Source organism: Paenirhizobium naphthalenivorans (genome assembly GCF_007992095.1).
In the GTDB taxonomy this organism is placed as follows: Bacteria; Pseudomonadota; Alphaproteobacteria; order Rhizobiales; family Rhizobiaceae; genus Allorhizobium; species Allorhizobium naphthalenivorans.
This window is the reverse complement of the sequence record NZ_BJZP01000002.1, coordinates 280,174-337,844: the sequence shown is the minus strand read 5'-3', so window position 1 is coordinate 337,844 and position 57,671 is coordinate 280,174. Positions and strand designations below refer to the sequence as shown.

The window sequence follows — 57,671 nt, the reverse complement described above, 5'->3', positions numbered from 1 at the left end:
GGTGATGACAGTGGCATTCGGCACCTGGGCGCTGAGGATTTCGAAGTTCTCGCGCTCCTCGAACGGCACCGGCCGACGACCGATCAGGCGGACGACGATAAAGCCGCCATAGGCTATTGCCACCGCCATTGCGGCATAGATGAAGGTCTTTTCGCCAAACACCGGCGTGACCAGCGTGACGGTGAGTGGAACGAGGGTGGCGGACGCTGACCAGGCGACCAGAAGGGTCGAGGCGAGCGGCACGAAATCCTCGGGCGCCGTGCGGTCGTTGGCATGGGCGTTTGCGATCGAATAGACGGTCTCGACCGCACCGGCGAAGATGGCGAAGGCGAGCATCAGCAACAGGATATTGGCGAAGGAGACGAATAGCGCGACGACCGCCATGACGGCGATCAGGGCGCAGGTGAAGACCAGCACCACGCGGCGGTCCATGCGGTCGGAAAGCGCGCCGAGCGGAAACTGGATGAACAGCATGCCGAGCTGCATGACGAACATCAGAAGCGCCACATCGCCCTGCGACACGTGGTTGCCGGCGGCATAGATCGGAGTGAAGCCCTGTACCATCATCGACAGCCCCCCGGAAGCGAGAACCCCGATGAAACCGACCGGTGAGTTGCGCCAGGTCATCTTGATGTCGAGGCTGGCGCGGGCCGGAGCCGGCGGTGTCGGCAGGCGGGTCAGGCTGATCGGCAGAATGGCGAGCGCGGTGAAGAAAATGGTGACGAGCGGTGCGATATTGCCCTCGGCCGGCAGCTGGCCGAAGGCGAAGGCGCCGGCGCCCAGGCCAATGACATAGGCCATATAGAAGAAGGACATGGCCTTGCCACGCCATGCGTTCGAGGCGGCATGGTTGAGCCAGCTTTGGGCGATGATGAAATTGGTGTTGCCGGCGGCGCCATAGAGCATGCGGCCGATGATCCAAAGGATCGGGTTGACGCCGATGGCGATCAGCAGCGCGCCGAGGATGACCAGTGCCATGGAGGAGGCAAACAGCCGGGCATGGCCGACGCGGCGGATCAAGGGGCCGGCGACGACGCAGCCGACGAGCCCGCCGAAGGCGACCGCCGTGATAGCCGCGCCCGCGGCCCAGGAGGGGCTGCCGGAACGGGACAGCACGAAGGGCACATAGGCCGACATGACGCCGTTGCCGAGCGCGACCGCCGTCATCGAGACGACGATGCTGGCGACGGAAAACGGAGAAGGGGCGCGGGTCTGCGGTTGGGTCATCGGAAAAAGGGCCGGCGAGAGGGGCTGTGATTCGTCTCGGGCCTTGGGCCGATTACGCGCACACTACGCTTTGCCGCGCGGAAGGCAACGGGGACGCGGGCGGCTTTGCGAAGGGTTCACGCGGCCGGCTATCGATTGGTCTTTGAATGCCAGTTCCAGGCAGAGCGGACGATGTCGTTCAAGGAGTATTGTGGTGTCCAGCCAAGAACCGTTTGCGCCTTGTGATTGTCGGCGACGAGTGTGGTGGAATCCCCTTCGCGTCGCTCTGCGTATTCAACAGGAAAGGCCCGGCCTGAAACCTCGGAGATGGCTGCGAGCAATTCCTTGACGGTTGTCCCTGTTCCGGTTCCGAGGTTGAGCTCAACGGTTTCGCCGCCATTCAGAAGATATTCGAGCGCCCGAATATGAGCGTCTGCCAAGTCAAGAACATGGATGTAGTCGCGCACACAGGTGCCGTCGCGCGTCTCATAATCGCTGCCGAAGACCGTAAAGCCTTGCCGACGGCCGAGCGCCGCCTCGATGGCAAGTGGGATAGCGTGGGTTTCCGGCGTATGCCACTCGCCGATACGACCCTGAAAATCGGCGCCGGCCGCATTGAAGTAGCGCAGCATCACGGCGCGCAATCCTGCATAGGCACTGAAGTCCTTGATTGCCTGCTCGATAACGAATTTCGTCCGGCCATAAGGGTTGATCGGTTCTTGCTCGTGGGTCTCGTCCATCGGCACCTGGTGCGGAAGGCCATAGGTTGCGCAGGTCGAGGAAAAAACCAGAGCCTCGACGCCCGCACCCATTGCAGCCGACAAAACGTTAAGAGACCCGCCAACATTCGTTTCGTAGAAGCCAACCGGATCTTTGGTGGATTGCCCCACCTCGATGAGTGCCGCGAAGTGCATGATGGCATCCGGCCGGTATTTCTTGAAAACTTCGTCCAGTCTTTGCCGGTCGCGGATGTCGCCCTGCTCAAGTGGCCCCCACTTCACGAATTCCTCGTGACCATTGCAGAGATTATCGAAAACGACAGGTTCATATCCACGTTCGGCGAGAAGAAGGCAGCAATGCGATCCGACGTAGCCAGCGCCACCAACAACAAGAATTCTTTTCTCAGTCACGGTAACCCATCACAAACATTAGTGTTGCCAGATGCGCCTTTGGGGGCCGTATTCTTGTTGACGGCCCTGTTTGTTTTTTTGCTGCAGTTTGAACGCGTTGAGTCAACGAATCCCGTTCCTGGCGCCCTCACGTTTTCGGGTTGTAGACTATTACGATGGGGGCGAACAGGCCCTTCGGGCGTCATTCGGCGGAAGATGGATTTTCCGCCGCCGCCGAACATCACATGGCAGGCCTAAGGTAAGCCGGCGCAATTAAATCTGGGGAAACCGCCGCAACTGGTTGCAACACGGGCTGCCAGGCCGCCAAATTGTGGAATGCTCATGACCAACAACAATTCATCAAACACAGGTTCGCTGCCGTCTTTCGCCGGCATTCTGGAGCTTGCGCGGATGCAACGGCTGCCGTTGACCGATCTGTTTTCGCTTGCCGAAAGCCGAAGCGCGGCCGGATTAAGAGCCGAGGCCGCCGAGATATACAAGGTCTGGATTGCCTTCAACGAAGCCAACCCGCTGCTGCATCTCGTCTATTTCAATTATTCCGTTACCCTGCGACAATTGGGCGATATTGCCGGATCGATCCATGCGCTCAGGGCTTGTCTGAAGCTCGACCCTCGATTCGGTCAGGCGCATATCAATCTTGGCCGGGCGTTTGAAGACAGCGGCCTTGCGACGCATGCCATTCAGCAATGGCGCAGTTTTGTGGAGATGACCAGCGAAAGCACGGCTGACCGGGTCATGCATCGCCTGATGGCGCTCCAGCATATCGGCCGCGTCATGGAAAACGCCGGTCTCTTGGACGAGGCGGAGACGGCGCTTCGGCAGGCCATTGAATTGCGGCCGGACAAGACCGAGGCCGGCCAGCATTGGAGCGCCCTCAGGCAACGTCAATGCAAGTGGCCGATCTTGGTTCCGTCGGACCATGCACCCATGCGGGCATTGATCGATTCCATGTCGCCGCTGGCGCTCGGTTGTTATTCTGACGATCCGTTGTTCCAACTCGCCCGGGCCTATCGCTACAATAAATCCTTCGTCGGTCGACCCGATACCAGTGGTTTTTCCCGCAAAGTGGTGAAGCACAAGTCGGGAACCGGCCAGCGACTTCGAGTCGGCTATGTCTCCTCGGATTTGCGTGATCACGCCGTCGGTTTCGCTCTCAGAGAAGTGCTTGAACTGCACGATAAGTCCAGCGTGGAAATCTACGCCTATTATTGCGGCGATCCGGTCGCAAACGATGCCACGCAGACGCGGATGAAAAATGCCGCCGATTGCTGGCGGGACATTGCCACCCTCAGCGACGAGGAAGCGGCAAGGCAGATCGCGACCGATGACGTTGATATCCTCATCGACGTCAACGGGTATACCAAACATGCAAGGACGAAGATCTTCGCCTACCGCCCGGCGCCCGTGATCGTCAATTTTTGCGGCTATCCTGGGTCCATGGGCAGTCCATTTCATCAATATATGATCGCGGATGAACGCATCGTCCCACCCGGAAACGAAATCTATTATTCGGAAAAAGTCCTGACGATCCCATGCAGCCAGCCGCTTGACCGCAAGAGGGTGATTGCCGAAAGGCCGTCGCGTGCAGAAGCTGGACTTCCGGAGGAAGCCTTCGTCTTTGCTTGCTTCAACGGCATGCAGAAAATCACCGAGGCGACCTTTGCCCAGTGGATGGCGATTTTAAACGCGACGCCCGGCAGCGTGCTGTGGCTTCTCACTGGAAGCGAGCCTGTGGATCAACGGCTGCGCCAGTTGGCTGAGAAGGCCGGCGTCGCGCCTGAGCGCCTCATTTTCGCGGAAAAGACGCCGAACGCGAAGCATCTCGCCCGCATCGCTCTCGCTGATCTCTTCCTTGATACTTTCCCCTATGGAGCCCATTCGACCGCAGCAGATGCGCTGACCATGGGGCTTCCGGTGCTCACATACCCCGGAAAGAGCTTCGCGGCCCGGTTTTGTCACAGCATCGTCGCGGCCGCCGGCGTTCCGGAACTACTGTGCGATGGCCCCGAGCATTATGTCGAAAGGGCGATCGGCTTTGCCAAGGCGCCCGAGAGCCTCAAGACGATCAGGGACAGTTTGCAGGCAGGGCGTGAAACCAGCGTCTTGCGCGACATTCCGGCGCTGACGCGTCGCCTCGAGGAGGTGTTCTGGCAGATGCAAGCTGAATCCGAGCGCGGTGAGACGCCGGTGCCGGACCTGCGCAATCTCGACCTCTATTACGAAATCGGGACCGAGCTCGTTCAGAGCAATATCGTGTTTGTGGACGACCAGATCTACCGGCAGCGTTACCTGGAAAAGTTGGCCGCCTGGGATGACTATGCATCGATCCCACATGACAACCGCTTGTGGACGGAAGCGGTAGCTTCAAAGAAATGAGCAGGAACAGCAGCGCGAACGGAAAGATTGTCCTTGCGCGGGGCTTCCGTACCTGCGGCCGCTAGGCACTGTCGAACGGATTGAAGGGCTCGGCAAAAGCCGAGCCCTTCAATCCGCGTGGCAACCGGGTCGGGTCGATAAATCAGACCGTCAGAAATGCACTGATGACGGCTGCGACCTGATCCGAGTTCAAGGATCCCATCTGTGATCCCATCAAAGCGTTCAACTGTTCACTGGACAGGTTTGAAATGTCTTCCGTGGAGAGCCCGGCGATGCCGGTTGAGCTGAAGGATGCGATATCTTCCGTTGAGAAGGTATCCAGTTCGGCTTCGGTCAATGCCGCGACCTGGGCAGACGTCAGAGCGTTGACCTGACCCGGTGTCAAGGCCTCCGCCTGCTCTGTCGTCAAGGCGGAGATGACCATGGTGCTCAAGCCCGAGATTGCGCTCGTACTCAATGCCACGATGTAATCCGTGGAGAATAGGGCAATGTCGTCGGTTCCGAGCGCCGCCGCCTGTATCGCGTTCAGGGCATTGATTTGCAGCGTGGACCATGCGGCGATCTGGTCCGTGCTCAGCGCCGCCACCTGATTGTATCCGAGCGAACCGATCTGGCTTCTCGTCAACCCGGCAATCTCGCTGGGGGTGAGGGAGGCGATGACGGCTGTGGATAGTCCGAATATGGCGGTCGAACTGAGCGCCGCGATATCTGCGCTCGAGAAGGTGTCCATATCCTCGATTGACAGGCCGGCAAGTCCATTCGCGCTCAAGGCGGCGATCTGGGCCGTGGAAAGGGCCTGGATCTGGTCGGTGCTCATGGCGCTGACCTGGCTGCTGGTCAGGCCCGCAATGCCGCTGGTGCCCAAAGCCGCGACCTCGGCGGTGGAAAGCGCCGCGATAAAGGCCGTGGACAGCCCCGCGATGCCATCCGAGCTGATCGCCGCGAGCTCGTCGGTTGAGAATCCCTCAAGATCCTCCGTGGTCATGCCCGCGAACCCTTCCTTGCTCAGTGCGGCAATCTGCATGGTGGTCAGCGCTTCGATTTGTTCCGCTGTCAATGCGCTGACCTGGTCGCTTGTCAGCGCGGCAATGCCCAGCGTGCTAAAGGCTGCAACCTGATCGGTCGAGAGTGCGGCCAGGTCATCGGCACCCAGGACCAAGACCTGGTTCGAGCCGAGGGCGTTGATCTGCGCGGTCGACAAGGCGGCGATCTGGTCCGTGCTCAAGGCATTGATCTGTGCCGTGGTCAGGCCCGCAATGCCAGCTGTGCTCAAGATCGCAATCTGATCGGTCGATAAGGCGGCAATGGTGCCTGTCGACAAGCCCGCAATGGCGCTCAGGCTGATCGCAGCAATATCGGCAGTCGAGAAGGTCTCCAGATCGTCCGCGCCGAGTGCGGCAATCTGCCTTGAACTCAGCGCAGCCACCTGAGTGGTGGTGAAAGCTTCGACCTGGTCGGTGCTCAAGGCATTGATCTGGGCGGTGGAAAGGCCAGCAACGCCGGCCGCGCTCAAGGCGGCGATCTGCTCGGTCGAAAGCGCGGCGAGCGTGGCTGTGGACAGTCCCGATACGGCCGTCGAGCTGATCGCCGCGATGTCGGCGGTCGAGAAGGCGTCCAGATCATCCGTTCCCAGGGCGGCGATCTGGGTCGAGCTGAGTGCTGCGACCTGAGCGGTGGTTAGGGCCTCTACCTTGTCGAAGCTCAGGGCGTCGATCTGGCTGGTCGATAGGCCTTTGATGCCAGCCGTACTCAAGGCCGCGATCTGGTTGGTCGAGAGGGTTGCCAGGCCCGCGGTACCCAGGGCTGCAACCTGCACCGAGTTGAGAGCACTGATCTGGTTGGTCGAGAGGGCTTCGATCTGGTCGGTGCTCAACGCACTGATCTGAAGTGTGGAAAGGCCTGCAATGCCGGCTGTGCTCAAGGCGGCGACCTGATTGTCGGAAAGGGTCGCGATGATGCTTGTCGTCAGTCCCGCTATCGCACCGGAGCTGATTGCGGCTATATCGGCGGTCGAGAAGGTCTCCAGATCGTCCGTGCCCAAGGCCGCAATCTGCGTTGACGTCAGCACGGCCACCTGGGCCGTCGTCAGGGCCTCGATCTGGTCGGGGCTCAAGCTTGCGATTGCGGCTGTTCCCAGGACTTTGATTCCAGCCGTGCTCAAAGCTGCGATCTGATCGGTCGAGAGGTTTGCAAGGTCGTCGGTTCCCAGCGCCGCGACCTGTTTGGAACTGAGCGCGCTGATCTGGTTGGTCGAGAGGGCCTCGATCTGGGCGGTGCTCAAGGCGTTGATCTGGTCGGTGGTGAGGCCCGAGATGCCGGCCGTACTGAACGCTGCGACCTGGTCAGTGGACAGGGCTGCAATGAGTGCAGTCGATAGTCCGGATACAGCGTTCGAGCCGAGAGCGGCAATATCGGAGTCGGACAGGGCTTCGAAATCGTTCGTGTCCAGTACCGCGACCTGCGTCGACGTCAGCATAGCCATCTGCGCTGTGGTCAAGGCCTCGATCTGGTCGCTCCCCATGACAACGATCTGCGCGGTGGAAAGGCCCGCAATGGCAGCCGTGCTCAAGGCGGCAATCTGGTCGGTGGAGAGAGCTGCTATATCGTCCGTTCCGAGGGCCGCGATCTGTTTTGAGGTGAGGGCGCCAATCTGTTTGGTTGACAGGGCCTCGAGTTGGCTGGTGCTCAAGGCATTGATCTGGTCGGTGGATAGCCCTGCAATGCCGGCCGTGCCGAAGGCGGCGATCTGGTCAGCGGACAGGGCCGCGATGAGATCGGTCGATAATCCCGATGCAGCACTCGAGCTGATTGCCGCCATATCGGCGGTCGAGAAGACCGCGATGTCTTCTGTGCTCAAGACGGCGATCTGCTTGGAGCTGAGCGCGCCGACCTGTGCCTTGGTCAAGGCCTCGATCTGAGCGGAGTTCAAGGCCACGATATAGGTGGTGCTCAGGCCCGCGATACCCGCTGTGCTGAGGGCGGCGATCTGGTCGGTTGACAGGGAGGCGATGACGTCCGTGCCCAAGGCAGCGACCTGCCCTGAGCTCAGGGCGTTGATCTGGACAGTGGAGAAGGCGGTCATCTGGTCGGTACTGAAGGCATCGATCTGTTTCGTGCTCAGCCCCGCAACGCCAGCCGTGGTCAAGGCTGCAATCTGCTCGGACGAGAGGGCTGCGACCGTCGCTGTCGTCAGGCCCGCTATCACGTCCGGGTTGATCGCGGCAATGTCTCTGGTCGAGAAGGTCGCTATGTCATCGGCACCCAGGGCCGCAAGCTGTGTAGAATTGAGCGCGCTGACCTGGATGGTGGTCAGGGCCACCACCTGCCCGGTGCTCAGCGCTGCGATCTGCTTGGTGGAAAGGCCTGCTATGCCATCCGTGCTGAGGGCGGCGATCTGCTCGGAGGAAAGGGCTGCGAGAGTGGCGGTTGACAGGCTCGATATGGCCGCCGAGCCGATTGCCGCAATGTCTGCGGTCGAGAACATCGCGATGTCGGCCGCATCCAGGGCGGCAAGCTGGGCCGAACTGAGAACGGCGACCTGTGTTGTGGTCAGGGCCTCCATCTGATCGGCGTTCAAGACCGCAATCTGCTTGGTGCTCAGGCCGAGGACGCCGGTTTCGCTCAGGGCGGCGATCTGGCTGGTCGAGAGCGCGGCGATGTCGCTCGTTCCAAGCGCCGTGATCTGTTCCGAACTCAGCGCGGCAATCTGTTTGGTGCTCAGGGCGGCGATCTGGCTGGAGCTCAGGGCATCTATCTGCCTGGTGCTCAAACCTGCGATGCCTGCCGTGCTCAACGAGGCGATCTGCTCGGCCGAGAGGGCCGCGATAACCGCCGTCGACAGGCTTGATATGGCCGTTGAACTGATGGCCGCCAGATCGGCTGTGGTGAAGGTTGCTACGTCTTCGGCGGCCAGGTTCTCAAGCTGCGCCGCGCTGAGCGCGGCGATCTGTGCCGTGGTCAGGGCCTCCATTTGGTCAGCGCTCAAGGCGGCGATCTGTTTGGAACTCAGGCCCGAGATGCCCGCCGTGCTGAGGGCGGCGACCTGGCTGGTGGAGAGTGCGGCGATATCGCCGGTGCTGAGGGCGGTGATCTGCTCCGAATTCAGCGCTGCGATCTGTTTGGAGCTCAAGGCGGAGAGCTGGCCCGTGGTCAGGGCTTCGATCTGTCCGGTGGAAAGGCCCGAGATACCAGCCGTGCTGAGGGCGGCGATTTGCTCGTTCGAGAGAGCCGCGACAGCGGCTGTAGACAGGTACGATATGGCGGCCGCGCCGATCGCAGCGATGTCCGCTGTCGAGAACGTCGCGATGTCGCTAGCATCCAGACTTTCAAGCTGCGCCGCGCTGAGAGCTGCAACCTGGTTCGTAGTCAGGGCTTCCATCTGACTGGAGTTCAGGGCGGCGATCTGTTTGGCGCTGAGGCCTTTGATGGCAGTTGGGCTCAGGGCGGCGATCTGGTTGGTCGTCAAGTATGCCAGATCGCTTGTATCCAAGGCCGCGACTTGCGTCGAGCTCAGGGCGGCGATCTGCTTGGTGCTCAAGGCCGCGATCTGGCTGGAATTCAGGGCTTCTATCTGTGCTGTGCTAAGGCCCGTAATGGCAGCTGTACCGAGTGCTGCGAGCTGCTCTGTTGAGAGGGCTGCGACAACCGCTGTGGACAGGCTCGAAATGGTTGCAGAGCTGATTGCTGCCAGATCTGCTGTCGAGAAGGTTGCGATGTCGGATGCGTCGAGGGCTTCAAGCTGTGTCGCGCTGAGAGCGGCGACCTGGGCGGTCGTCAGGGCCTCCATCTGATCAGCGCTCAAGGCGACTATGTGCTTGGTGCTGAGGCCTGCGATACCGGCGGTGCTGAGTGCGGCGATCTGGTTGGTCGATAGGCTTGCCAGGTCGCTCGTTTCCAAGGCGGTGACCTGTGCAGAGCTCAGCGCTGCGATCTGTTTGGTGCTCAAGGCGGAGATCTGGTTTGAATTCAGGGCGTCGATCTGTGCCGTGGAGAGGCCTGCTATGCCGGCGGTGCTCAGCGCTGCGATCTGCTCAGTGGAGAGGGCAGCGACAACCGCCGTGGACAGGCTCGAGATGGCACTCGAGCCAAGCGCTGCCAGGTCCTTGGTCGAGAAGGCTGCAATGTCCTCTGTGCCAAGGGTGGCAAGTTGAGCCGCGCTGAGAGCGGCCACTTGGGCGGTGGTCAGGGCTTCCATCTGATCGGCGTTCAACGCGTCGATCTGCTTGGTGCTTAGGCCCGCGATGCCTGCGGTGCTGAGTGCGGCGATCTGGTTGGTCGATAGGCTTGCCAAGTCGTCAGTGCCCAAGGCAGCGACTTGTGTTGCGGTCAGTGCGGCGATCTGCTTGGTGCTCAAGGTCGTGACCTGGCTGGGGCTCAGGGCGCCGATTTGTGTGGTGGAAAGGCCTTTGATGCCCGCCGTGCTGAGGGCGGCGAGCTGCTCGTTGGAAAGCGCCGCGACAACATCGTTGGACAGGCCCGAGATGCCCGTCGAGCTGATCGCTGCCAGATCTGCTGTCGAGAAGGTTGCGATGTCATCCGTATTCAGGGTGGCAAGCTGCATCGCGCTGAGAGCGGCGATCTGGGCGGTCGTCAAGGCCTCCATCTGAGCCGCGTTCAAAACGTCGATCTGCTTGGTGGTGAGACCCGTAACGCCAGCGGTACCCAGTGCGGCGATCTGGCCGGTCGAGAGGGTTGCCACATCGGCCGTGCTCAAGGCGGCGACCTGCACGGAGGTCAGAACGGCAATTTGCTTGGTGCTTAAGGAGGAGATTTGGCTGGTGCTCAAGGCCGCGATCTGATCGGCGTTCAGTCCCAGAATGCCAGCCGTGCCCAGAGCTGCAATCTTTTCCAGCGACAGGGCCGCGATGTTCTCGGTGCTCAACGCCGCGACCTGCTTCGAACTCAGCACCTCGACTTGCTTGGTGCTCAAGACAGCGACTTGGTCGGTTCTCAGGGTGTCGATCTGATCAGTGCTCAGTCCAGCCATGCCCGCCGTGGTCAGGGCGGCAAGCTGTTCGCTGGAAAGTGCCGCGATGGCGTCTGAGGACAATCCCGATATTGCCCTCAAGGTGATCGCAGCGATATCGGCTGTCGAGAATGTGGAGATGTCCTCCGCATCCAGAGCGGTCAGCTGCGTTGAGGTAAGAGCGGCGATCTGTGTGGAGGAGAAGGCCTGGACCTGAGCGCTGGACATGGCTTCGATCTGAGCCGTAGTCAGTTTCGCTGCGGTCCTGGCGCTCAAAGCTGCAACCTGGTCGGAGGAAAGCGCCGTAACGACGTCCAGTCGCAGTCCCGAAATGGCCGAGGAGGTGATCGATGCGATATCGGAGGTCGAGAAGGTTGCGATATCATCTGCACCCAAAGCGCCGAGCTGGGTGGAGGTGAGAGCAGCGACCTGACCGGAGCGGAGGGCCTCGACCTGGTCTGCGGACATGGCTTCGATCTGGTCGGTGCTCAGTTTCTGGATGGCCTTGGTGCTCAAGGCTGCAACCTGGGCCGTGGACAATGACGCGATATTGTCCTTGCTCAAAGCCGCGACCTGCGCTGAGTTGAGCGTCCCGATCTGGGCCAGGGATAGCGCAGCAGCCTGGTCGGTGGATAGGGCGGCGATCTGTATGGTCGTCATGCTGGCGATCGCACTGGTGGTCAGGGCTGCAACCTGATCCGTGGACAGCGCCTGGATGACGTATTTGTTCAGCCCCGACACGGCCCTGTTGGTGATGGCTGCGATGTCGGTGGTCGAAAATGTGGCGATATCGTCTTCGTCAAGTGCAGCAAGTTGGGCCGAACTCAGCACTTTTACTTGAACGGCGGAAAGGGCCTCGGCTTGGTCGGTGGACAAGGCGGCGATCTGTATGGTTGTCAGGCTTGCGATTGCGCTCGTACTGAAGGCGGCTATTTGGTCAGTCGACAGCGTCGCGATAGTATCCGTGGTCAGGCCTGAAACGGCCCTATTGGTGATGGCCGCGATCTCGGCTGTCGAGAAGGTTGCGATCTTGTCCGCACCAAGCGCGGCAAGCTGTGCTGAGCTCATGACCTTGATCTGGACCGAGGTCAGCGCCTCGGCCTGGCTGGAGGACAAGGCGGCGAACTGTTTGGTCGTCATGCTGGCAATGGCACTCGTGCCAAGCGCTGCGATCTGATCGGTGGACAGCGCCGCAAGAGCGTCGGTGGTCAGCGCGCTAACAGATCGATTGGTGATGGCCGCAATATCTGCTGTCGAAAAGGTGGTGAGGTCGTCCACTCCCAGGGCCGCGAGCTGGATCGAACTCAGTGCTTTCACCTGCGCGGACGAGAGTGCTTCGACCTGGGCGGTTGACAAGGTTGTTATCTGACCAGTGGTCAGACCCGCGACCGTACTTGAGCTTAGCGCGACAACCTGATCGGTAGACAATAGCGCGACATTGTCCGTCCCCAGCGCCGCAATCTGCCTGGAGCTCAGCGCCTTAACCTGGGCGGTGGAAAGTGCTGCGGTCTGGTCGGCGGACAAGATGGCGATCTGTGCGGTCGACAGGCTCGCGACGGCACTGGTCGCGAGGGCGGCGATCTGATCGCTGGATAGCGCTGCAAAGGTGTCCGTGGTCAGGGAGCCGATGGCCCGGCTGGTGATCGCCGCGATTTCGTCGGTCGAGAAGGTTGCGATGTCGTCCGCTCCCAGCGCCGCGACCTGGAGTGCGTTCAGCACTTTCACCTGAGTGGTGGAAAGCGCCTCGACTTGCTCGCTCGACATGGCTGTAATCTGATCGGCAGTCAGGCCCGGGATCGCAGTCGTGTTCAAGGCCGCAATCTGATCGGTGGACAACGCGGCGACATTGTCCGCTCCCAAGGCCGCAATCTGCCTAGAGCTCAGCGCCCTTACCTGGGCGGTGGAAAGTACCTCGGTCTGCTCGGGGGAAAGGGCGGCGATTTGCGTAGCTGACAGGCCTGCGATGGCACTCGTGCTAAGTGCGGCGATCTGATCGGTGGATAGCGCCGCAATGGTGTCCGTGGTCAGGCCTGATATGGCCCGGCCGGTGATCGCCGCCATGTCGGCGGTCGAGAAAGTTTCGAGGTCCTCGGCGCTCAGGAACGACAACTGCAACGCGCTAAGGGCACTGACCTGAGACGAGCTCAAGGCTTCCACCTGAACTGTTGTCAGGCCGCCGACCTGCTTGGTGGTGAGTGCCGCGACTTGTTTGGTGCCCAAGCTTTCGATGTCATATTTGTCCAAAACGGCCAATTGGTCGAGTGTGAGGCCAACGATCGAAGTTTGCGAGATGGCGCCGAGCTGTGCGGAGCTGAGGACATCGACATCCTCCGCGTCCAGAGCTGCGACCTGAGCCGAAGAAAGTGCGTTGATCTGTTGGGTGGAAAGCGCCGCTGCATCCTCCGTCGTCCAGGCGGCGACTGCCGTGGTCGAAAGCGACTTGATCTGACTGACACTCAAGGAGGAAATGGTCGAGGTCATACTTGAAAACCCTTGGTTCTAAACGTTTGTCTAATCAACTCACATTGCCAACGCTTGCTGCGGAAACGACGTACATTCGGGCTTGAGGCCCCGGCTCGGATACGGCTCAAGCCGAGTATCGCCGTGTCTGGTCTCCGCCGAACGCACCTCGGCCTATAGGCTCACAAGCTAAAGGCGAGTTGGCTTGCCCGAGACTGGAGCTATTGCGGTTTTCTACATTGATCGCTTGACTCCAATATAAGGGAATGAAAATCTCTAATAATGGAAAATGTTGATCTTCACTTCGAAAAGGCCGTCGGTGAACGCATCAGACGACTGCGTTCCGATCAAAAACTGACGCTCGACCAGTTGGCCGAGCTCTCTGGTGTCAGTCGGGCGATGATCTCCCGGGTCGAACGTGGCGAGGCCAGTCCGACGGCGGCGCTTCTGGCGCGGCTGTGTTCGGCGCTCGGCACGTCTCTTTCAGTTTTCTTCGCATCCGAGGGCGAGGTGACTTCGCCGCTGGCGCGGCGGGGCGACCAGCCCGTCTGGCGCGATCCCGAAAGCGGCTATCTGCGACGTGTCGTTTCGCCCGGAGGTACGGGTTCCAGAGTTGATGTGGTGGAGGTCGAGTTTCCGGCCGCTGCCGAGGTGCGCTTTCCCGGTCAGCAAGCGAGCCACAACCAGATGCAGCATGTCTGGTTGTTCGAGGGCGAGATGGAGCTGGTCGTCGGCGAGACGGCGCACCGCCTTCTGCCCGGTGACTGTCTTTTCATGAATGTCGGCGATGTCCACGGGTTCAGGAACCCAACCGACAAGCCCGCCCGCTATGCCGTGATTATTGATCTCGGCCAACGCTAACGTGTCCTTTCCGCTATTTCCGGAGCCGCCGATGACCACCATTCGCCTGTTGAACGAAGAAGAAGCCCTGTCCGCCCTGCCGGATCTCTGCGACGTGCTTGCCGACTGCGTCGAGGGCGGTGCCTCGCTCGGCTTCATGTCTCCCTATCGGCCAGAGAACGCCATTCCCTTCTGGCAGGATGTGGCGACCGCGGTCGGGCATGGAGAGCTATTCCTGCTGGTGGCCGAGGACGAGCAAGCAAGGGTCATCGGCACGGTGCAGGTGGGGCTTGCCACCAAGCCTAACCAGCCGCACCGGGGCGACTTGATGAAGCTTTTGGTGCATCGACGCGCACGTGGGCTCGGCCTGTCGCGGTTGTTGATGATGGCGGCCGAAGAGGTGGCGTCAAAGGCAGGGCGGACACTACTTGTGCTCGATACCGCCACTGGTGAGCCGGCGGAGAGGATCTACGAGCGGCTCGGCTGGAGCCGTGCTGGGGTGATCCCGAACTACGCGCTATTTCCCGACGGACGCTATTGCGACACGACGATCTTCTACAAGCAACTCGGCGAACCCCTTGCAGTCGACCCAAAAAACGTCTGACCCTGAGGTGCGCAAGCTCTCCCAGGACCCGGAATGCCGTGCTAGCAATGACAAGGTCCGGCCTCTCGGGCTGACAGAACTGGGGGTATATCCGATGACATTGCTTTCTCATGGCCTTCGCCGCGCGGCGGCCCTTGTCTTTCTTGCCGGCACGTTTGTAGGGGGCACTCTGCCGGCCGTCGCCGCCGACGTGACCTTCGTCATGCGTAACAGCCATCCGAACGCCGTCGAGGTTGAACTCTACAGCCAGGATCGCGATCACGTCTGGCCGGGCGGCAACGAAGTCTATTATCTCGACGACGGCGAGACCAAGGAAATCCCGCTCTCATGCAAGGAGGGCGAATCCATCTGCTACGGTGCTTGGATCTCCGGCGATGAGGGTACCTATTGGGGAACCGGTCCAAACAATGCCGAAAACTGCTCTGATTGCTGCTACACTTGCACTGGTGGCGAGACCGAGGAAATCAACCTCGTCAGGTGATCGGTATCCGGTCGGATAAAAACTGGTCATTCGACCGAAAATTGCCGCTAGCCTGTCTTGCCGAGCCGGCGTGGATGGCGTTACCTATCGTCAAGGACAACGAGGGAACGTCAACGAACATGCGGGTCATCTATTCCGAAAAGCACAAGCTGCGCGACGCCAAGACCGAGTTGCACGGCGGCCTGTTGGTCAAGCCGTTCGAGGGGCCGTTCCGTGCCGAATGGATCCTGGAGGCGGTGAAGGAGGCAGGCTTCAGCGATGTCGTCGCGCCAGCTGAGCACGGTCTCGATACAGCGCTCAAGGTGCATGGCGCCGACTATCTCGAGTTCCTGCGTACCTGCTGGGAGCGCTGGAGCGCCGCGGGTTATCCCGGCGAGGCGATTCCGACGGCCTTTGCTTATCGTCGCAGCGGCATGCGGGCACCCAACAATATCGACGGGGCGGTTGGTTATTATGCCAATTCTGTCGAAACGGCGATCACTGCTGGCACCTATGAGGCGGCGATCGCCTCGATGGACGTGGCGCTTTCCGGTGCGGATTGGCTGAACGCCGGCAACCGCCTTGCCTTCTCGCTCTGCCGCCCGCCGGGCCACCATGCCGGGATGGACCTGTTTGGTGGCTATTGCTTCATCAACAACGCCGCGGTCGCTGCCCAGCGTCTTCTCGATCATGGTGCGAAGAAAGTGGCGATCCTTGATGTCGACTTCCACCACGGCAACGGCACCCAGGACATTACCTACAATCGCGGCGATATTTTCTTCGCCTCGCTGCACGGGGATCCGGCCGAGGCGTTTCCTTACTTCCTCGGTTATGCCGACGAGACCGGCGAGGGCGAAGGCGAGGGGCTGAACGCCAATTACCCGATGCCGGCAGGCACGCCATGGGAAGCCTGGTCGGCGGCGCTCGCGGATGCGCTGAAGCGGATCAAAGTCTATGGCGCCGAGGCGATCGTCGTTTCGCTCGGTGTCGACACCTTCGAGCAGGACCCGATCAGCTTTTTCAAACTCAAGAGCCCCGACTTCATCCGCATGGGCGAACTGATCGCCGCCAGCGGCCTGCCAGTCCTCACTGTCATGGAAGGCGGCTACGGCGTGCCGGAGATCGGATTGAATGTCGCCAATGTGCTGAAGGGGCTTGAGGCCTAAGGCGCGGTATCCGGCTAATCGACGGTTCAGGCAGGCCAGTGCCTTGCGCGCCGGCCCGTCTTTCGCTGTCCACAGTTGACTTCAATCAATTATCTTTCGCCGCGAAGGCGCATAGTTATTCTGGGTTATCGTCAGATGAACCGGGGTGTGCCTTTGCGACTAATGTCATGCGGGGGGAACGATCCGGTCGAGGGGGACGCATCGTGGATCGGCATCGCATATTCTGGCTCTGCACCATTTTCGTGGCATCGCTTGCGGGCACACCCGCAAGGGCCGACTATGTCGGGGGGCTCAATCCGGCGGGGGACAATTTCCTGGCGCTGCGCTCCGGGCCCGGTTCGGGTTACCGGATGATCCTGCCAATGGGGCCGGGAACCTATCTTACCGTTATCGGGCGAGACGGCCGTTGGCTGAATGTCCAGTTGCAGGACGGTACGCGTGGCTGGGCCTATGATGCCTATATCTTTGGAGGAGCGCCACCCGGCGGGGGCTTCGACGGCCCGCCGCCGGATACGGGGCATTCCGACATGGAACAGGCCGACATGCCGCTGCCGGAGATGCCTCCGACTGATTTGAGTCAGCCCGGTCTGGTGCCGCCAGATTATCCCGCCACCGGGGTGCAGCAGACCAATCGGGCTACCTTCGGGCAGGATGCTGCCGATGTTCCTGTCGATCCCATGGCCAGCAATTGGATTACCTATCGCAACGACCGTTTCGGCACACAGATCGACTATTCGGCGCCAATGTTCCGCATGCTGCCGCCGCCGGAGAACGACGACGGGCGCAGTTTCGAAGCGCGGGACGGCTCGGCACGTTTCATCGTCTTTGCCACGCACAATGTGTTCGACAGTACGCTCGACGAGTTGATCGAAGAGCATCTGGCGGGCCTCGGCGACGACGAAAAGGTCACCCAGCAGCGCAAGGGCGATAATTGGTATTTGCATTCCGGCTTCCGCGGCGGTGACTTCTTCCTGCGAAAGGTCGTGCTGAGCGACGGCGGCGCAGTGATCCACACCTTCGAGATCAGCTATGCCAAGAGTTTGAAGGCCAGGCTGGACCCGATGGCCGCGCGCATGGCGCAGTCGCTGCGCACCTCGGCTGAGGCTGTTGAGAGTGCGAGCACGGCCCCGGACGCGGATGGTGTCCGCTCAGGCGGGGCCGCTACGACGGTCGCTAAGGCAGATACCGATGGCTGGAAAGAGCATTCTTTCGAGGGCTTTACGCTCAAGGCGCCACAGGATTGGACGGCTTCTGTCAACGGCAACACGCTCGTCCTCAGGGCCCCGGACGACAAGCGGGGATTGATGGTTTGGTGGTGGTTCCCGGACGAGCCGCTGCTCGGTTATGACGACATCGTCTCCAACCGCAAGATCAAGGTGGCCGGCAAGCCGGCGCTGTGGATCCACTCCAAGATCGGGGACGTGGAGACATTGAGTGTGACACTGGACGAAGGCCGCGCCGACAAGAAGCGCCTGCATTTTCTGTTCGAGGCGACCGGCGGTATCCGCCTGGGCGGCGGCGATCGCGACTTCGACCGGATTCTCGACAGCTTGACGATCGCGACGGCATCGCCGGACATGAAGATAAAGGCCGGTGGCGATGCGCCCATTGGGTTGCCCATGCCGCAGAGCCAGGCGGTGGCGGTGCCCGATGCGGCTCCGGCTGAAGCCGGGGAGGATGATGGCGATACAACCGCCGACGTGGCTGTGGCGGACGAGGAACGTCGCGCGTGGGTCGGTCGCGTCTCGGTAGAGGTGCCGACCGGCTGGCAGATCAAGCCGGACGAGGGTATCGCTGGCGGGATCGTCATGTCACGGCCGGATGGTGGAGCGCAGATCGCTCTGTCATTTTGGCCTAGGGACCTGCCGATGCCGAGCGACGATGTTGCATCGATAGACTTCACCGTCGTGCTGGGACGGCCGGCGACCGTGCTGGAACTGAGCCAGGGGCGCATGGTCGGGCGGCAGATATTCTTCGATGAGCCGCGCGGCGGCGGTGCCCGGCTGACACTTGCCTACCGCGCTTTTGGTGAGCCGCTGGCGGACGGCCTTCCGCTGTTCGAAATGGTGCTGGCGAGCCTCGACGAGACCTTGGCTCCGCCTGAGGGGAGCGAGGCTGAGATAGCCGCGCCGGCGAGTGGTGACGATCCTTTCGCCGGTCTTGATCTCAGCGAACTGGAGGAGGACCCGAAATGAGCCCCTTGCCACACTTTACATTGCGTGCCTTTCTCCTCGCTTCTGCCCTCACGCTTTCATCTCTGGCGGGCGCTCTCGCCCAGGCGCCCACCACCTGGCAGGAGGACGCCAGGAAAGCTGCGCTCGACTATGCCGACGAACAGGCGAAAGAGGTGATCAAGTCGCAGTCGCGGGCGGCGATCGTTGCGCTCTACAAGAAACTCTACAAGTCGGGCGCCGACAAGGCGCTGGTGCGCCAACTCGGCACGGTCGCGCTCTCGGCCAACGAGATCAACAAATTCGCCGAAAACGCCGCGGACGCACTGACCAGCGGTGATCCGGCAAAGGCGAAGGCCGCCACTGACGAAGTCGCTGTCGCTCTCGGCAAGACGCTGGCGAGCGGCATCAAGGATCCGGCGCTACGCAAGCAGATGGCTGGTGTTCTTGGAAACGTCGACAAGGTCAACGAGGCCGCCGATGTGCTGGGCAAGGCGGCAGGTGGTGATCGTCAAGCGGCCTATGAATATCTTGGCCGCGCGTTCATTGCTGCAACGCCTGCCGCCGCCGCATTCACCGCCGTCGAAACGGCGGCAGGCGTGGTGTCCTACGCCAAGGGCAAGTTCGTCGACAGTACGATCGAGGAGTTGTACCAGGAATACGCCAAGGGCGACGACCACACCCGCGAGGCGATTCGTGATCGGCTGGAAACGCTGCCGCTCTACTCCTCGGTCATTCGTGATCGCAAGATCGAGCTGGCTGACCAGCGGGCCGATGACATAAGCTTGGCGACCGCTGAACCGAGCGATGCGGTTCGCGAACGGTTGACGCAGACCAGCGACGCGGAAGTGATCGACGACATCTTCCAGACCTTTGCTGCACGCACGAAGAAGGAACAGTCTGCCGCTGTCGTGGAAAAGGCCCGCGCCGAGGCGGAGGCCGAAGCCAATCTGATGACGAAGGCGCTCGACACCGCTGCCTATGGAAAATACGGGCAGGACTGGTGGAAAGAGCATCCCTACAATCTTGGGCGCTTCACCCAGATGATCAGGGACCGGCTGAATAAGGATGGCGTTCTTGATCCGCATGACGGCAATCATATCAAGGCTATGGCGAGCCTCCTATCGACCGGCCTGGTGCACGGGATTAACTCGCCGGAGTACAAGAACAAGCTCGCCGAGTTCAATGACTACCGCAAGATGGTCGCAAGCGGTCGCGGCATGACCGTCGAGCCCGAGCAAACCGCAGCCGATCTCGCCGGCCAGTATAATGGGCGCATCTCCGGCAAGGCATCCGGTTCGCTCACGTTTGTCGTCAGCGGCTCGTCGATCTCCGGCTCCATCTCGGGTGTCTTTGAAGGCGACAGCTTCACCGCGCGTTTCTCCGGTTCGCTCAACGCTGACGGCTCATTCAGCGCGCCGACAACGGGCGTATTGCAGGGCAAGCTCTACAAGGAGACCAAGCCCTATCCGTTCAACGGCACGGTCAGCGGTCGGGTTGACGGCACTTCAGGCGCCGGTCAGTGGTCGGGCAGCAACAAATGGGGTGGAGGCAGCGGTAGCTGGCAGGCGTCGAAATAACGGGCGATCATCGCCAGGGCGGGCACTGGACACTTTTGCCGTTGGCCGTGGTCGGCGTCCGAGGTCTCCGCGGGATTGTGCTTGCCGAGGGAACAGCCTTGGCCCTGTTCTCCGCCGACCGGGTAGCGCAGACGTCGGAGGTCACAAAAAAACCCCGGACACGGCTGTCCGGGGTGGGGTCTTCGTCAGAACGCGGATATGCGCTTATAGCGTTCCCTGGCGCTGCTGGATCATCATGTAGGTGTCGAAGCTGTATTCAGCGATCTGGGCCCACAGATAGGCATCCTTCTGGAAGGCCTTCTGGCTGTCGTAGATCTTTTTGAAGGCCGGGTTCTTGGCGCTGAGATCGGCATAGGTCTCTAGCGCCGCCTTGTGGCAGACATCAAGAATGTCGGATCCGAAAGCGCGCAGTTCGGTGCCTTCGGCGACGAGCTGGCGAAGCGCTGCGGCGTTCTGGGTGTCGTACTTGGCGAGCATCGAGGCATTGGCCGCCGCGCAGGCGTCGGTCAGGATACGCTTGTAGTTCTCCGGCAGGCCTTCGAACTTTTCCTTGTTGAAGAAGGCATGGACGGCCGGGCCGCCTTCCCACCAGGCCGGATAGTAATAGTACTTGGCGACCTTGTAGAAACCGAGCTTGAGATCGTCATAGGGGCCGACGAATTCGGTGGCGTCGATCGTGCCCTTTTCCAGCGCCGCATAGACATCCGAGCCGGCGATCTGCTGCGGGGTGACCCCGACCTTGCTCATCACTTCGCCAGCCAGGCCGGCGATACGCATCTTCAGGCCCTTGAGGTCGTCGATCGTCTTGATTTCCTTGCGATACCAGCCTCCCATCTGGGCCCCGGTATTGCCGGCCGGCAGCGCATAGAGATTGTAGCCTGCGAGAAATTCGTTGATCATTCCGTTGCCGCCGCCAGCGGAGAACCAGGCGTTGGTCATGCGAGCGTTGAGACCGAAGGGCGTCGCCGTGCCGAGCGCGAAGGTCGGATCCTTGCCAATATAATAGTAGCAGCAAGTATGTGCCATCTCCACTGTGCCGGCGGCCACCGCGTCGGCGGCCTGTAGCGGCGGAATGATCTCACCGGCGGCGAAGGTCTGGATGGTGAAGTTACCGTCGGTCGCTTCCGATACACTCCTGGCGATCTCTTCGGCGGCGCCGAAGATGATGTCGAGGCTCTTCGGGAAAGAGGAGGTCAGCTTCCAGGTGATCTTCGGATTTTCCTGGGCGACGGCTGGGGCAGCGAGCGTTACGGAGGCGGCGGCCCCCAAACCGGCGGCGCCGGCCTGCTGGAAGAATTTACGGCGATTCATGATTCTGTAGCCTTGGTTGTTTCCTATAACTTGCTCCCCCCGGCAGGCGGTCTAGCCATGATACCCGGCTCTTGCAAGCCCGAAGGAGGCAGGAATTGCGCGTTCCGGCATCCGTTCTTGCGGAAAATTACGTCTCGGGCTGTCATGGCTTGCTAAAAATGCGCAGGCGGTCGATTCGCCCCGGTCCGCTCAGTTACTTGGTTGGCCACGTAGCGTCGGGTCGTCGAAGGCGGGGTTGTAGAAGAGCGCCAGGACGAGGCTACGAGCGATGCGCTCGGCGGTCGCCATGAACCAGGCTTGCGCCTCCTCTGTCGCGCCCACGTCGGTCAGCGTCTTTCGAAACAGCGCCAGCCATTCGGCAAATAGGTTCTCCGTGATGTCGGAAACGCCGTGGTGGGCCTGGACCGGCTTGCCGCCGTAGGCACCATTCTTGAAGGCGACCGAGCCCCAGAAGGCCTTCATCTTGGCCAAATGCTCCGGCCAGCGGCCGGCGAGACGGTTGTCGAAAACCGGGCCGAGCGTAGGGTGGGCCTGGATGCGACCGTAGAAAGTCTCGACCAAACGGTCAATGAAAGCGCGGTCGACGCCCACCGCGGCCATTTGAATCTCAGCCCGCGCCGTAATGTCGGCCCGGTGTGCGGCGCGGCCGACCAGATCGTCCTGCATCGTCCACTCCTTGGAATAATTGCCTGTCGTCAGGATCAAACTTGTCGTCGATCATGGTCCTTGCGTCAAATGGCGGGCAGGGAGGCGTATCGTCGCATCCTGTCGATGCTGCATGCAGCAATATTACTTTGCCTTGATGCGCGTGGCTTGACCCATAGACGACGCCTCGGTAATGTTAGAACCATTCTAAAAACAATAGGTAGAAAAATGCTCGCGCGCTTGCTCTCTTCGTCGAAACGCTCGTTTTTCAGTCTCAGCGAGCAGGAAATCCTCGCCCTCGCCATCTCGTCCGAGGAGGACGACGCGCGTATCTATCTTGCCTATGCCGATCAATTGCGCGCGCAATATCCAAAGTCGGCCAAGGTGTTCGAGGACATGGCCGAGGTCGAGCACACCCATCGCAACCAGTTGATCGAAATGCATCGTCAGCGTTTCGGTGAGCGGATTCCGTTGATCCGTCGCGAGCATGTCCGTGGCTTCTACGACCGTAAGCCTGACTGGTTGCGCGCCAACCAGAGCCTTGAGCAGATCCGCGCTGAGGCGGAAACGATGGAACAGGGGGCGTTTCGCTTCTACACAGAAGCGATCCAACGAACCTCGGATGCTTCGACCCGCAAACTGTTGGGTGATCTGGCCCTGGCCGAGCAGGGACACGAAGAAATCGCCTCAATGCTCATCGAACGCCACACGCCGGAAGACGTGAAGGAGGAGGAAAACGAGAGCGCGCGCCGGCAGTTCGTGCTGACCTATGTCCAGCCAGGCCTCGCCGGGCTAATGGACGGTTCGGTCTCGACGCTGGCGCCGATCTTCGCGGCTGCTTTCGCCACAGGTGACACCTGGCAGACGTTCCTCGTCGGTCTTTCGGCTTCCGTCGGCGCCGGCATTTCCATGGGCTTTACCGAAGCGGCACACGACGATGGCAAGTTGTCTGGCCGTGGCTCGCCGATGAAGCGGGGTCTGGCGTCTGGCATCATGACCGCGCTCGGTGGCCTCGGACACACACTGCCCTATCTCATTCCGCATTTCTGGACGGCGACGGCCACCGCCGCCGCTATCGTCTTCTTCGAACTTTGGGCGATCGCCTTCATCCAGAACAAGTATATGGATACACCCTTCCTGCGCGCTGCCATGCAGGTGGTGCTCGGCGGTTCACTGGTGCTCGCCGCCGGTATCCTGATCGGCAACGGTTGATTCTTGTCATGACGCCGCAACACGAATAGCGTAGCGGCGTCATCATGAAAGCTCTCCCCTCGACCCTCGGTCTGGGCGTCTCAATGACCATCGGTTACGGGACGCTCTACTATTCCTTCTCCGTACTTGCGCCCGAAATCGCCCGCGAATTCGGCTGGTCGCAGAGCTTTGTGTTCGCCGTCTTTTCTGTCGGCCTGCTGGGTGGCGCCGTTTCTGCGCCGATCATCGGACGGCTGGTCGATCATTACGGCGCACGCCCGGTTCTTGCCTTCGGATCGATCTTCGCCGCCGCAGCCCTTGCCTTGCTCTCCAAGGTCGAGAACGGCTGGCAATTCGCGATGGTTACCCTGATGGCGGAATTCGTCTCGATTGCCGTGCAATACGATGCCGGCTTCGCCGCCCTCGCACAGCGTTATGGCCAGGAGGCACGGAGCCAGATCACCGTAGTGACGCTGGTGGCGGGGTTCGCCTCGACCGTGTTCTGGCCGCTCATCCAGTGGCTGCTGACGATGATGACCTGGCGGGATGTCTATCTGGTGCTTGCGGCACTCAATCTGGCGCTGGCGCTTCCTGTCCACGCGCTCTGGCCGTCCTATCGGCGTGAGATCGCCGGTGCCGAACAGGGGGCGAGCGATACCGCCCGGGCCGAAAGTCCGAGCCGACGGACGCAGCTTGTCCTCATGGCGGTCAGCCTGTCGGCAGGCGGCTTCGTGCTCTCGGCAATGGGTGCCTCGCTGCTGGTGCTGCTAGGCGATGCCGGTTACACGCCTGCGATCGCCACGCTGGCCGGCAGTCTCATTGGTCCCTCTCAGGTGGGCGCTCGCGTGATGGAATATGTGCGAAGAGGCGTGCTTTCGCCGCCCGTAACCGGGCTGATCGCCACCGGGGCCATTTTCCTTGCGCTGTCGCTGCTCTTTGCTGCAGCACTCGTACCCGCCGTCGCCGTCGCGCTCGCGTTCGCCGTATTCTTCGGCATTGGCCAAGGGCTGACCTCGATTATCCGCGGCGTCCTGCCGCTCCACTATTTCGGCGCGGCCGGCTATGGCCGGACGATGGGGACGCTGTCGGGAATTCGCATGGTGCTGTCGGCCGCCGCTCCGGTGACGATCATCTTCGTCAATGAGCAACTGGGTGTGGCCGCCGCGATTGGTTGTCTGCTGGTAATGGGGACTGTCGGCCTTGTCGCGATGATCGGGCTTTCGCGCCTGCCGTCGCTGCCCACCGACGCGCAGCGCTAGTGTTTCCATTACGTTTCAGGCGCACCAAGGCTACTCTGGCGCATCGCTCCGGACGAAGAATGATCGTTTTCTGCCTGATACGCTAGGGTACGACCTTATTTGAGGGCGCCGACCATGACATCGGTCGTGCCGTTCTCGATTGTTACCCAGCGACCGGTATCGAAGCTCGCCTGGCGCTTGAGGTAGGTGTAGGGCGTCTGGGTCCAGAGTTCGACCTGGTCATTGAGGTTGTCGAGAATAAAATCGCCCTGTGCACTGCGCAGTGTCAGCACCGCATGGCCTTCGCCATCCGGCTTGCGCACCACGGTGATCAGCAGGTCTGTGGCCGAGAAACCTGCTTCCATCAGCTTCTTGCGCTTCAGCAGGACGAAGTCTTCGCAATCGCCGGCGTCAACTGGATAGGCCCAAACCTCCTCGCGGCCATAGGCCTCGGCATCGGTCACAGGTATGATCGTGGAATTGACGGTCTGGTTGATGCCGCGCACCACATCCCAGCCGTGCGGGGTGAGCCGGGGCAGGGCGGCCGGCTTGCTCTTGATGCTGCATTCGTCACGGTGAAGACGGCAGAACTCGTAATGACCGATTGGCTGCGAGGTGACGCTGCCGGTGGTCATCGATAGTTGCGATCTGGGCGCCGTATACGCGGTGCCGGCCGGCGCTGACACGCCAAGCAAGACAACCAGCGCGGCAAGCGCGCGCGACCCGTTCATCATGAACCCGTCCTCTTAATCCTTAACAAAACGTTAAGGTCCAAGCGGGCTTGGAGTCAATCGCGGTGCCGGCGCAGCGTTAGTGATTTGTCAACTATGGTTAAGATGCCACAGCGCGTATTGGATCCTGTAGCCGTCGTCGACCACGGGCCTAGCCACACATGGCGAGGATTGCTGTCTTCATCCGCTCAATATCCTCGAGGCGAGACAAGCGATGATCGCCGTCGCGCACAAGGGTCAGTACGACATCGTCGGCCGGCAGGAACTCGATGAGCTTGAGCGCGTGGGTATAGGGAACGTCGGGGTCGATCATGCCCTGCAGGATATGTATCGGGCAGCCGGTTTCGATGATGCCCGTCATTACCCGGTTTTGCCGCCCGTCCTCAATCAGGGCGCGAGTGAAGATGTTCGGCTCCGGGCTGTATTCCGACGGCTCCTCGAAATAGCCTTGCTCAGCAAGCGAGGTGCGTTCCGCCTCGGAAAGATTCGGTTCTATGAGCTCGGCGGTGAAATCCGGCGCCGGCGCGATTAGCACCATGCCGGCCAGCCGAGGTCCCCCGCCTCGACGGGCCAATTCCTGCGCGAGGCGCAAGGCGATCCAGCCACCCATTGACGAGCCGACGAGCACGACGCTTTCGGGGCGGACGTGATCGAGCACCGCGAGTGCTTCCTCCAACCAGCGGCTGATTGTGCCCTGGGCGAATTCGCCGCCGGAGGCGCCGTGACCTGAATAGTCGAAACGGATTGCGGCCAGCCCCTTTTTGGCGGCAAGCGCATCGAGTTCGACCGCCTTGGTGCCGGTCATGTCGGAGCGGTATCCGCCGAGCCAGACGAGCGTCGGCTTGTCTGTCGCAGTGCCTGGGGCGGCTTGTCGCAGCAGGAGGGCGATCTGGCGAGCGTCGGCCCCTTGCCCGACTGTGATCTCATCGGCGAGCGGTGTGGAATGGATCGAGGTCATGGCAGGCTCCCTTGGCTATGCCGCCTGGTAAAACAGATTCGCGAAGTGACGGACAGCAGGTGATTTTCGATCTGAAGCGTGTTATTGACTTATAAAACGGCAATAGACAAATAGCCTTTGCGCGCGAGATGGCGCGTCAGGGCGTTGCTGTATTGTGCAACTGTTTAGGAGAATACGACCATTCGCAGACCTTTCAAAGCCGAAGCCCCCACCAAGGAAGGGCCGCGCTCCAATCGGGAAATCCGGATTCCCCGGGTCCAGCTCATCAATGACGAAGGCCAGAACCTAGGTATCGTGCCGACGGACGAGGCTATCAGAATGGCGGAAGAGGTGGGTCTCGACCTCGTCGAGATTTCGCCCAATGCCGAGCCGCCGGTCTGCAAGATCCTGGACCTGGGCAAGCTGAAATTCGCCAATCAGAAGAAGGCGGCCGAAGCGCGCAGGAAGCAGAAGATCGTCGAGGTCAAGGAAATTAAGATGCGTCCCAATATCGACACCCATGATTATGAGGTGAAGATGAAGGCCATGAACCGCTTCTTCGAAGAGGGTGACAAGGTCAAAGTGACGCTCAAGTTTCGTGGCCGTGAAATGGCCCACCAGGAGCTTGGTATGAAGCTCTTGCTGCAGGTCAAGGAAGATACCGTCGCCATCGCCAAGGTCGAGGCCGAGCCGAAGCTCGAAGGTCGGCAGATGATGATGGTGCTCGCACCGAAGTGAAGTCAGGCTGATCGGCCTTTGCTGCTGTGCCGTCCACTGGGCGGCATTTGCATTTTGGTCGATCGCGTCGAACCCCCGTTGCGCTTTTATCCATCTGCGGTTATAAGCGCGCGTCCGAACGGTCCGGCAGGGCATGCCGTGGCCGTTCTTTATGCTTGAAAACGGGCGTCGTCTGTCCGTTCTCGATACAAGAAAAATGGAGTAGCAAAATGCCCAAGATGAAGACGAAATCCTCCGCCAAAAAGCGGTTCAAGATCACTGCCACCGGCAAAGTCCTCGCGGCTGCCGCCGGCAAGCGTCACGGCATGATCAAACGGTCCAACAAGTTCATCCGCGATGCACGCGGCACGATGGTTCTCGCCGAAGCTGACGGCAAGAAGGTCATCAAGAACTACCTGCCGAACGGTCTCTGAGACCCCTTCGCTTTTTGGATCATCTAAGGAGATCATGACATGGCACGCGTAAAACGTGGCGTAACTTCCCGCGCCAAGCACAACAAGGTATTCAAGGCAGCCAAGGGCTTCTACGGCCGCCGCAAGAACACGATCCGCGCAGCAAAGGCAGCTGTTGATCGTTCGAAGGCATTCGCCTATCGCGACCGCAAGGTCAACAAGCGCAACTTCCGCGCTCTGTGGATCCAGCGTATCAACGCTGCTGTTCGCGAACACGGCTTGACCTACGGCCGCTTCATCGACGGCCTGAACAAGGCTGGCATCGAAGTTGACCGCAAGGTTCTCTCCGACATGGCCATCCATGAGCCGGAAGCCTTCGGCTCCCTGGTTGCTGCCGCCAAGAAGGCGCTGGCCTACCTCAAGGACGCCGGTACGGCCAACGAGTTTGAAAGCGCGGTCAAGTAAGCCAGCGCTTCCCAAGCTTTTGTAAAAAGATATTGTTGGGAAACCCGCGCTGGCAGGGCTAGCGCGGGTTTTTCATTTTGTCGTCATGCCGCGGCTTTACTGCCGACGGAGGTTCTAGAGGCAGGAAACGGACATGTCCGATCTCGACAGTTTGAAAATGGCGCTTCTCGCCGACATCGCCGCAGCCGACACCGAAGCGGATATCGAGGCGGTTCGTGTCGCAGCGCTTGGCAAGAAGGGGTCGGTCTCCGAACTCCTCAAGACGCTGGGCTCGATGACGCCGGAAGAGCGCCAGACGCGCGGCGCAGCGATCAATGCGTTGAAGATTGATGTCACGGAGAAGATCGCCGCACGCAAGACCGAGCTGAAGGACGCCGCCATCACCGCTCGGCTGAAGGCCGAGACCGTTGATGTCTCACTGCCCGTCCGCTCCTCGCCCGCCGAACGCGGCCGTATCCATCCGATTAGCCAGATCGTCGACGAGATCACCGCGATCTTCGCCGATATGGGATTCTCGATCGCCGAAGGTCCAGATATCGAGACCGATTACTATAATTTCACCGCGCTGAATTTCCCCGAGGGCCATCCGGCCCGCGAGATGCACGACACCTTCTTCCTAGAGCCCGATGACAACGGTGAGCGCAAGGTTCTGCGAACCCATACTTCGCCGGTGCAGGTGCGTACCATGGAGGCTCAGAAGCCGCCGATCCGCATCGTCATTCCCGGCAAGACCTATCGTCAGGACAGCGACGCGACCCATTCGCCGATGTTCCATCAGGTTGAAGGCCTGGTGATCGACAAGACGGCGAATGTCGGCCATCTGCGCTGGGTCCTTGAGGAATTCTGCAAGGCCTTCTTCGAGGTCGACAATGTCGTGATGCGCTTCCGCCCCTCCTTCTTTCCCTTCACGGAGCCGAGCTTCGAGGTCGACATCCAGTGCGACCGCTCCTCCGGCCCGATCGTCAAGTTCGGCGAAGGCTCCGACTGGATGGAAATTCTTGGCTGCGGCATGGTTCATCCGAACGTGCTGCGCGCTGGCGGTCTCGATCCGGACGAGTACCAGGGTTTTGCTTGGGGCATGGGGCTCGACCGTATCGCCATGCTGAAATACGGCATGCCGGACCTGCGCGATTTCTTCAATGCCGATGTGCGCTGGATGAGCCATTACGGCTTCCGCCCGCTCGATGTGCCGACCCTGTTCGGCGGTTTGAGCGCGTAAGGAGGAAAGACAAATGAAATTCACACTCTCTTGGCTCAAGGATCACTTGGAAACCGACGCCACGCTCGACGAGATTTGCGAGCGGCTGACCGCGATCGGCCTCGAGGTCGAGGACGTCGACGACAAGGCTGCCTACAAACCCTTCGTCATCGCCAAGATCCTCACCGCTGAAAAGCACCCCGAAGCCGACCGGCTGAAGGTTCTCACCGTCGATGCCGGTGACGGCAAGTCGGTGCAGATCGTCTGCGGTGCGCCGAATGCGCGCGCTGGGCTGATCGGCGCGCTCGCCCGGCCCGGCACCTATGTTCCGGGCATCGATGTCACGCTTGCCGTTGGCAAGATCCGCGGCGTCGAAAGCCACGGCATGATGTGCTCCGAAAAGGAGCTCAACATGTCGGACAACCACGACGGCATCATCGACTTGCCCGAGGACGCGCCGGTTGGAGCGCCTTTCGCCTCCTATGCCGGCCTCGACGATCCGGTCATCGAGATCAATCTGACGCCGAACCGTCCCGATTGCACGAGCGTCTTCGGCATTGCTCGCGATCTCGCTGCCTCCGGCCTGGGCAAGCTCAGGCAGCCGAAGGCGCCCGAGTTCAAGACCGATGGCGAAACGCCGATCGAAGTGAAGATCGTGCTCGACGACGAGAAGCTCTGCCCGGGCTTCGCCTATCGCCTGGTGCGCGGCGTGAAGAACGGGCCGAGCCCGCGCTGGATGCAGCAGCGGCTGCTGGCCATCGGCCTTCGTCCGATCTCGGCGCTGGTCGACGTCACCAACTATATGACCTTCGATCAGGGGCGTCCGATGCACGTCTTCGACGCCCAGAAAGTCAAGGGCGCGCTGATCGTTCGTCGTGCCCGCGAGGGTGAGGAAATCCTGGCGCTCGACACCCGTACCTACAAGCTCAACCCGACCAACGTCATCATCGCCGACGACAATGGTCCGGAATCGATCGGCGGCATCATGGGTGGTGAGCACTCGGGCTGCGACGAGAATACCACCGAGGTGCTGATCGAATCCGCCTTGTGGGATCCGATCAACATCGCCAAGACTGGTCGCAGCCAGGGCATCATCACCGATGCGCGCTACCGTTTCGAGCGTGGCGTCGACCCGGAATACATGATGCCCGGTCTCGAGCGCACCACCGAACTGGTGCTTTCGATGTGCGGCGGCACAGCCGCTAAGGCCAAAGTCGTCGGCTACAAGGGTTTTGACCGCAAGGTCGTCGACTTCCCCTTCTCGGAAGTGAAGCGCCTGACTGGCCTGACCGTTTCGAATGACGAGGCGCGCCAGATCCTAACCGGCCTCGGCTTCGAGGTGTCCGGCGATGGCGAGACCGTTTCTGTCGCGGTTCCCTCCTGGCGTCCGGACGTCGACGGCAAGGCCGATCTAGTTGAAGAAGTCATGCGCGTTCATGGCGTTGACAATATCAGACCCGCGCCGCTCGCACCGATCGGTTCCGTCAACGGTAAAATTCTCACCCCGTTGCAGATCCGTACCCGCACCGCCAAGCGGGCGCTGGCCTCGCGCGGCATGCTGGAGGCCGTCACCTGGTCCTTCATCTCTGAAGAACAAGCCAAGTTGTTTGGCGGCGGAAGCCGAGCGCTGAAGCTCGCAAACCCGATCGCCGCCGACATGTCGGACATGCGCCCCTCGTTGCTGCCGGGCCTTCTCTCTGCCGCCCAACGCAATGTTGACCGCGGCTTCGGCGATGTCGCGATCTTCGAAGTTTCCGGCACTTATGAGAGCGACAAGCCCGAAGGCCAGCGGCGCGTGGCCGGCGGCATCCGTCGCGGCACGGCCTCGCTCGCTGGCGCCGGCCGCATGTGGTCGAACACGACGAAGGGCGGCGGCAAGCCGGTCGACGTCTATGACGCCAAGGCCGATGCGCTTGCCGTCCTGGAGGCCTGCGGCCTGCCTATGTCGAATGTCCAGGTCGAGCAGGGTGGTCCGGCCTGGTATCATCCGGGCCGTTCCGGCACGATCAAAATGGGCCCGAAGGTGGTGATCGGCCATTTCGGCGAATTCCATCCGAAGACCCTTGAGGCGCTCGACGTGTCTGGTGTCCTTTGTGGCTTCGAGGTCTATGTCGACGCCATGCCGGAGCCGAAGAAGAAAGCCACACGCACCAAGCCAGCGCTAGATCTCTCACCCTTCCAGATGGTCAAGCGCGACTTTGCCTTCGTCGTCGGGAAGACGGTTGAGGCCGGTGCGATCATCAAGGCGGCGACAAGCGCCGACCGCAAGCTGATTACCGGCGTCAACGTCTTCGACATCTTTGAGGGCGCTTCCGTCGGCGAGGGCAAGAAATCGGTGGCCATCGAAGTGCTGATCCAGCCGGTCGACAAGACGCTGACCGATGACGACTTCGACGCGCTGACCAAGAAGATCGTTGGCAATGTCGAAAAGACCACCGGTGGGACGCTCAGGGCCTGATTGTTGGTGCATATAAGGGCGGCTGATCACCGCCCTTATCTTTATCTATCCACGATGTTTTGGGTGTTTTGCTGCATTTCGTAGTTAGCTTTCATAAGGAGACGGTTAACTATTGACGCATAACTTGTTGGCAAATCGCGCCCGCCAAAGATTGTTTGGCAGATCCAACTTTCAGCTAGGCCGTATTTGATGACTGGTTCCCTGGACGCCGATATTTTTGAACTCGCGCCGACCGCGATGTGGATCGAGGATTTCAGCGGCGTAAAGGCGCAGTTTGATAACTGGCGCGCGGCCGGTGTCAGCGACATTCGCTCCTTCTTGAAAGAAGACCTCGCACGCGTTGCCGAATGCTCGTCAAGAATTCGGATCTTGCGGGTCAACCCCAAGACGCTGGAGCTGTTCGAGGCAACCTCCATAGAACACCTTACGGCCAATCTCGAAAAGATCTTCCGTGACGACATGCTGGAGACCCATGTAAACGAACTGGCGGAATTGTGGGATGGGAAGACAGAATTCACCGGCAGTGCCGTGAACTATACGGTGTCGGGCCAAAGGCTGGACATCCAGCTGCGCGGCTCTGTCATGCCCGGATACGAAGCATCCCTCGGTCGCCTTTTGATTACGACCGAGAACGTTACCGAGCGGGAAGAGGCAAGGCGCGCCGAACTGGAAAACCGGCGCTACGCTGAAGGCGTTTTTGAACACTCCCCGGTTTCGCTTTGGATCGAGGACTTCAGTGGCATCCACAGCCTGATAGAGGAGGTTCGGGCGCGTGGGATTGTTGATTTTCGCGTGTTCACGGATGTCCATCCGGAATTCGTGCGCCAGTGCATGGCGGAGATACGGGTGCTCGACGTTAACACGGCGACCCTGGATCTCTTCGGTGCGCCCGACCGGCAGACACTCTTGCTGAACCAGAGTGAGATCTTTCGCGGTGAAATGGAAAAGCCTTTTCGCGAGCAACTTATCGATCTCTGGGAAGGCCGATTGTATCATAGCCGCGAAGTGGTGAACTATGCGCTCGATGGCTCGGTGCGGCATATCCTTCTCAATTTCGCGGTGTTTCCCGGACACGAGGCGGATTGGTCGCGTGTACAGGTCGCCTTGACCGATATAACAGCGCGCAAGAAGGCCGAGGCCTACCTCGAATACCTTGGCAAGCATGATGTCTTAACCAAACTCCATAACCGCGCGTTCTATACGGATGAACTCAACCGATTGGAGCGAAAGTCGCTGCGCCCCGTGTCGGCGATCGTGATCGATCTCAACGGCTTGAAAGAGGCGAATGATCAGCTCGGCCACGATGCGGGCGACGCTCTCTTGAGGCGGTTTGGCGAAGTCCTGAACAGTGCTGTAACGACGCCCAACCATGCGACCCGCATTGGCGGCGACGAATTTGCGGTGCTGATGCCGGGGGCGGATCGCAACGCTGCGCACGCTATGGTCGAAACCATAATCGAGCTTTTGAAAATCAACAATCAGTTCTATTCCGATGCGCCGCTTAGTATCGCTCTTGGCACGGCAACCAGCGAGCCTGGCGAGAGTATGGAATCGATGATCAAGCGGGCCGACGACCTGATGTATGAGAACAAGCGGGCATATTATGCCACCACGCCAACAGCGCCGGGCGGAAAATGGGGCGCTGGTCAGTAAATACGGATCCAGCATTGCCGTGGAGCGCGCCCCGTTGCTTTCTGCTGATGATGCAGCGGGGAGACCGGATCGGTTGAAGACCGCGAGAATGTGATATTCCGCGGTCCTCAATACGAGGAAAATGCAGGCCTGCCTGGATCGCGGTTACTTGCCCGCCATCTTCGCCATGCGCTCTGGGTAACGGCCACCGGCGACTTTCTTGGGTGACAGCAGATCGCCGAGCTTTGTGACCTCCTCAGGGGTCAGCCCGACGTCGGCCGCGGCGACATTGGTCTCAAGATTTCCGATCTTGGTGGTTCCGGGGATCGGTACGATGAAAGCGCCTTGTGCCAGCACCCAGGCGAGCGCCAGTTGTCCCGCCGTAACGCCTTTCTCCGCCGCCATCTGTTCAAGCAGCGAGACAAGCGCCAGGTTCACGTCGAAATTCTCCGCCTCGAAACGCGGCAGCGTGCGGCGGAAGTCATCCGCGGCAAGACCATCGAGCTTCTTCAGCGCGCCGGTCAGGACGCCGCGCCCAAGCGGGCTGAAGGGTACGAAACCGATACCGAGCTCGCGGCAGGTATCGAGAACGCCGTTTTCCTCCGGATCGCGGGTCCACAGCGAATATTCGCTCTGAATGGCGGCGATCGGATGCACGTTGTGGGCGCGGCGGAGCGTTTCGGCGCTGGCTTCCGACAGGCCAAGTGCCTTGACCTTACCCTCACGGACCAGTTCGGCCATGGCTCCCACGGTTTCCTCGATCGGCACCGCCGGATCGACGCGGTGCTGGTAGAAGAGATCGATGACATCCGTATCGAGCCGCTTCAGCGAAGCCTCGGCAACGGCCCGGACATTCTCCGGCCGACCGTCGGTTCCGCTGATCATCTCCGCCGACGACTTGGTCGCGTCGATGCGGAAGCCGAACTTGGTGGCGATCACCACCTTGTCGCGATGCGGCTTAAGTGCCTTGCCGACCAGGATTTCGTTCTTGTAGGGGCCGTAGACCTCGGCCGTGTCGAACAGCGTGACGCCGAGTTCGACAGCGCGGTGAATGGTGGCGATCGAGCCGCTTTCGTCAGTGGATGGGCTGTAGCCGTGGCTCATACCCATACAGCCCAGACCGAGAGCGGAAACGTCGAGGGAGCCGAGTTTGCGATGTTTCATGAGAGTCTTCCTTGAAGCGGAGAGAGATGAAATGAGTGTATCGAATGCCACGGCCGGGCACGAGGCGGGCCGTCTTGGGACAAGGGCAATATAGGTCGTCCATGCCATTCAGATAATCGATGCAAAATAGACAGAGTTGTTCTATTAAATGCAACAATGAATCGGATCCAGTTGTCTCAACTCGCCGTCCTGGCCACCGTCGCCGAGGCCCGCAGTTTCCGCAAGGCCGCTGCCGAACTCGGCATTGCCCCGTCTGCCGTCAGCCATGCTGTCGCCGCTCTCGAGGAGAGTCTCGGCGTCCGGCTTCTGGCGCGCACCACGCGTAGCGTTGCTCCCACCGAAGAAGGGAGGCGTCTGCTTGAGACGTTGGCCCCGGCTCTCTCGGATATTGATACGGCGCTCACGGCTCTTGCCGAGGGCCGCGGGCGTCCCGCCGGACCGCTGCGTATCACCATGCCAATGCTGGCGGCCGAGGACCTGATCATCCCGCGCCTCGGAGCATTCCTCAATGCCTATCCGGAGATCGAGCTCGATGTTGTCACCAACGACCGCTTCGAAGATATTGTCGCGGAGGGCTTCGACGCGGGCCTGAGGCTGGGGGAGCACTTGGAAACCGACATGATCGCGGTTCGGGCGAGTGGCCTGCAGCGTGGTCTGATCGTGGCGTCTCCGGCCTATCTCGCGCAACATGGTCGCCCGCAAGTGCCGGGCGACCTGATCGACCACCGCTGTATCCGGCGGCGGTTTTCGAGTGGTCGGATTTATCGCTGGGAACTGGAAAAGGCAGGCAAGATGCTCGCGGTCGACGTGCGCGGGCCGTTGGTCCTATCCGACCAGCGACTAATGCGCCGCGCCGCCATCGACGGGGTGGGGCTTGCCTATCTGTTCGACGCCAAGGTCGACGAGGACGTTCGCGAAGGGAGGCTGATCCCCGTGCTTGAGGACTGGTGCCCGCCCTTCGAAGGCTTCTTCATCTACTACCCCTCGCGCCGGCAGATGCGGTCAGCGTTGAGGGCGTTCATCGACTTCTTCAAAGTCAGTGGCTGATCACTTGAGTGGCAGCCTGTAGCGTACATGCCCATCTTCTTTGGCATAGGTGTCGTAGAGTTTGCGGGCCTTGGCATTGTCGCGGTCAGTGTGCCAGTAGAGGCGCGACCAGCCGTTCCGTTTGGCAAGCTCGATCAGGTCGTCGATCAGCGCCCGGCCAAGGCCCTGGCCGCGGAATTTCTCGTCGAGATAGAGATCCTCCAGATAACAGTCGGGCGTCAGCGCCCAGGTGGAATCGTGGAAGTGATGGATGGCGAAGCCCGCCATGTCGCCATCGACGAAGGCAACGCGCATGGCGACCCGGGACGAGGGATCAAGAACGCGCGCCCAAGTATGATCGGTGATCTCCGGAGGCAGGTCAACATGATAGAAGGTAAGGTAGCTGGCCCATAGCTGGCGCCACGCGGCTTCGTCTGCAGGCTCAGCGTCGCGAATTTCGATGGTCATGGCTCGCTTACGCTCCCGCTTCGGTGAGTAGCGCCATCTGCGCTGGGGAGAGCTCAAGTTTGCCGGCCGAGATCAGGCTGTCAAGCTGGCGAAGACTGGTGGCGGAGGCGATCGGCGCGGTGATGCCCGGACGCGCGGCGACCCAGGCGATGGCGACGGTTGCAGGCGTGGTACCGGTCTCGGCGGCGACCTTGTCGAGGGCGGCGAGGATCCTCAACCCCTTGTCGTCGAGATAATTGCCGACGCGATAGCTGCGCGCCGCACCCTCTGTGTCCTTCAGGCTGCGATACTTGCCGGTGAGGAAGCCGGCGGCGAGCGCGTAATAGCTGATGACGCCGATCTTTTCCCGCATGCAGAGATCGGCGAGCGGCCCTTCGAACCTGTCGCGGATGTAGAGATTGTATTCCGGCTGCACGACGTCATAGCGCGGCAGGTTGTTTTTCGCTGCCGCGTCGAGCGAAGCCTGTAACTGGTTGGCCTCGTAGTTCGAGCAGCCGATCGCCCGCACCTTGCCCTGCTGCTTGAGCCGGGCAAAGGCCTCCAGCGTCTCCTCGATCGGCACGTCCTCGTCCGGTTTGTGGGCGAGATAGAGATCGATATAGTCGGTGCCGAGCCGCTTCAGCGAGGCCTCGGCCGCTTCCGCGATCCATTTGGCGGAAAGCCCGGTCTTCCGCCCCTGGTTGTCGAAGCCGACCTTGGTGACGATCACCGCCTTGTCGCGGGCGACATGGCCGCGCTTCAGCCATCGGCCGATGATTTCCTCGCTCTCGCCGCCCTTGTGGCCATCGACCCAGGAGGAATAGACGTCGGCCGTGTCGATCGCGTTGTAGCCCGCGTCGAAGAAGGCATCGAGCAGATCGAACGAGGTCTTCTCGTCGGCGGTCCAGCCGAAGACATTACCACCGAAGATGACCGGGGCGATGGAGAGGCCGGTGCGGCCGAGTGTGCGCATCTGCATGGGAAGACTCCCTGTGTTTGAGGCGGAGGCCGGAGATGGCCGGGGACGAGAGGCTGAAGGTTAGCAACTGGGCCGCTGATCGACCACTCAATTTCTTTGATCGGACACTCGGTAATGGCTGGGCGGCAGGGCATTATGTTGCGCCCAGATGCGCCGCAGATGGCGTGGAGAGGAAAAACCAGCACGCTCGGCCACCGTCTCCATGTCGAGGCGGGAATGGGTGAGAATTTCCCGCGCCAGGGTCACGCGCATCAGATTGACGTAAGCCGTGACGGACAGACCCGTGTGATCGCGGAATATCCGGGTCATATGGCGTTCGCTGAGATGGCCGAACTCCGCCAGCTGCGCCAGGCTCCAGTCTCGCGCCGGGTCTCCCATGATCGCGTCCTGGATCCGGTGGATCGCCGGGTGAATGTGGTTGCGGCCGGAGAGCCAAGGAGACAGCTGCGGATCCGAGCCGCTTCGGCGCATATAGACGACCATGGTGCGGGCAATCGACAGCGCGACCGAGGTCGAGGTGAGCTTGGCGACAAGATGCAGCAGCAGGTCAATTCCCGTCGAAATTCCGGCGCTTGAAAAGCGTTCGCCACCCTCGACGAAGAGCCGGTTCTCCAGCACCTGTGCGCCCGGCGCAAGCGTTCGAAGGTCTTCAATGCAATCAGCATGGGTCGTGCAGGCGTGTCCATCGAGTAGCCCGGCAGAGGCGGCCAGCAGGGCGCCCGAGCAGATGGTGACGAGAGTGATGCCGGGCAGGACCGCAGCCCGCAGCCAGCTCGCCAGCTCGGCGCGTTCGCCCCTGACCGCAAGCGGGTCGGGGACATTGCTTATGCTGCCTGAGACGATGACATAGGCGCCCTCGGGCAGTCGTTTCGGGAGCGGCTCTAGGTTGGCAAGCGTCAGCCCGATCGAGGTCGTCTGTTCGCTTCGGGCGGCGACGAAATGGCAGTCGAACAGGATCTCCTCCTGTTCGCTGTTGGCATAGCGCAGCACCTCGACCGGACCGGCGACATCCATCAACAGCGTGTGCGGCGGCAGCACGACATAAACGGGAATGGTCCGGCGGTCGGGGTGGGGGGCGACTGTCATGCGGCAAGCCCGGCCTGGCCGAGCGCCTGTTCGACCGTCGCGATACGGGCAAAGCGGCCGGCAAGCACCAGTTCGGTGCGGATCTTGATGTCGACCGCGCTGAACACCTGGCCCGAGGCATGGGTCATCGGGAAGGTCAGCGTCGCCTCGGTCACGTAGTCGACCGCAAAGCCGAGATCGGCGCCGTGGCGCGTCGTCGTCTCACAGCACTGCTCGGTGCGGATGCCCGAGACGATCAGCCGGCCGATGCCGCGCTGGCGCAGCCAGATTTCGAGCGGCGTGCCGACGAAGGCCGAGTGCCGGGTCTTGTGGATGATGACATCCGGCTCGATGCGGAGTCCGGCGAGCGTCGTGACGAATCCGCTGTCGAGGCGGAACTCCGCATCGTCGTCGGTGTGGAAGATCTGCACGACGGCATGGCCGGCGGCCTTCGCTCCATCGATCAGCGCCTGCTGCTTGGCGAGGAAATCGACGACGTCCTCGTCGCGCCAGTAGGGGCGGTGGCGAAAGGATTCCTGAACGTCGATGACAAGGAGGGCTGTATTGCTTGCGGTCATTTTCTGCATCCTCTGTGTTGATGGGATAGCCGAAAATACCGCATAGGAAAAAGGGAAAAAGTTCTGCACCGGACGGTGAAGGGACGTTTCCGGCCAATCGTGAGCCGTCCCTCAGTCCACCGTGGCTTGGGTTCGTGGCCCGTTGCCAAGCGGCGGATCTCTGACTAGGGTCGCGCGGCAACGTTACAGGAGGAGTCCCCATGCTGCGTTTCGGAATTCTGTCCACGGCCAAGATCGGCCGCGATCTCGTTGTTCCGGCCATGCAGGATGCCGAGAATTGCGTCGTCACCGCCGTTGCCAGCCGCGATCTCACCAAGGCTCGCGCCATGGCCGATCGCTTCTCTGTTCCATATGCCTTCGGCTCCTACGAGGAGATGCTCGCCTCCGACACGATCGATGCCGTCTACATTCCGCTGCCGACCGCGCAGCACGTCGAATGGACGATCAAGGCGGCGGATGCCGGTAAGCATGTGCTGTGCGAAAAGCCGATCGCGCTGAAGGCACTGGACATAGATCAACTGATCGGTGCGCGCGAGCGTAACGGCGTGCTAATCTCCGAAGCGTTCATGGTCGCTTACACGCCGGTATGGCACAAGGTGCGCGCGCTGTTGGCTGACAGGGCGATCGGCAAGTTGCGCCACGTGCAGGGCGTCTTCACCTATTTCAACCGTGATCCCGGTAATATGCGTAATATCCCCGAGCTTGGCGGCGGCGGTCTGCCGGACATCGGCGTTTATCCAACGATCGCAACACGGTTCGCCACCGGCGCCGAGCCGCAGCGCGTTCAGGCCATCATCGAGCGTGATCCGGAATTCGGCACCGACATCTATTCGAGCATCAAGGCCGATTTCGGCAGTTTCGAGCTGAGTTTCTATATCTCAACCCAGATGGCCAACCGTCAGTCCATGGTGTTCCATGGCACAGAAGGCTTCATCGAGGTGCGCTCACCCTTCAATGCCGACCGCTGGGGCGCGGAGGAGGTCGAGCTTTCCAATCAGTCGCACAATCAGTCGCAGGTTTTTCGCTTCCAGGACAGCCGGCAATACCGGCGCGAGGTCGAGGCTTTCGCCAGTGCGGTCCTGAGTGGCGACCATTCGCAGGTGGTCAGCCTCGAAAGTTCGCGCGCCAACCAGCGCTTCATCGACGCGATTTATCGCGCCGGAGAAAAGGATGGTTGGGAAGCTGTCTGAAATCGAACGTTAGCTGCGGAAGACGAACCGCGAATAGCCGAAGAAGGAGAAGGCCATGGCGGCAATCGAGGCGATCACCAGCGCCGCCAGCGGCTGGAGGATCGGCAGTGACACCAGAAGGCCGGCATAGATCAGGTAGTTGACCACGGCTGAGGTGATGCCGACCGAGCCGTAGCGAAAGCCCTCGATCGCAATGGAGCGACGCGACGCGCCAAAGGTGAAAGTGCGGTTGAGATACCAGGTGGCGACGAGGGCCACGGCAATGGCGATGGCGCGGGCGAAAAACGGCCCAAGTGGCGTGCTGGCCAGCAGCAGCCAGAGCATCGCAGCATCGATGACGAACCCCGTCGTGCCGACGATGCCGAAACGCAGCAGCTTCCTCATGCGGCGTCTGCCGTGCGCACCGACTTGCCCTTGCCGCGCGCCGCATCCTTGGCGGACTTGGCATGTGCCAGTGCCGGCAGGGTCAGATAGTGGATGCGCAGCTGTTCGGCGCGCGAGCGGGCGAGTGAATCGAGGATCAGTCCGGCGGTAAAGGCCAGCAGCGACATCATCATCAGTGCAGTCGCGAGGATCCAAGTCGGCATGCGGCTGACGAGGCCGGTGGTAAAGAACTCGTAGAGGACCGGTGTCATGAAGACGAGGCTCGCCGCCATGATCATGCCGCTGATCAGTCCGAAGAAGGCGAAGGGCCGGGTTTCCTTCATCAGCATGGCGAACATCCAGAGGATCTTCGCGCCATCCTTAAAGGTAGAGAGCTTGGAATGTGAGCCTTCGGGCCGGCGACCGTAGTCGAGTTCAAGTTCCGCGACCGGTAGCTTGAGTCGCGAGGCATGGACCGACATCTCCGTCTCGATCTCAAAGCCAGCGGAGACAGCTGGAAAGCTCTTGACGAAGCGGCGGGAGAATACACGGTAACCGGACAGGATGTCAGTGAAGTCACTTCCGAACAGGAAGCGGTAGAGCCTGTTGAACAGCCGGTTTCCGAAGGCGTGACCGTTGCGACCGGCATCGGCATGCACGCCGCGGCGTGTGCCGACGACCATGTCGGTGCGTTCGGTGACGAGGGTGCGGATCAATTCTTCGGCATCGGCGGGCGCATAGGTGCCATCGCCGTCGGCCATGATGTAGACGTCGGCCTCGATGTCGCAGAACATCCGGCGCACCACATGGCCCTTGCCCTGCCGTCGCTCGCGCATGACGGTCGCGCCAGCAAGCATGGCGTTAAGCGCGGTGCCGTCGGTGGAATTGTTGTCGTAGACATAGATACGCGCATGCGGCAACACCTCGCGGAACCCGCGCACCACGGCACCGATCGTTGCGCTTTCGTTGTAGCAGGGCAGAAGAATCGCCACATCGAGATTTTCGGATGCTGACCCGGACATATCGTTACTCACAACTGAAGACATGCCCGACAGAAAACGATGTCCGGCTTGGTTTTACTATTTCTTGAGAAGGTTAAGGCTAGGTTTCGCCCCCGGATGGTAGGCTCTATTTTTGGCGCGGCCGCTATGGGAAGCCTGGAATGGTTGGGACGGAATACGGCATGACCGATCACACAACGAGCGACAAGACGTCTTCCGGGCTCTGGACGCGCCTCTGGTTTGTCGTCGCTTTCTATACCGTGGTGACGATCGTCGTTCTTGCGCTGATCAACCTGCCGGGCGCCACCGATTATGTCGGAGCTGACAATGACGACGTGATGCGGCTCGTCGAGGTGCGTGATCTACTTGCTGGCCAGTCGTGGTTCGACCTGACGCAATATCGCCTCGGCCTCGCGGGCGGCACTCTTATGCATTGGTCGCGCCTGATCGACCTGCCGATCGCCGGACTGATCCTTGCCTTCTCTCAGGTTCTGCCGATTGAGCGTGCCGAGGCCGCTGCGCTTCTGGTCTGGCCGCTGTTCCTGACGCTGCCGCTGCTGAGCGCCGTCGCGATCGGTGCACGCCGCATCGGCGGCGCGCCGGCCATGCCGATCGCGCTTGGCCTTGCCGCGTTGCTCGCTGTGACCTCGAACCGGTTCTTGCCGGGCGCGATCGATCATCACAACGTCCAGCTGGTTCTGGTGGCCCTGATTGCCGCCATGCTTGTTGATCCCCATCGCAAACCGGCGAGCTTCGCCGTTGCCGGTCTGGCTGCTGCAATCGCGGTCACGATCGGTGCCGAGACGTCTCCCTTCGTCGCCATCGCCTGTCTCGTCGTTGCCGTTCTCTGGGCCTTCCACGGCGCGCCCTTCGCCCCGGCGGCGCGCGCCTTTGCGCTGACCGTGACGATCGCCATCTCCGCCTTCTTCTTCGCCACCGTGCCGCCGCACCTCTACACCATGGTCGCCTGCGACAGCCTGTCGATCGGCTACTATGGGATCGTCGCGGTGGGCGGACTGCTGCTCTTCGTGTCGGCACAGTTCGCCAGCCGAGCTTCGCGCCCGATCCGTTTCGCCGTGCTGGCGCTGGACGGTCTGGCTGTGCTTGCGGCCGCTCTTGTGCTGGCGCCGCAATGTCTACAGAACCCGCTTAATGATCTCGATCCGCTGCTAATCAAGCTCTGGCTCGATTCCGTCATGGAGGCGCAGTCGATCCTGGGACAGGTTCGCATTGAGCCGGCGAGCGTTGGCGGCTTCTATGCCGTCGGCTTCTTCGCCATTATGGTCTGCATCTTTCGGATTGCCCAGCGGGACCGGACGGAAACCCACGCCATCCTCCTGCCGCTGATCTTGATCAGTTGGGTGATCGCGCTGATCCAGTTGCGCGGTGCGATTTTCGCCAATCTGCTTTCGATCCTGCCTCTGTCGCTGCTCATCGCCGATCTGCGTCGCAATGCGCGGGAGGATCCAGAAAACATGGGGGCGGGCTTCGTCTTTGTGATGTCGACGCTGTTGGCGGTGCCGAGCGTGTGGATCATGTTCGGCGTATTGGCGACCGAAGGAACCGGCGGCCTTTCGCAACGCATGAAGACGAGTGTGGTGGGTGCGCCGACCGGCGGTGATTGCGAGACGGCCACGGCGATGAGGCAGCTTGCGGCGCTCGCGCCAGCGACGGTGGTCGCGCCATCGAACTCCGGCTCGGAAATCCTGCGTTTTACGTCGCACCGGGTGCTTTCGGCCCCCTATCATCGCAACCAGGGTGGCATGCTGACAGAATTGCACATCGGACTGGCGAAACCCGACGAGGCCGAAGCCTTCCTGCGCGGCGCCGGTGCCACCATCATTGCCTATTGCCGCACCGATGCGCAGACCAAAACGATACGCAACCTGAAGCCGGATGGCCTCTACGCGGCGCTCGAACGCGGCGAGGTGCCGGCCTATCTCGAAGCCCTGCCGCCGGATCCGGCGTCGGGCCTGGTGCTCTATCGAACACGGTTCGCAGCCGGCCAGTGAGCTGGGCGGAGGTCGTCGCCGTCACGGGAGCCAGTCCTGCCGCGTAGTGGTTCGCATGGTGGGGAAACAAGGGGAGAGGATTGCGGGGGCGGCTGAACTTCTGCAGGTTTTGCGCTATTGAAGAGCCATGACCAGTTTCTTCAGCGATGATTCGCGCTCCAATCTCGCCGAGCTCACCGTCTCGGAACTGTCCGGCTCCATCAAGCGCACGATCGAGACCGCTTTCGATCATGTGCGGGTGCGTGGCGAGATCTCCGGTTATCGTGGGCCGCATTCCTCAGGTCACGCCTATTTCAGCCTCAAGGACGACAAATCGCGCATCGATGCTGTGATCTGGAAAGGCTCGTTTTCCAAGCTGAAATATCGGCCGGAAGAGGGCATGGAAGTGATCGCCACCGGTCGGATCACCACCTTTCCCGGCTCGTCGAAATACCAGATCGTCATCGAGCAGATGGAGCCGGCGGGCGCCGGTGCGCTGATGGCGCTGATTGAGGAGCGCAAGCGCAAGCTGGGGGCGGAAGGCCTGTTCGATCCAGCCGCCAAGCAGCTCCTGCCCTTCATGCCGCGGGTGATCGGCGTGGTGACCTCGCCGACCGGCGCGGTCATCCGTGACATCCTGCACCGCATCGCCGACCGCTTTCCGGTCCATGTGCTTGTCTGGCCGGTGAAGGTCCAGGGAGAGGGCTGTGGCGAGGAGGTGGCGAATGCTATCAGCGGCTTCAATGCGCTGGAGCCGGGTGGGGTGATCCCGCGACCCGACGTTCTGGTCGTCGCTCGCGGCGGCGGCAGTCTCGAGGACCTGTGGGGTTTCAACGACGAGGTTGTCGTGCGTGCCGCCGCCGCGAGCGCCATTCCGCTGATTTCGGCCGTTGGCCACGAGACCGACTGGACGCTCATTGACTACGCCGCCGACGTGCGCGCGCCGACGCCGACGGGTGCCGCCGAAATGGCGGTGCCGGTCAAAGCCGATCTGGTGGCCCAGGTGGCAAGCCTCGCGGCACGGCTGTCGGGCGCCACATCGCGGCAGATGGAAATCCGACGCCAGGGTGTGAGGGCGCTGACCCGCGCCTTGCCCTCGCTCGACCAGTTGCTCGCCTTGCCGCGCCGTCGCTTCGATGAGGCCGCAGCCGGGCTTGGTCGGGGCCTCGAGCTCAATACGATGGCCAAGCGCCGAACCTTCGAGCGCTCGGCCTCGGCACTGCGGCCCGACATGCTGGCGCGGCGTATCGGCGAACGGCGCCAGAGGGTGTCCGAGCGGGCGGCGCTGGCCGAGCGTATCATCGAGCGGATGATTGATCGCCTGCGGGCCCGGGTAACCGGTGCCGACGCGGTGCTGCGCAATCTGCCGGCACGCCTGCGCGCCCAGACCGACCGCAGCCGCGACCGGTTGGACGGTCTGATGCGCCGTGCAGACGGCGCTGTTTTGAACGAGTTGAAGACAAACCGCGCGACGCTTTCGGCCCAGGAGCGCATGTTGCAGTCGCTGTCTTACAAGAACGTCTTGCTGCGCGGTTATGCAGTGATCCGCGATGATGCCGATCGTCCGGTTTCGCGCGCTGCGGCACTGGCTGCCGGATCGGCGATCTCGATTGAGTTTGCCGACGGCAAGGTTGCGGCCGTGACTGAGAGCGACGACGGGGAGCCCAGACATCCTGCACCTCAACCGACCGCCGCCAGACCGGCAGCGGCGCCCAAACCGCCAAAAAGAAACGAGCCGCCGGCGGGGCAGGGGAGCTTGTTCTGAGGAATGATCGGCGTTTCTTCCTCGTGTCGACGCGGCCCGTTCCGTCAACGGGTGCGGACGAGGATCAGCGGTCGCTGGATTATTCGAACGCGGTGAGGTGTCGCCGGAGCAGGATGTCGAGCGCCTGGCGCTCCTCCACTGAGAGCGAAGCCATCAGCCGCTCCTGATTGGCGACATGCGCGGTCACAGCCTCGTCCACGAGCGTCAAACCTTTCGGCGTCAATGCCACGAGTAGGCCACGGCGATCCTCCGGGTTGGGCAGTCGCTCGACCAGCCCCTGTTTCTCCAACTGGTCGATACGGTTGGTCATTGTGCCCGAAGTGACCATCATCGTTGCCATCAGCTCGGAAGGCGACAGGCGAAAGGGTGCACCAGAGCGACGCAGTGTCGCCAGGACGTCAAAAGTGGAGCTGTTTAGCCCGTGCGTCGAAAGGACTGCGTCGATTTCCCGCGACAAATGCGTGCGCAGCCGCGCCAGTCGTCCAAGCGGCCCCATGGCAGATACGTCAAGGTCAGGCCGCTCTCGGTTCCATTGCGCGAGAATCTGGTCGACGGCATCGGGGGAGTTCTGAGTCATATCTCACGTTAGCGAATGATTTAACTTGACGTCAAGATAATTGGTGATATTTCGACAAAATACCTTGAAGACAAGATAGTTGAAATGAAGATAAAATCAAACTTTGTTACCATCGCCCTGACGGGGCTAGCGCCGGCGATCTGGGGAAGCACTTATATCGTCACGACGGACCTGCTACCGCAAGGCTATCCGCTGACGGTTGCCATGCTGCGCGCCCTGCCGGCCGGTCTTCTGCTTCTGGCCATCGTGCGACAGCTTCCCCACGGTTGTTGGTGGCCGCGCGTATTCATACTCGGCGGACTGAACTTCACCTTCTTCTGGGCGATGCTGTTCGTCTCGGCCTATCGCCTGCCGGGCGGCGTTGCTGCAACCGTCGGCGCGGTTCAGCCGTTGATCGTCATTGGCCTGGCCCGCCTCGTGATAGGCACCGCGCTGCGTCGGGCTGTGGTGCTGGCGGCCGCCGGCGGACTTGCCGGCGTGGCACTGCTGGTGCTCACGCCGAAGGCGGCGCTCGACCCGTTAGGTGTGTGGTGGCGGGATTGGCCGGTGCCGCGTCCATGGCGGCGGGTACGGTTCTGTCGCGCCATTGGCGTCCGCCTGTCTCCAGTCTGACCTTCACCGCCTGGCAACTGACGGCTGGCGGTATCATGCTGGTGCCGCTGGCGTTTCTGTTGGAGCCTTCGCTACCCACGCTGACGTTCTGGAACTATATCGGTTTCGTTCATTTGGGCTTGATTGGTGGTGCGCTGACCTATCTCCTCTGGTTCTGGGGGCTTTCCCGCCTCGAACCATCGGCCGCAGCCTCGCTCGGGTTTCTCAGCCCGCTGGTGGCGACCTTACTCGGCTGGGCGTTGCTCGGCCAGAGTCTGCCGCCCTTGCAGATGCTCGGCTTCGTAGCGGTGCTCGCCAGCGTGTGGCTGGCGCAACGGGCAGGACTTCCGGCGCCATCTTCCACGGCTCAGCGGTCAAATGCGGAGCGTCCATTTAAACGCCCCATTTGATCCCCTATTTGAAGAGGGAGTGAGCGGCTGTCGCGGGAGCGGTGCACTCCCGCGTTGCAGCGGGCATTTGGCCTCCTGCGCCGGGACAAGGAGCAAGACATGATAAGACGGTTTCTGAATATAGCTTTTGCGGGTCTTTTGCTGGCCCCCGCCATGACGGTACCGGCGATGGCGGGTGAGGCAGAACTGGCGGCCATCCTGTTCGGCCGCAACTATAATGACGGTGTTACAGCCGTCTCCGTCTCGCCAGGGCATGCGGAACGCGGCGCGGGCGGTCCCGCCGGCCCGGCTTATCAGACCCCGGCCCGCATGCGTGCGGCTCAAGCCCAAGTCTCCCGCGATCCGGTCCTTCAGGCGGCGATCGCAAGGCGCAAGATCGCCTTGCACAACGTGATCTGGGTCCAGACCGCCGCCAATGGCGGCAGGATTGTCTATTACCGCTGACGTCGACCAGAGATCTCGTTGATCGGCCCGTCCTGCCTCGGCAGGGCTGGCCGCGTCGGTTCAGGCCCATTCGCCCTTGCGCATCACCGGCACCTTCATGCCGTCGGCGCTTATGCCGTCGATATCGATCTTGTCCGAACCGATCATCCAGTCGATGTGGATGAGCGATGAATTGCCGCCCTGGGCCTTGATCTCGTTGGGCGTCAGCGAGGCGCCGTTTAGGAAGCACTTCGAATAACACTGGCCGAGCGCGATGTGGCACGAGGCGTTCTCATCGAATAGCGTGTTGTAGAACAGGATGCCCGAGGCAGAAATCGGCGACGAATGCGGTACCAACGCCACCTCGCCGAGCCGGCGCGCGCCCTCGTCGGTGTCGAGCACCTTCAGCAGCACCTCTTCGCCCCGGCTGGCTTTGGCCTCAATGATACGCCCGCCTTCGAACCGTACCTGGATATTGTCGATCAGCGTGCCCTGGTGCGAGAGCGGCTTGGTTGAGGAGACGTGTCCCTCAACCTTGAGCGCATGCGGCGTGGTGAAGACTTCCTCGGTCGGAATGTTCGGATTGCAGGTGATGCCGTTCTTTGCGGTCGAGGCGCCGCCGTGCCATTCGTGGCCGTCGGCGAGACCGACGGTCAGATCGGTGCCGGGGCCGGTAAAATGCAGCGCCTGGAAGCGTTCGCCGTTCAGCCAGCTCGACCGCTTGCGCAGCTCCGCATTGTGGGCCACCCAGGCGGCGACCGGGTCGGCGTCGTTGACGCGCGAGGCAGCAAAGATCGCCTCGGCGAGTTTTTCGACAGCCTCGGCGATCGGCAGGTCGGGGAAGACGAGTCTGGCCCAGGATGGGTTGGGATAGGAGCAGATGTTCCAGTTGATGTCGAAGTTGGAGACGTGCTCAAGCGCCGGCTTGTAGGCAATCGAATTGGCCTTGTTGGCGCGCGCCACTTTGGCCGGATCCTGACCTGCAAGCATCATCGGATTGTCGCCAGCGATCGCCAACCGCGCGGCGCCCTTCTCGAAGGCATTGGCCATGCCGTCATAGAGCCAGCCAGGCGCTTGGTCGAAGCTCGCATCGGGCGCATGAGCATAGCGCGCGAGCGTCGTTTCCTCGTCGGCGTAGAAGGTCGTGACGATGCCGGCCCCGGCCTTGTAGGCGTGCTTGGTGATCAGTCGCACGAGCGGGAGGGCGGCAAGCGGCGCCGTCATCACCAGCTCCTGCCCTTCTTGCAGCCGAAGGCCGACCTTGACGGCGACTTCGGCGAGTTTTTCGAGCTTGGCAGGGTCGATGGAGACGGAGAGATCGGGAAGAGTCATGGGGCATTCCTTCGCATGGAAAGATGCACACGTTCGTTCGCAAAGGTGGAAAATGTATAGGCGTTCATTGGATTCATCAGGTGAGTTTCTGCCAAAAATAGTGACGCTCCAGCCGCCTCTATCACACGTGTTTTAGTTGATGTTCTCGCAATAGCGGCTCGGGCTTATAAGCATCCAATGATCAGCAATTATGGGTTGCGGTCTTCCTCGGTATGCTCGATGTATAACACGCGTGCTGCTGCTATTAGCAAAACAGATTGATATATGTTCCAGATAAATGACTTCAGAAGCATGATTAGGTAACTCATCAGGGAAAAGCTCAAGCACAATATAAATCCATAAACGTACACGAAAAAATAATCGTCATCGATAAATGAGAACAGTTTCAAAGCAATAAATGGTGAGTTTTCGGATGTGAAAAATATCAATAATAAGAAAAATAAGAGCGATGATATGTAGTAAAAGAAAACATACATAAAATTATACATTATAAATTGAATGTTAGAGAATTTATTATTTTTCCTGTAGCGGGATAAACACAGCATTTTTAAGGTTTCTGGACTTATGATGGTGGCAAAAATTGAGAATCCTGTTACTAGGAAGCCTAGTATGGAAGTTATAAAGCTGAAAGATATGCTTGTGAATTGGCTGCTGGCTTTGGCAACGCTCGCCTCACTCATTGCTGAGGGTTGTAACCACGCAACGGCGAAAAGAATTAAAGATGCTAAATTGAAAGTTGCTATGGCGAAATTTCTATTAAATCGGGATGACGCAATTTTGGAACTCTTTGAGAAAAGATCACTAAAATTCTCGTCGGAAAAAAGTTCGCTGTCCCACCTATCTGGCATCAAGAAATCTCCTAATAAAATCGGTAGTTTTCTTGTTTTCGGTAGGCTTTCTTATTGTGCCTTGTTGCTGAAGATTTCTGAGGGAGCTTAGTAGTTGGCTTGCAAGAGATAGAGGTTCAGTTTGCGGGTTTGAAAGCTCCACTTGAATCTGCATGTTGTCGTTGTTGCCATGTATGCTATTTCCGTCTTTGTCTGTTCCATGCAACACAATCTCCTGATTGTCGCCGGCGCCTGCATCGACAATCGCCTCTACTGACCGATCTATATCCAGCCCATCAGGGTTTGATGCGACTACCTTTGCATTGCTTGATTTCATGCTCTCCAGAACTGATCTGAGATCTTCGAAAATTTCTCCAGCTCTTAGGTCGTCGTTTGGGCGTATTAGCCTGAATTCTACCTTCTTTAGAACAGCATATTGGCTAGCAAACTGCCTTATGTTGCTGGAGCTAATAATCGGCAGTATTTCTAGATAGGGTATACCAAACTCCGCAATAAGAGCCTTCTTTGTTTTCTTCTCTCCCTTTTCTATCGACTGCTTGTGCGTAAAGTCTATGAATTCTCTATGTTTTTCGCGCAGAAATCGATAAATTGTTAGCTTGAAGCGATCTATGTCTGGCGCGTTGTTTGTCTCTCCGAAATATACTAGGCGATGATCATTTATTATTAACAAGAAAAATGCTGAGGGAGACGATTCAAGCGTAGCCTCGTCTGGGATAAGGCCAAGTATGTCGTCGTATACCTGCTCTCGTTTGAGGACTGTCGTCTGAATAAATCTGCCTGCTATTGCTAGGGTCTTTTCGCTGCCTTCGTCAAAGGTAAGAAGTTGGACTTCATGAAACTGGTAGCGTGTTTCACCGTATTTGCGGACGAGTTTGGGGTCGGTGAAGGCCGGGATAACGACCGATTCGAAGCCATCGGCGAGAACTTTATCACTCCCAAAATGCAGGATAAAATTCGTGAATATGGCCGTATGCTTCTTCATTATGATCTCCCTTGTTCCAGATCACAAGATCACGGATAATCCGCGCAGGGAAGTGCCGGTAGTGTAGTGGCAAATAAAATCCACTGTGGATTGAGCGGGTTATGCCACCAATGGTGCTGCAATAGCGCCGAGCGCTTGAAGCGCGCCATTGGGCGAAAGCCGCACCTGGAGCCCGCGCTGGCCACCGTTCATGTAAACCTGAGCCTCCGCCAGTGCCTCGATTTCGATCGCCGTTGGAACAAGCTTCTTCTGGCCGAACGGGCTAATCCCACCGACGACATAGCCGGTGAGCTTTTCCGCCGCCGCCGGCTTCATCATCGCCGCGTGTTTGCCTCCGAAGGCGGCGGCCAGTTTCTTCATGCTCACCTCCTTGTCCGATGGAACGACGACGCAGACCGGCTTGCCGTCGAGTTCGGCCATCAGCGTTTTCAGCACCCGGTGCGGTGCTTCGCCGATCGCTTCCGCCGCCTGCAGGCCGATGCGCTCGGCATTGGGGTCGTAGTCGTAGGTGTGTGTGGTGAAGGCCACGCCTGCCTTTTCGAGAAATTGCGTCGCACGCGTTGTCTTGGCCATGGCGTCAGGCCTTCAGTTCGGCGTCATAAATATCGGGCTTGAAGCCGATCAAAAGCTTGCCATGTGCTTCGAGCACCGGCCGCTTGATCATCGATGGCTGGGTGAGCATCAGGGCGATCGCCTTCTCCTTGTCGAGATCCGACTTGATCTCGTCCGGCAGCTTCTTGAAGGTCGTGCCGGCACGGTTGAGGACGGTCTCCCATCCCTTCTCTGCGCACCAGCGTTCGAGATGGGCGCGGTCGATCCCCGACGCCTTGTAGTCGTGGAAGTCGTAGGCCACACCATGCTCGTCTAGCCACTGGCGAGCCTTTTTCATCGTGTCGCAATTCTTGATGCCGTAGATCCTGGTGGCCATGGGACAGGTCCTCTTTGACGCAAAGTGGGGTAAGATGGGCTGGGTTACGCATGAACTGCAATAGCAAACGGTAGACATTGCGCAAGCACCGCAAGGCGGCTGCGAGTCGACAGATCCATCGCGCATCTGCTCAGTTGGCGATGGGTGGCTCGGCAGAATCGACGATGACCTGGTTACGTCCTCCGCGCTTGGCTGCGTAGAGTGCATGGTCGGCACGGCGGAGCAAAGCATCCAGGCTCTCCTCGGCGGTGCTCGCAGCGGCCACGCCGGCGCTGACGGTCAAGTGCAAGCGCACGCCGTCCGCAACCGCAAACTCCATGCTCTCGACATTCCTGCGTATCATCTCGGCAATGGCCGCACAGCGTTCGACGCTGGTCGTGGGCATCATCAGCACGAATTCCTCGCCGCCCCAGCGTGCGAGTAGATCGCCGCTATGAACGACCGACTTGAGGATGTTGGCGAACTCGCAGATCACCGTGTCACCCACCTCATGACCATGTCCGTCATTGATCGCCTTGAAACCGTCCAGGTCGAACAGCACAATTGAAGTGGGCTGTTGCTGGCCGCGGCAGCGGGCCAGTTCTTGGGTCGCGAGGTTGGCGAAGGCGCGACGGTTGGCGAGGCCGGAGAGCGGATCGGTATTGGCCAGCAGTTCCAGTTCGTGCTGATAGCCATGGCGTTCGGTCAGGTCGCGCAACACGGCGACAAAAATCGGCCCCGCATCGCTAGGGGTGCGCAGGATGGTCGCGCCGAGATTGATCTCGGTTCCGTCTGCGCGATGACCGATGATGAAGGATTTCCGACTGCCCATGTATTTCGCATCCTCCTCTCCCGCCATGAAGCCGGCGAGATGATGGCGGTGGATTTGGCGAAATCGCGGGGGCAGCAGCGCTTCTATCGGCTCGCCGATGAGGTTGGTTGCGCGCTGCCGGAACAGGATCTCCGCTGCATGATTGCAATAGAGAATCTTGCCGTTCGCATCGATTGCGACAATGCCGTCGTCCATCTCTGCAACGATCTTCTGATAGACCTCCGGTTCGAGGCGCGCTGGCCCTCCGTGAGGATGAACAGGAGCCATGAGGAAATCCCTTTCAAGTGCACAAAGTTATATTTCGTAATAGGTGCCAAGCGAACCACTTATTCCTTAAAAGAGTTTTGTCGGCTTTTCCGGCGCGCAGCCAATCTGCGGAATAGCAAATGAAGGGTGAGGGAGAGCCTCACGCGGCGGACCGTTGCCATGCCAGCTTGCGCCTTAGTCGCCTCTCGGCGCTGTTTTCGGTTGAAAACTGCCACGCAGAATTCCGCCTAATGGCTGCGATTGGCACCCTTTAACGCATTACGGCCGGTAACGATGTTACCGGCCGTAATAAGCTGCGAGAAGCTCAGATCATTCCCACTCAATCGTGCCGGGCGGCTTCGACGTCACGTCGTAGACGACACGATTGATGCCGCGGACTTCGTTGATGATGCGGGTGGCGGCTCGGCCGAGGAAGTCCATGTCGTAATGGTAGAAATCAGCGGTCATGCCGTCGACCGAGGTGACGGCACGGAGCGCACAGACGAATTCGTAGGTGCGCCCGTCGCCCATCACGCCCACGGTCTGGACCGGGAGCAGCACGGCGAAGGCCTGCCAGATCGCGTCGTAGAGCCCGGCCTTGCGGATCTCATCAAGGTAGATGGCGTCCGCTTCGCGTAGGATTTCGAGCTTTTCACGGGTGATGCCACCCGGGCACCGGATGGCAAGACCCGGACCGGGGAAGGGGTGACGGCCGATGAAGCTATCCGGCAGGCCCAGTTCCTTGCCGAGCACGCGGACCTCGTCTTTGAATAGCTCACGCAGCGGTTCGACCAGCTGCATGTTCATACGTTCCGGCAGGCCACCGACATTGTGATGCGACTTGATCGTGACTGAAGGACCACCGGTGAACGAAACGCTCTCGATCACGTCCGGGTAGAGTGTGCCCTGACCGAGGAAATCGGCGCCGCCAAGCTTTTTGGCCTCATCCTCGAAGGTCTCGATGAACAGGCGGCCGATGATCTTGCGCTTGGTTTCCGGATCGGAGACCCCTTCCAGTTCGCCGACGAACTTGTCGACCGCGTCCACATGGATGAGATGCAGATTGTAGTGTTCCTTGAACATGGCGACGACGTCGGCCGCCTCGTTCTTGCGCATCAGGCCGTGGTCGACGAGGATGCAGGTCAACTGGTCGCCGACGGCTTCATGGATCAGCAGCGCTGCAACCGACGAGTCTACGCCGCCGGACAGCGCGCAGATGACGCGCTTGTTGCCGACTTGGTCGCGGATCTGCTGGACGGCCTTGGCGCGATAGGCCGACATCGTCCAGTCGCCCGTGATGCCGGCGATATGGTGGACGAAGTTCTGGATCAGCTTGGCGCCGTCCGGCGTGTGCACCACTTCTGGATGGAACTGAACGGCGTAATATTTGCGCTTCTCGTCGGCGATGAAGGCAAACGGCGCGTTGGACGAGGTGGCGACGACCTTGAAGCCCGGCGGGATTGCGGTGACACGATCACCATGCGACATCCATACCTGATGGCGGGAACCGGCGGACCACAGGCCCTCGAACAGCGGGCATTCCTTGTCGATCTCCAGGAAGGCGCGGCCGAATTCGCGATGGTGGCCGCTTTCGACCTTGCCGCCCAGTTGGGCGCACATCGTTTGCTGGCCATAGCATATGCCGAAGATCGGCAGGCCACTGTCGAAGATGACCTGCGGCGCGCGCGGGCTATTTTCATCAAGCGTCGAAGCCGGGCTGCCCGACAGAATGATCGCCTTGGGCTTCAGACGGTGAAAGCCGTCTTCGGCGGACTGGAAAGGGACGATCTCGCAGTAGACGCCTGCTTCGCGCACACGGCGTGCGATCAGCTGCGTTACCTGGCTGCCGAAATCGATGATAAGAACGCTGTCGGGATGTGCTGTCTGGGTCATGGCGAGCCTTTAATGAAAACTGCGGCTTCTTTCAATCGGAGAATTGTGCCGATTGTCCGCAAAACAGGCCCTTTCGGGCCTAGAACCAGAAGACGCCGTCTTCGAGCGCCTCAAACAGTGTGTCGACGGTGAGCGCCAGCTTGCGGTCGACGACATGGAGATATTCCTTCCAGTCGTCGACATGCTTCAGTTCCTGCTTGCCATCGGAAATGCCCCGTAATCCAATCAGCGGTAAGCTGAATGCGTGGCAGGCTCGCAATACGGCGAAGGTTTCCATGTCGACCATGTCCGCGTCGATCGCCTTATAACTGGCACCCGACACGATATTGGCACCGGTCGAGAGGCTGGCGATTGGTACGCCGGGAATGCGCAAGGGCAGTTCCAGCGCGGCCGGCAGGTCGAGAAAGGGAGTGCGCCCCTTTTCGAAGCCAAGCGGCGAGGCGTCCATGTCGCGATAGGAAACGGATGAGGCCTGGTAGATTTCCGTTTGTTCCAGCCGTGCGGAGCCGGCTGAGCCGAGCGAGACGACGAGGTCCGGTCGCTGTCCCTCGGCGTCCAGATGGGCGAGCGTACGGGTGAGGGCCACAGCCGCCTCGACCGGGCCAATGCCGGTCATCAGGGGGGTAATGCGCGAGCGCAGAAAGGGGCCATATTCGGCCTCGGCCGCCATGACGAAGAGGATGGACTTGCTCGATACCGATTTGAGCTCGAAGGTCATCCGGAAATTCCTTCCCTGCCGCGAACGGCCATCATCGTACTGGTCATCGATGCTATGAGCTTGGCCGGGCCGTCGCTCAGCGCATAGGCACGTCCATCGGCGACAATGATGGTTGAGCCGGGTTTGGTGATCTCGCCGCGAAACAGGAAGCGTTCGCCCTTGCCGGGCGACAGAAGGTTGACTTTGAACTCGATCGTCAGCAGCGAGACGTCAGACTCGATCATCGTATAGGCGCTGTAGGTGCAGGCGGTCTCAAGCGTGGTGGAAATCAGGCCGGCGTGCAGGATGCCGTGCTGCTGGGTCAGCTTCTCGCTGAAGGGCAGTTCAATCTCTACGACACCCTGGCTGATCCGTGTAAGCTCGGCGCCGAGCGTGCGCATGGCACCTTGCCGGGCAAAACTCAGCCTTATCCGATCGTCGATCGTGTCGCTGTTGATTTCACTCATGGATCACCCCTTCTCGCGGTTGCGAAACTGGCATGCTCCATGCGCTTCGGCAAGCGGCCCGAACTGGGATTCGGGCACATACCGCGTTAGTTCATCAGGAAAATCGAGGCGTTGAGCAACGTCGCGAAGCTGACCCAGGCGAGATAGGGAGTGAAAAGCAGTCGTGCGGGGCGATCGATCGGACCGGCCTTCCAAAGGAAACCGAGAATGGTCACGAGCAGGCCGACGATCACGAGAAGGGCGAGGCCCGGTGCTTCAAGGCCGAAGAATACAGATGACCAGAGCGCGTTGAGGGCGATTTGGGCAAACCAGATCTGCATGGCGGCGGAAGCCGGCGCCTTGAGCCAGACCCGTGCGCCAGCGATCCCGATCATCACGTAGAGCAATGTCCAGACCGGCGCGAAAACCCACGGCGGCGGATTGAAGAATGGTTTCTCAAGTGACTGATACCAAGTGCTGGGCATGTTGGACACGCCGGACAGGATGCCGAGGATGACGACGCCGGCGATGAAGACGGAATAGATGACGACTTTGCGCATGCTATAGAGATAGCGCGCCAGCCTCCGAGGCCAAGGGTGGCTCTATGAAATCCTGACGATATGCTGGTCCCAGGCGACCGGGCTTCGTGTCCCCTTGAAATGCCCGTCATAGGATGAAACGGCAAAGCCCGATGGGGCGGGCGCTATGCCGGCGGCGTCGGCGACCCGGGCCGTTGAAACGACCGCGCCGCTGCGGCCGTCGAGGGTGACGGCGAGTCCGCCCTTCGGCGAGGTGATGCCGATCGTTCCGCTGCTGCGGTTGACGGCGATCGCGCCGACATAATTGGCAAGCCCGGTGGTGACTTCATCGGGCAAGGCGGCAAAGGACAGGGCCTCCCCTCTGGCGAAATAGCCGATCAGCGGAGGCGTGTCGTTGCGCGGGCCTTCATACTGGCAGGCAAACCAGATCCGCCCGTCTTGACCGACGTCGAGATGGCGGGTTGACAGCCGGGAGAGTTCGCCGGGCAGAGCGTGCTTCTCGATCAAGGCACCGGTCTTTGCATCGGCGATCACCAGCGATGGCTCCATGTGGTCGAGGTTCAGTTTGGTGCGGCCGAAATCTGGATGGGTCTCGATGCCGCCGTTGGCGATGATCAGCAGACGGCCGTCGTCGCTCACCGTCATGTCATGGGTGCCGATGCCATACGCCTCGAATTCGCCGATCCGCCGGAAGCCGTCAAAGGCATCGTGGACGCCGATCATGCCGCGATTGGCGTCGAAATCGTTCTGGCTGGCATAGAGCAGGCGGCCGTCCGGTGAGAAATGGCCGTGGCCGAAGAAATGCCGGCCTTCCGGCGCGACGATCACGACAGGTTCGCTATGGTTGCGACTATCGAAAGCGACTGCGAAGGTTCCGGGACGCCTGGCGAAGGCAACCGTCATGCCGGTCGCGGGGCAGTGGCAGAGCCCGTGGATGCGGCCGGGCAGATCCACTCGGTCGATGAAGGTGCCGTCCTCGGCAATCAGGGCGACGCCAAATCGGCCGTCCGGGTCGCGAAAGCCAGCGGCATAAACCGCATCGCTGCGCTGCAGGGCAAAGAGGGCGCGCGGCGAAAGCGGGGCAAGAAAGGCGGCACCGGCGGCTTTCATGAAGGCTCGCCTGTCGATCAGCGCGCTTCTGACCATCTTAGTCGCCGTCGGAGAAGGAGAAGCCTGCGGTAAGGCCTATCGCGCCGCCATAGTCATTGCTGAGGCGCAGGATCAGGTCCTTGCTGTTCAAGAGCAGGAAGTCGAGCTTCTCTCGTTCGATCGGGTCGGAGACAGCGGTCTCGATGTCGGGGTTGATATCGCCGGCAACGCGGATGAGCGACTTTGCGACAAAATCGAGCGAGGAGACGATCGAGCGCGAATCCTCGTTCACGAGCTTATCCATGCCCGACACCTTGAGCAGTGAGCGCAGGCCCTCGACATTGCCTTGGATCGAGGTCCAGGTCTGGCCGGAACGCCAGTAGATCGCCTGCTTGGGGAAGGTGTTGTTTTCTTCACCCTTGTAGAAGTTCTCGATCCGTTGGTCGCGGATCGCCTCTGCGCCATGCACCAGAATGCCGAGCAGTTCGGTCACCGCTTCGCGGCCATCCCGGAAGACTACGTTGCCAGGACCGGGATGCTTCCAGGCATTCTGGATGCCATCCGGGCGGTCCCATTCGGTGGAGAGTTCGCCGCCGAGCCGAACCAGGTTGCCGGCGATCGCCGCGCCGTAGCGGCAGCGGAAGCTATCCTTTTCGGCAAGGAGCCCGTCAGAGCCGGTACCGAAGAGCACGAACTCCAGCGCGCCTAGGCCTTGCATGGCTACGCTTTTGTCCTTCAACGTTTCGACGGCTGTGGCGCTTTCGTCTGGCTTGGCCAGGATAGCCTGCACCTGCTTGAGGCCCGTGCTCTTGCGGTCCGGATAGAAGAGGATCCGTTCGAAGCGGTTGTTCTCGATGATTGGCCCGACCCGAACGATCTCAATGGTCGACCAGGCCCTGACCGTACTGTCAAAGCCGGCCCGCGCCTTGTCGAGTTCTACCGCGGACGGAGCGACACAAAGCGCGCGCATGTCGGTTTCAAGCGCTGCCGCTTCGTCGCGGAAATGGCTGTACCCCGGGCGGATGAAGCCGTCGACTGCCTTTTCCAGCACGGCTGGTATTGCGTCGGTGTGGAGAGCCGGCGGCGCCAGTGTGGCATCCTGCGCCACCGCCACTGCGGTCAGGCTGAAGGCGGTGACGATGCCGAGAATAACAGACTTCATAGGGACTCCAGAAAGGCTATCAGCGCCTTACGATCATCGGATACAAGCGCGGCAAAGCTATCGCGGGCGGTCTGTGCTTCTCCACCGTGCCACAGGATTGCCTCGGTAAGGCTTCTAGCGCGACCGTCATGCAGGAAGAAGGTGTGCCCGTTCACCTCCTTGGTGAGACCAATACCCCAGAGCGGCGCTGTGCGCCACTCGCTTCCGGTCGCATCGCCAACCTGCTGGCCGTCG

General features: G+C 60.7%; 47 protein-coding genes and 1 pseudogene (2 of these 48 only partly in view). 21 read left to right on the top strand and 27 right to left on the bottom strand.

Going from position 1 to position 57,671, the window contains the following annotated elements:
- Both RNA01_RS03480 and galE read right to left on the bottom strand, forming a co-directional pair.
- A protein-coding gene (locus RNA01_RS03480) for an MFS transporter (protein ID WP_147178559.1) crosses the window boundary here: on the bottom strand, positions 1–1,227 show its 5' portion. The gene continues 48 nt to the left of window position 1, outside the view; only the first 1,227 of its 1,275 coding nucleotides appear in the window; the start codon lies at positions 1,225–1,227; its stop codon lies beyond the left edge, outside the window.
- 128 nt (positions 1,228–1,355) lie between these two features.
- On the bottom strand, positions 1,356–2,336 hold the full coding sequence (galE, locus tag RNA01_RS03475; protein ID WP_147178558.1) for a UDP-glucose 4-epimerase GalE: 981 nt from the start codon (positions 2,334–2,336) through the stop codon (positions 1,356–1,358).
- Positions 2,337–2,657: 321 nt separating this feature from the next.
- Here galE and RNA01_RS03470 point away from each other — a divergent pair, with 321 nt between their 5' ends.
- Positions 2,658–4,712: an O-linked N-acetylglucosamine transferase, SPINDLY family protein gene (locus tag RNA01_RS03470; RefSeq protein ID WP_284727990.1), complete on the top strand. Its 2,055-nt coding sequence runs from the start codon at positions 2,658–2,660 to the stop codon at positions 4,710–4,712.
- Between the two features lie 142 nt (positions 4,713–4,854).
- Here RNA01_RS03470 and RNA01_RS03465 read toward each other — a convergent pair whose 3' ends face one another.
- On the bottom strand, positions 4,855–13,158 hold the full coding sequence (locus RNA01_RS03465) for a beta strand repeat-containing protein (RefSeq protein ID WP_235916384.1): 8,304 nt from the start codon (positions 13,156–13,158) through the stop codon (positions 4,855–4,857).
- A gap of 261 nt (positions 13,159–13,419) precedes the next feature.
- On the opposite strand from RNA01_RS03465, the gene RNA01_RS03460 reads away from it, so the two are divergent.
- The 6 genes from RNA01_RS03460 to RNA01_RS03435 all read left to right on the top strand — a co-directional run bounded on the left by RNA01_RS03460 (position 13,420) and on the right by RNA01_RS03435 (position 19,958).
- Positions 13,420–13,998, top strand: coding sequence for a helix-turn-helix domain-containing protein (locus RNA01_RS03460; RefSeq protein WP_147178556.1), 579 nt, complete (start codon positions 13,420–13,422; stop codon positions 13,996–13,998).
- 31 nt (positions 13,999–14,029) lie between these two features.
- A complete protein-coding gene (locus RNA01_RS03455) occupies positions 14,030–14,581 on the top strand; it encodes a GNAT family N-acetyltransferase (RefSeq protein WP_147178555.1) in 552 nt (183 codons plus the stop codon).
- A gap of 94 nt (positions 14,582–14,675) precedes the next feature.
- Positions 14,676–15,062 carry a hypothetical protein gene (locus RNA01_RS03450; protein ID WP_235916383.1) on the top strand — a complete coding sequence of 129 codons (387 nt, stop codon included), beginning with the start codon at positions 14,676–14,678 and terminating at the stop codon, positions 15,060–15,062.
- Between the two features lie 119 nt (positions 15,063–15,181).
- Entirely contained in the window at positions 15,182–16,207 is a 1,026-nt protein-coding gene (locus RNA01_RS03445) for a histone deacetylase family protein (RefSeq protein ID WP_147178584.1), read from the top strand.
- 203 nt (positions 16,208–16,410) lie between these two features.
- Positions 16,411–18,402: an SH3 domain-containing protein gene (locus RNA01_RS03440; protein ID WP_170253338.1), complete on the top strand. Its 1,992-nt coding sequence runs from the start codon at positions 16,411–16,413 to the stop codon at positions 18,400–18,402.
- Positions 18,399–19,958, top strand: a complete 1,560-nt coding sequence (locus RNA01_RS03435) for a hypothetical protein (RefSeq protein ID WP_147178553.1) — start codon at positions 18,399–18,401, stop codon at positions 19,956–19,958. The genes RNA01_RS03440 and RNA01_RS03435 overlap by 4 nt, the downstream gene beginning before the upstream one ends.
- Positions 19,959–20,162: 204 nt before the next feature.
- On the opposite strand, the gene RNA01_RS03430 is transcribed toward RNA01_RS03435, so the two are convergent.
- On the bottom strand, positions 20,163–21,269 hold the full coding sequence (locus tag RNA01_RS03430; RefSeq protein WP_147178552.1) for a TRAP transporter substrate-binding protein: 1,107 nt from the start codon (positions 21,267–21,269) through the stop codon (positions 20,163–20,165).
- A gap of 189 nt (positions 21,270–21,458) precedes the next feature.
- Entirely contained in the window at positions 21,459–21,935 is a 477-nt protein-coding gene (locus RNA01_RS03425; RefSeq protein WP_147178551.1) for a group III truncated hemoglobin, read from the bottom strand.
- Positions 21,936–22,142: 207 nt separating this feature from the next.
- Between RNA01_RS03425 and mbfA the strand changes: the two genes are divergently transcribed.
- Together mbfA and RNA01_RS03415 are read left to right on the top strand one after the other, a co-directional pair.
- Complete coding sequence (gene mbfA, locus RNA01_RS03420) at positions 22,143–23,126, top strand: iron exporter MbfA (RefSeq protein WP_147178550.1); 984 nt, start codon at positions 22,143–22,145, stop codon at positions 23,124–23,126.
- A gap of 44 nt (positions 23,127–23,170) precedes the next feature.
- Positions 23,171–24,364, top strand: a complete 1,194-nt coding sequence (locus RNA01_RS03415; RefSeq protein WP_147178549.1) for an MFS transporter — start codon at positions 23,171–23,173, stop codon at positions 24,362–24,364.
- Between the two features lie 95 nt (positions 24,365–24,459).
- Here the strand turns inward: RNA01_RS03415 and RNA01_RS03410 are convergent, their stop codons facing one another.
- Both RNA01_RS03410 and RNA01_RS03405 read right to left on the bottom strand, forming a co-directional pair.
- Entirely contained in the window at positions 24,460–25,077 is a 618-nt protein-coding gene (locus tag RNA01_RS03410) for a transglutaminase-like cysteine peptidase (protein ID WP_147178548.1), read from the bottom strand.
- Positions 25,078–25,225: 148 nt separating this feature from the next.
- Positions 25,226–26,032 (bottom strand): alpha/beta hydrolase, encoded by an 807-nt coding sequence (locus RNA01_RS03405; protein ID WP_147178547.1) that lies wholly within the window; start codon positions 26,030–26,032, stop codon positions 25,226–25,228.
- A gap of 180 nt (positions 26,033–26,212) precedes the next feature.
- Here RNA01_RS03405 and infC point away from each other — a divergent pair, with 180 nt between their 5' ends.
- The 6 genes from infC (at position 26,213) to RNA01_RS03375 (ending at position 32,915) form a co-directional block, all read left to right on the top strand.
- Positions 26,213–26,749, top strand: coding sequence for a translation initiation factor IF-3 (gene infC, locus RNA01_RS03400; protein ID WP_147178546.1), 537 nt, complete (start codon positions 26,213–26,215; stop codon positions 26,747–26,749).
- Positions 26,750–26,958: 209 nt separating this feature from the next.
- Positions 26,959–27,162, top strand: a complete 204-nt coding sequence (gene rpmI / locus RNA01_RS03395) for a 50S ribosomal protein L35 (protein WP_147178545.1) — start codon at positions 26,959–26,961, stop codon at positions 27,160–27,162.
- Positions 27,163–27,201: 39 nt separating this feature from the next.
- Entirely contained in the window at positions 27,202–27,606 is a 405-nt protein-coding gene (gene rplT / locus RNA01_RS03390) for a 50S ribosomal protein L20 (protein WP_147178544.1), read from the top strand.
- Between the two features lie 133 nt (positions 27,607–27,739).
- Positions 27,740–28,825: a phenylalanine--tRNA ligase subunit alpha gene (pheS, locus tag RNA01_RS03385; protein ID WP_147178543.1), complete on the top strand. Its 1,086-nt coding sequence runs from the start codon at positions 27,740–27,742 to the stop codon at positions 28,823–28,825.
- A gap of 13 nt (positions 28,826–28,838) precedes the next feature.
- On the top strand, positions 28,839–31,262 hold the full coding sequence (gene pheT, locus RNA01_RS03380) for a phenylalanine--tRNA ligase subunit beta (protein WP_147178542.1): 2,424 nt from the start codon (positions 28,839–28,841) through the stop codon (positions 31,260–31,262).
- Between the two features lie 189 nt (positions 31,263–31,451).
- Positions 31,452–32,915: a sensor domain-containing diguanylate cyclase gene (locus tag RNA01_RS03375; RefSeq protein WP_147178541.1), complete on the top strand. Its 1,464-nt coding sequence runs from the start codon at positions 31,452–31,454 to the stop codon at positions 32,913–32,915.
- Between the two features lie 144 nt (positions 32,916–33,059).
- Here the strand turns inward: RNA01_RS03375 and RNA01_RS03370 are convergent, their stop codons facing one another.
- Positions 33,060–34,058: an aldo/keto reductase gene (locus tag RNA01_RS03370; RefSeq protein ID WP_147178540.1), complete on the bottom strand. Its 999-nt coding sequence runs from the start codon at positions 34,056–34,058 to the stop codon at positions 33,060–33,062.
- 156 nt (positions 34,059–34,214) lie between these two features.
- Here RNA01_RS03370 and RNA01_RS03365 point away from each other — a divergent pair, with 156 nt between their 5' ends.
- Positions 34,215–35,105 carry a LysR family transcriptional regulator gene (locus RNA01_RS03365; RefSeq protein ID WP_147178539.1) on the top strand — a complete coding sequence of 297 codons (891 nt, stop codon included), beginning with the start codon at positions 34,215–34,217 and terminating at the stop codon, positions 35,103–35,105.
- Here the strand turns inward: RNA01_RS03365 and RNA01_RS03360 are convergent, their stop codons facing one another.
- From RNA01_RS03360 to RNA01_RS03345, 4 genes are all read right to left on the bottom strand, one after another.
- Positions 35,106–35,552 (bottom strand): GNAT family N-acetyltransferase, encoded by a 447-nt coding sequence (locus RNA01_RS03360; protein WP_147178538.1) that lies wholly within the window; start codon positions 35,550–35,552, stop codon positions 35,106–35,108. It abuts the gene before it with no gap.
- Positions 35,553–35,559: 7 nt separating this feature from the next.
- On the bottom strand, positions 35,560–36,510 hold the full coding sequence (locus RNA01_RS03355; protein WP_147178537.1) for an aldo/keto reductase: 951 nt from the start codon (positions 36,508–36,510) through the stop codon (positions 35,560–35,562).
- A gap of 87 nt (positions 36,511–36,597) precedes the next feature.
- The gene (locus tag RNA01_RS03350) at positions 36,598–37,596 is read right to left on the bottom strand and encodes a GlxA family transcriptional regulator (RefSeq protein ID WP_147178536.1); all 999 of its coding nucleotides are present in this window, start codon (positions 37,594–37,596) and stop codon (positions 36,598–36,600) included.
- On the bottom strand, positions 37,593–38,153 hold the full coding sequence (locus tag RNA01_RS03345) for a cysteine hydrolase family protein (RefSeq protein WP_147178535.1): 561 nt from the start codon (positions 38,151–38,153) through the stop codon (positions 37,593–37,595). Before RNA01_RS03345 ends, RNA01_RS03350 begins: the two co-directional genes overlap by 4 nt.
- Positions 38,154–38,353: 200 nt before the next feature.
- On the opposite strand from RNA01_RS03345, the gene RNA01_RS03340 reads away from it, so the two are divergent.
- Complete coding sequence (locus RNA01_RS03340; protein WP_147178534.1) at positions 38,354–39,343, top strand: Gfo/Idh/MocA family protein; 990 nt, start codon at positions 38,354–38,356, stop codon at positions 39,341–39,343.
- A gap of 9 nt (positions 39,344–39,352) precedes the next feature.
- Here RNA01_RS03340 and RNA01_RS03335 read toward each other — a convergent pair whose 3' ends face one another.
- Both RNA01_RS03335 and RNA01_RS03330 read right to left on the bottom strand, forming a co-directional pair.
- Positions 39,353–39,727, bottom strand: coding sequence for a GtrA family protein (locus RNA01_RS03335; RefSeq protein WP_147178533.1), 375 nt, complete (start codon positions 39,725–39,727; stop codon positions 39,353–39,355).
- A complete protein-coding gene (locus tag RNA01_RS03330; protein WP_147178532.1) occupies positions 39,724–40,728 on the bottom strand; it encodes a glycosyltransferase in 1,005 nt (334 codons plus the stop codon). The genes RNA01_RS03335 and RNA01_RS03330 overlap by 4 nt, the downstream gene beginning before the upstream one ends.
- A gap of 161 nt (positions 40,729–40,889) precedes the next feature.
- On the opposite strand from RNA01_RS03330, the gene RNA01_RS03325 reads away from it, so the two are divergent.
- Entirely contained in the window at positions 40,890–42,719 is a 1,830-nt protein-coding gene (locus tag RNA01_RS03325) for a hypothetical protein (protein ID WP_235916382.1), read from the top strand.
- Positions 42,720–42,846: 127 nt separating this feature from the next.
- Positions 42,847–44,463 carry an exodeoxyribonuclease VII large subunit gene (gene xseA / locus RNA01_RS03320; protein WP_147178530.1) on the top strand — a complete coding sequence of 539 codons (1,617 nt, stop codon included), beginning with the start codon at positions 42,847–42,849 and terminating at the stop codon, positions 44,461–44,463.
- A gap of 79 nt (positions 44,464–44,542) precedes the next feature.
- Here xseA and RNA01_RS03315 read toward each other — a convergent pair whose 3' ends face one another.
- Entirely contained in the window at positions 44,543–45,040 is a 498-nt protein-coding gene (locus RNA01_RS03315; RefSeq protein WP_147178529.1) for a MarR family winged helix-turn-helix transcriptional regulator, read from the bottom strand.
- A gap of 84 nt (positions 45,041–45,124) precedes the next feature.
- Between RNA01_RS03315 and RNA01_RS03310 the strand changes: the two are divergent.
- Positions 45,125–46,041: pseudogene (locus tag RNA01_RS03310) on the top strand (EamA family transporter).
- Between the two features lie 99 nt (positions 46,042–46,140).
- On the top strand, positions 46,141–46,485 hold the full coding sequence (locus tag RNA01_RS03305) for a hypothetical protein (protein WP_147178528.1): 345 nt from the start codon (positions 46,141–46,143) through the stop codon (positions 46,483–46,485).
- A gap of 60 nt (positions 46,486–46,545) precedes the next feature.
- Here RNA01_RS03305 and RNA01_RS03300 read toward each other — a convergent pair whose 3' ends face one another.
- From RNA01_RS03300 to RNA01_RS03245, 12 genes are all read right to left on the bottom strand, one after another.
- A complete protein-coding gene (locus RNA01_RS03300) occupies positions 46,546–47,796 on the bottom strand; it encodes an aminopeptidase (protein ID WP_147178527.1) in 1,251 nt (416 codons plus the stop codon).
- Positions 47,797–48,633: 837 nt separating this feature from the next.
- Positions 48,634–49,626: a DUF4747 family protein gene (locus RNA01_RS03295; RefSeq protein WP_147178526.1), complete on the bottom strand. Its 993-nt coding sequence runs from the start codon at positions 49,624–49,626 to the stop codon at positions 48,634–48,636.
- A 99-nt stretch (positions 49,627–49,725) separates the two neighbouring features.
- On the bottom strand, positions 49,726–50,199 hold the full coding sequence (ybaK, locus tag RNA01_RS03290; RefSeq protein WP_147178525.1) for a Cys-tRNA(Pro) deacylase: 474 nt from the start codon (positions 50,197–50,199) through the stop codon (positions 49,726–49,728).
- Between the two features lie 4 nt (positions 50,200–50,203).
- On the bottom strand, positions 50,204–50,554 hold the full coding sequence (locus tag RNA01_RS03285; RefSeq protein ID WP_147178524.1) for an ArsC family reductase: 351 nt from the start codon (positions 50,552–50,554) through the stop codon (positions 50,204–50,206).
- Between the two features lie 130 nt (positions 50,555–50,684).
- Positions 50,685–51,632, bottom strand: coding sequence for a GGDEF domain-containing protein (locus RNA01_RS03280; protein ID WP_147178523.1), 948 nt, complete (start codon positions 51,630–51,632; stop codon positions 50,685–50,687).
- A 309-nt stretch (positions 51,633–51,941) separates the two neighbouring features.
- On the bottom strand, positions 51,942–53,504 hold the full coding sequence (guaA, locus tag RNA01_RS03275; RefSeq protein WP_147178522.1) for a glutamine-hydrolyzing GMP synthase: 1,563 nt from the start codon (positions 53,502–53,504) through the stop codon (positions 51,942–51,944).
- Positions 53,505–53,583: 79 nt separating this feature from the next.
- Positions 53,584–54,222: a 5'-methylthioadenosine/S-adenosylhomocysteine nucleosidase gene (locus tag RNA01_RS03270; RefSeq protein ID WP_147178521.1), complete on the bottom strand. Its 639-nt coding sequence runs from the start codon at positions 54,220–54,222 to the stop codon at positions 53,584–53,586.
- Positions 54,219–54,668: a PaaI family thioesterase gene (locus RNA01_RS03265; protein ID WP_147178520.1), complete on the bottom strand. Its 450-nt coding sequence runs from the start codon at positions 54,666–54,668 to the stop codon at positions 54,219–54,221. The genes RNA01_RS03270 and RNA01_RS03265 overlap by 4 nt, the downstream gene beginning before the upstream one ends.
- An 86-nt stretch (positions 54,669–54,754) precedes the next feature.
- Positions 54,755–55,207 (bottom strand): TspO/MBR family protein, encoded by a 453-nt coding sequence (locus RNA01_RS03260; protein ID WP_147178519.1) that lies wholly within the window; start codon positions 55,205–55,207, stop codon positions 54,755–54,757.
- A 42-nt stretch (positions 55,208–55,249) separates the two neighbouring features.
- Positions 55,250–56,332, bottom strand: coding sequence for a DUF1513 domain-containing protein (locus RNA01_RS03255; RefSeq protein WP_147178518.1), 1,083 nt, complete (start codon positions 56,330–56,332; stop codon positions 55,250–55,252).
- 1 nt (position 56,333) lies between these two features.
- Entirely contained in the window at positions 56,334–57,437 is a 1,104-nt protein-coding gene (locus RNA01_RS03250) for an imelysin family protein (RefSeq protein WP_147178517.1), read from the bottom strand.
- Positions 57,434–57,671: the 3' portion of a di-heme oxidoreductase family protein gene (locus RNA01_RS03245; RefSeq protein WP_147178516.1), read on the bottom strand. Its footprint extends 1,295 nt past the window's final position; only the last 238 of its 1,533 coding nucleotides appear in the window; its start codon lies off the right edge, out of view; its stop codon occupies positions 57,434–57,436. Before RNA01_RS03245 ends, RNA01_RS03250 begins: the two co-directional genes overlap by 4 nt.

Bases quoted from the DNA above. Each gene is read 5' to 3' on its own strand.
- RNA01_RS03470 (WP_284727990.1), top strand. From the start codon at position 2,658: ATGACCAACAACAATTCATCAAACACAGGTTCGCTGCCGTCTTTCGCC.
- RNA01_RS03465 (WP_235916384.1), bottom strand. From the start codon at position 13,158: ATGACCTCGACCATTTCCTCCTTGAGTGTCAGTCAGATCAAGTCGCTT.
- RNA01_RS03460 (WP_147178556.1), top strand. From the start codon at position 13,420: ATGGAAAATGTTGATCTTCACTTCGAAAAGGCCGTCGGTGAACGCATC.
- RNA01_RS03455 (WP_147178555.1), top strand. From the start codon at position 14,030: ATGACCACCATTCGCCTGTTGAACGAAGAAGAAGCCCTGTCCGCCCTG.
- RNA01_RS03450 (WP_235916383.1), top strand. From the start codon at position 14,676: ATGACATTGCTTTCTCATGGCCTTCGCCGCGCGGCGGCCCTTGTCTTT.
- RNA01_RS03445 (WP_147178584.1), top strand. From the start codon at position 15,182: ATGCGGGTCATCTATTCCGAAAAGCACAAGCTGCGCGACGCCAAGACC.
- RNA01_RS03435 (WP_147178553.1), top strand. From the start codon at position 18,399: ATGAGCCCCTTGCCACACTTTACATTGCGTGCCTTTCTCCTCGCTTCT.
- RNA01_RS03430 (WP_147178552.1), bottom strand. From the start codon at position 21,269: ATGAATCGCCGTAAATTCTTCCAGCAGGCCGGCGCCGCCGGTTTGGGG.
- RNA01_RS03425 (WP_147178551.1), bottom strand. From the start codon at position 21,935: ATGCAGGACGATCTGGTCGGCCGCGCCGCACACCGGGCCGACATTACG.
- mbfA (WP_147178550.1), top strand. From the start codon at position 22,143: ATGCTCGCGCGCTTGCTCTCTTCGTCGAAACGCTCGTTTTTCAGTCTC.
- RNA01_RS03415 (WP_147178549.1), top strand. From the start codon at position 23,171: ATGAAAGCTCTCCCCTCGACCCTCGGTCTGGGCGTCTCAATGACCATC.
- RNA01_RS03410 (WP_147178548.1), bottom strand. From the start codon at position 25,077: ATGATGAACGGGTCGCGCGCGCTTGCCGCGCTGGTTGTCTTGCTTGGC.
- RNA01_RS03405 (WP_147178547.1), bottom strand. From the start codon at position 26,032: ATGACCTCGATCCATTCCACACCGCTCGCCGATGAGATCACAGTCGGG.
- rpmI (WP_147178545.1), top strand. From the start codon at position 26,959: ATGCCCAAGATGAAGACGAAATCCTCCGCCAAAAAGCGGTTCAAGATC.
- rplT (WP_147178544.1), top strand. From the start codon at position 27,202: ATGGCACGCGTAAAACGTGGCGTAACTTCCCGCGCCAAGCACAACAAG.
- pheS (WP_147178543.1), top strand. From the start codon at position 27,740: ATGTCCGATCTCGACAGTTTGAAAATGGCGCTTCTCGCCGACATCGCC.
- pheT (WP_147178542.1), top strand. From the start codon at position 28,839: ATGAAATTCACACTCTCTTGGCTCAAGGATCACTTGGAAACCGACGCC.
- RNA01_RS03375 (WP_147178541.1), top strand. From the start codon at position 31,452: ATGACTGGTTCCCTGGACGCCGATATTTTTGAACTCGCGCCGACCGCG.
- RNA01_RS03370 (WP_147178540.1), bottom strand. From the start codon at position 34,058: ATGAAACATCGCAAACTCGGCTCCCTCGACGTTTCCGCTCTCGGTCTG.
- RNA01_RS03365 (WP_147178539.1), top strand. From the start codon at position 34,215: ATGAATCGGATCCAGTTGTCTCAACTCGCCGTCCTGGCCACCGTCGCC.
- RNA01_RS03360 (WP_147178538.1), bottom strand. From the start codon at position 35,552: ATGACCATCGAAATTCGCGACGCTGAGCCTGCAGACGAAGCCGCGTGG.
- RNA01_RS03355 (WP_147178537.1), bottom strand. From the start codon at position 36,510: ATGCAGATGCGCACACTCGGCCGCACCGGCCTCTCCATCGCCCCGGTC.
- RNA01_RS03350 (WP_147178536.1), bottom strand. From the start codon at position 37,596: ATGACAGTCGCCCCCCACCCCGACCGCCGGACCATTCCCGTTTATGTC.
- RNA01_RS03345 (WP_147178535.1), bottom strand. From the start codon at position 38,153: ATGACCGCAAGCAATACAGCCCTCCTTGTCATCGACGTTCAGGAATCC.
- RNA01_RS03340 (WP_147178534.1), top strand. From the start codon at position 38,354: ATGCTGCGTTTCGGAATTCTGTCCACGGCCAAGATCGGCCGCGATCTC.
- RNA01_RS03335 (WP_147178533.1), bottom strand. From the start codon at position 39,727: ATGAGGAAGCTGCTGCGTTTCGGCATCGTCGGCACGACGGGGTTCGTC.
- RNA01_RS03330 (WP_147178532.1), bottom strand. From the start codon at position 40,728: ATGTCCGGGTCAGCATCCGAAAATCTCGATGTGGCGATTCTTCTGCCC.
- RNA01_RS03325 (WP_235916382.1), top strand. From the start codon at position 40,890: ATGACCGATCACACAACGAGCGACAAGACGTCTTCCGGGCTCTGGACG.
- xseA (WP_147178530.1), top strand. From the start codon at position 42,847: ATGACCAGTTTCTTCAGCGATGATTCGCGCTCCAATCTCGCCGAGCTC.
- RNA01_RS03315 (WP_147178529.1), bottom strand. From the start codon at position 45,040: ATGACTCAGAACTCCCCCGATGCCGTCGACCAGATTCTCGCGCAATGG.
- RNA01_RS03305 (WP_147178528.1), top strand. From the start codon at position 46,141: ATGATAAGACGGTTTCTGAATATAGCTTTTGCGGGTCTTTTGCTGGCC.
- RNA01_RS03300 (WP_147178527.1), bottom strand. From the start codon at position 47,796: ATGACTCTTCCCGATCTCTCCGTCTCCATCGACCCTGCCAAGCTCGAA.
- RNA01_RS03295 (WP_147178526.1), bottom strand. From the start codon at position 49,626: ATGAAGAAGCATACGGCCATATTCACGAATTTTATCCTGCATTTTGGG.
- ybaK (WP_147178525.1), bottom strand. From the start codon at position 50,199: ATGGCCAAGACAACGCGTGCGACGCAATTTCTCGAAAAGGCAGGCGTG.
- RNA01_RS03285 (WP_147178524.1), bottom strand. From the start codon at position 50,554: ATGGCCACCAGGATCTACGGCATCAAGAATTGCGACACGATGAAAAAG.
- RNA01_RS03280 (WP_147178523.1), bottom strand. From the start codon at position 51,632: ATGGCTCCTGTTCATCCTCACGGAGGGCCAGCGCGCCTCGAACCGGAG.
- guaA (WP_147178522.1), bottom strand. From the start codon at position 53,504: ATGACCCAGACAGCACATCCCGACAGCGTTCTTATCATCGATTTCGGC.
- RNA01_RS03270 (WP_147178521.1), bottom strand. From the start codon at position 54,222: ATGACCTTCGAGCTCAAATCGGTATCGAGCAAGTCCATCCTCTTCGTC.
- RNA01_RS03265 (WP_147178520.1), bottom strand. From the start codon at position 54,668: ATGAGTGAAATCAACAGCGACACGATCGACGATCGGATAAGGCTGAGT.
- RNA01_RS03260 (WP_147178519.1), bottom strand. From the start codon at position 55,207: ATGCGCAAAGTCGTCATCTATTCCGTCTTCATCGCCGGCGTCGTCATC.
- RNA01_RS03255 (WP_147178518.1), bottom strand. From the start codon at position 56,332: ATGGTCAGAAGCGCGCTGATCGACAGGCGAGCCTTCATGAAAGCCGCC.
- RNA01_RS03250 (WP_147178517.1), bottom strand. From the start codon at position 57,437: ATGAAGTCTGTTATTCTCGGCATCGTCACCGCCTTCAGCCTGACCGCA.